Genomic DNA, 43659 nt, shown 5'->3' on the forward strand with positions numbered 1-43659 from the left:
CTGCAGCTGGCCGACGTGCAGGAACAGCTGGCCCACCTGGAAGATACTGCGGTGCAGGCCGAACGCCAGGTGGCGGCCGCGCGTGAGCAGCTGCGTGCGGCCGAGCGCCAGGCGCAGGAGGCCGCATTCGCGCAACGATCGATGGCCGCGCGCCGGGCCGAACTGCAGCGCCAAGCCCACACCGCGCAGGAGCAGCAGTCGCGTCTAATGGCCGAATCCGATCATTTGCAGACCGAGCTGCAGCGCTTGACCGACGACGCCGCGCGCACCGGCCTGCAGGATGCGTTGGCCGAGCGCCAGCGGCGCGACGCAGCCCTGGCCGCTGAGCGCAGCCGCTACGACGAGCTGACCGCGCGGCTGCGCGCGGCGGACGAGCACCGGCTGCGTGGTGAGCGCGAACTCGACCCGCTGCGCGCGCGCATCACCGATTACCAACTCAAGGAGCAGGCGGCACAGCTGGCCCTGGACCAGTACAGCCAATGGCTGGCGGGGGCAGGGGTCGATCTGGAGGCAGTCGGCCAGTCGGTCGAGACCGATGGCGTGCGCCTGCAAGGCCTGCCAGGAGAGATCGACCGTCTGCAGCGCGAGATCGCGGCTTTGGGGGCGGTCAATCTTGCGGCCCTGGAGGAACTCAGCGCCGCGCGCGAGCGGCAGCGGTTTCTGGCCAGCCAGTCGCAGGACTTGCAGCAGGCTATCCAGACGCTGGAGGACGCCATCCGCAAAATCGACGCCGAGACGCGTGCGCTGCTTGCCCACACCTTCGAGACCGTCAACGGCCACTTCGGCCGCATGTTCCCTGAATTGTTCGGCGGCGGCCAGGCGCGCCTGATCATGACCGGTGAGGAGATACTGGATGCGGGCGTGCAGGTCATGGCCCAACCCCCGGGCAAGAAGAATCAGACCATCCACCTGCTGTCCGGCGGCGAAAAGGCGCTCACCGCCATCGCCCTGGTGTTTGCGATCTTTCAGCTCAATCCGGCGCCGTTTTGCTTGCTGGACGAGGTGGACGCCCCGCTGGACGACGCCAACACGGAACGCTACGCGCGGCTCGTGACCCAAATGAGCCGGGAGACCCAGTTCCTATTCATCAGCCACAATCGCATCGCCATGGAAATGGCCCAGCAGCTCGTGGGGGTGACCATGCAGGAGCAGGGCGTCTCGCGCATCGTCGCTGTCGATATCGCCAGCGCCGTGTCCATGATGGAGAACCCCACACCATGACGCTGAGCCCCTTGCAAATCGGCTTGATCGCCGTCGGCGTGGCCGTGCTCTTGGGCGTTTGGGCTTACCACCGCTGGCAGGTGCGGCGGCTGGCACCGCGCCGCGCCCCTGCCGCCCAGGGTGCCCCTGCCGATTCGGAAGGAATGCCGGACAGCACCGATCGGCTTGAGCCCACCTTGGGCGCCGATGCCGCTGCCACCCCCAGCCCCGACCGCACCAGCGCCCCACCTGCGGCGAGGCCAGGGGGGGTGTCGCCGCGGCTGGACGTGATCGTGCCGCTGCAACTGGAAAAGCCGGTCTCGGGCGACGCCGTGCTGCAGTCCCTGCCGGGCACACGGCGCATTGGCAGCAAACCTTTCTTCATCGAGGGCCTGCCCGAGGACGCCACCGCCGGCGACGCCTGGGAGCCCCCGCATCTGGGACGGCGCTACCGCGCCCTGCGCGCCGGGCTGCAGCTGGCCAATCGGGCTGGCCCGCTTAACGAAATCGAGTATTCCGAATTCGTCCAAAAGCTGCAAGCCTGGGCCGAGCACCTGATGGGCGCGGCCGACTTCCCAGACATGATGGCCGTCGTGCAGCAAGCCCGCGCGCTGGATCAGTTCGCCGCCGCCCACGACGTCCAGCTCATCTTCACCCTGCGGGCCCAGCGCGCCGCTTGGAGTCCGGGTTATGTGACCCAGCACGCCAGCCGCTTGGGCTTCGTGCCCGGGCCGCTGCCCGGCCGCATGGTTTGGCCGTCCACGCAGCCGCGCGCAGCGCCGGTGCTGGTGCTGCAGTTCGAAACCCAGGCCGCGCTGGCCGATGACCCGGAACTCGCCGTGCTGCGCGAAGTCCGCCTAACCCTCGAAGCCACCCATGTGCCGCGCGAGGAGCGCCCTTATGAGCGCTTGCGCGAACTGTCCGCAGCGCTGGCCGCGTCGATGGACGGTAGGGTGACGGATGAGGCCGGTCGGCTGCTGGATGCCGAGGCGCTGGATCGCATCGGCGCAGAGTTGGAATCGCTCTATCAAGCCTTGGAGGAGCGGGCATTTCCGGCGGGGTCGCCCGACGCCCGACGCTTGTTCAGTTAGCGATGTGTGGATCGGCTGGCCGTAACTGACCGAGGCGGCGCTGTCCGCCTGCTTGGTCAGTCGATATCGCTGGTGTGCACGCCAAACTGCCCACGGCGGCGGTCGTCGAAGTACAGGCGCAGCGTCTCGTGCACGGTGCGGAAGGCCAGTTCCTCCCACGGGACTTCGCGCTCGTGGAACAGCCGCGCCTCCAGCGTCTCGTGCCCTGGGGCGAAACGATCGCTCAACAGCCGCGCCCGGTAATAGATGTGCACCTGGCCCACGCGGGCCACATTGAGCAAGGTAAACAAGCCCTCAAGCGCGATCTGCGCACCGGCTTCCTCCACCGTCTCGCGCAGGGCGCCCTGTTCGGTCGTCTCCCCCAACTCCATGAAGCCTGCCGGCAGCGTCCACTTGCCCCGGCGCGGTTCGATGGCGCGCCGGCACAGCAACACCTGGGCACCATCCTGTCCCCAATACGGCACGGTCCCCACGACGTTGAGCGGGTTTTCGTAGTGGATGGTGCCACACGAGGGGCAAACCGCCCGCACCCGGGTATCCCCGTCGTCGGGAATGCGGTACTCGACCGCGGTGGCGCAGACGCGACAAAACCGGATGGGGCTGCGGAACATGCCAGCAAGTGTAGTGCCGCCCCAACCCATCTGCTGGGGCAGGGCAGGGCGGGCTTAGGCCTGGGTGTGCTTCTCGATCAGCTTACGGGCCGTCTCCAGCAGCTCGCGGCCGTTGAGACCGCGCTTGTCCATGTCCCGTATCCATTCGACTTCCACCTGGCGCGCTTTGCGGCGGAACTCCTGCGCTTCGGCCAGCCCGATGGTGTGGATCTTGTTACCGCGGTCCACGGCCAGCTGGCGTGCCGGCGCATCGCCCGCCTGCTGGATACGCCCCAGAAGGGCAGACGTTTCGATGCCCGAGTTGGCGTCGATCACTTTCTTGAGGTCGGGCGGCAGCGAGGCGTAACGCGCCTTGTTCATGCCCATGACGAAGGTGGTCGTGTAGAGCGCACCGCCCTTGGGGTCGAACTCGCTGTGGTAGCCGACCAGCTCATGCACCTTGACCGAGGGTACCACCTCCCAGGGAATGACGCAGCCGTCGATGACGCCTTTGGATAGCGCATCGGGGATCTGCGGCAGCGGCATGCCGACTGGGGTGGCGCCCAGGTAGCCCAGCATTTTGGTGATCTGGCGCGTCGGGCCGCGCATCTTGAGGCCGCGCAAATCGTCCGGTTGCGTGATCAGGCGCGTTTTGACATGGAACATACCCGGGCCGTGCACCTGCAAGGCGATGGGATGAATGTCGCGGTACTCGTCGGCGCCCTTGGTCTGGATGTACTCCCAGAAGGCTTTGGAGGTGGCCTCTGCGTTCGTCATCATGAACGGCAGCTCGAACACCTCGGTGCGCGGGAAGCGCCCTGGGGTGTTGCCTGGCAGCGTCCAGACGATGTCCACCACGCCGTCCTTGGCCTGGTCGTAAAGCTGAACTGGCGAGCCGCCAAGTTGCATCGCGGGATAGGCCTCGAACTTGATGCGCCCGCCCGAGTCCTTTTCCACCTTGTCCATCCATGCCTTGTGCATCTTCAGCCACACGTTCGAGGCGGGCGACATGAAGGTGTGGAACTTGAGCGTGACGCTCTGCTGAGCAAAACCGATCAGGCCAGGGGCGCCCAGCACGGCGGCGGCACCCGATTTCAGCACGGTGCGGCGGTGGATCATGGCATCGAATTCCAGACAATGTCGAAAAAGACCCCCCAAGCGCCACGCCCGCTGCATCAATAGGCGTTGGGGTGACGTTTGGGCGGCGACGGCACGCCGCGCAGTGTAGCCGAAAGAGACGGCGGTCCAGGCGCGCTGCATCGGGAAGTGCCGGTGCTGCGACACAGCCGCTAGACTGCGGGGTTGTCCCGTTTCCCGCTGTGGATGTGATGAAGCTTTACAACTACTTCCGCTCCGGCACCTCGTTTCGGGTGCGCATTGCCCTGCACCTCAAAGGCCTCGATTACGAATACATCCCCGTGCACCTGGTCAAAGGGGAGCAGCATGGCGATGCCTACCGGGCACTCAGCCCCGATTCGCTCGTTCCGCTGCTCGATGTCGAGGGTAATCCCGACCGTGCGCACCTGAGCCAATCGATGGCCATCATCGAATACCTGGATGAAACCCACCCCGAGCCACCGCTGCTGCCGCGCGATCCGCTTGGCCGCGCGCGGGTGCGGGCGCTGGCCCAGACCGTGGCCTGCGACATCCACCCGATCAACAACCTGCGTATCCTCAAATACCTGGCGGGACCGCTGGGCCTGTCGGAGCAGCAGCGCACCGACTGGTACAACCATTGGGTGATGGAGGGCCTGCGCGCCTACGAGCGCCGCCTGAACGATCTGGCCCAAGAGCGTGCCCGCTTGGGCCTGCCGCCCTCGGTCTATTCTTATGGCGATACCCCCACACTGGCCGACTGCTGCCTGGTGCCGCAGATCGTCAATGGGCAGCGCTTTGGCTTGGAGTACGAGGGCATCCCGTTGACGCTGGCGGTGTTCGAGCGTTGCATGCAACTCGACGCTTTCCAGCGTGCGCACCCGTCGCGCTGCCCTGATGCCGAATGATGCCGAACGATGCCGATTTTGCCCCGCCCATCGAGGGGGTTCGCGGGGGAATGGTCGGGCTCCTGGCCGACGTCGGCCCAGGGGCGCACGGTTGGATGAGTACCCGTGTCGGCGGGGTGTCGGGCGGGCCGTGGGCGTCGCTGAATCTGGGCGATCATGTGGGCGATGCCCCCGCCGCCGTGGCATGCAACCGCCAGCGATGGGCGCAGGCCCTTGGAGTACGACCGATTTTTTTGCGGCAGGTCCACGGTGCGGCCGTGGTGCAGCTCGATCGGACGACGCCGGACGGCATCGAGGCCGACGCCTGCTGGACCGACGCGTTTGGGCTGGCCTGCACTGTCTTGGTTGCCGACTGCTTGCCGATCTTGATGGCTGCAGCGGATGGGCGATCGGTCGCGGCGGCCCATGCGGGCTGGCGGGGGCTGGTGGGGCGCGACGGTTACGGCGTGCTCGAAGCCCTATGCGCCCAGTGGCCCGCCGCCCAGGATCCCGAGCGCCGGCACTCGATTCGGGTCTGGATCGGCGCAGCGATCGGCCCACAGGCCTTCGAGGTGGGCGACGATGTGCGCGACGCCTTCGCGGCGGCATGCCCCAGCGATGTCGAGGCCTTTTGTCCCTCGCACCAAACCCCGGGCCGCTGGCTGGCCGATCTGCCCGGCCTGGCGCGGCGGCGCTTGGCGCGCTTGGGCTTTGGCCTGGTCAAAGGCAACGACGGTACCCCCGCATGGTGCACGGTCGGCAACCCCTCACGGTTTTTCTCCCACCGGCGCGATGCGGGATTCCTGGGCAGCAGCGGCAGGCTCGCTGCGGCCATCTGGCGCGCTTGACTCCAGCGCCGCGATCGCCTGCCGGCGACGCGCTTTGCGCCGCAATGGCGTTCCCATCAGGTAGATGGCCAGCCCCATCGGACCCACGCCGTACAGCAGCAGGGTGAAAAAGGCGCCCAGCACGGAGCCCTGTGGACTGAGGGCCTCAGCGATCGTCATCATCACAACCACATAACCCCAGGCAAGGAGGACGAGGTACATTGGCGGAGGTCTCGAGAAGGGGGACGAGCGTTCGATCTCAATGGCAAAGCAGACCGCCCTGTCAGCCTCATGGAAGGCATTCCTGCGAGACTGCATCCATCCTGCGCAGCTTGCGACGCGTGACGCGGCGTTGCGCAGGTGAGCGCGGACACGGCATGACTCGCATTGTCATTCAAACGACGGCCGAGCGCGATACCATGATGGTCAAAACCCGACAGGAGACAAGCGCATGACGCAATCCCGCACCGACGGCCAACCGTCCTGGATCGAAGGGTCGCAGCAAGCCTTTGCGCAATGGACTCAGGCGGTGCGGGCGGCGCTGCACGGAATGGGATGGACGGGTCCTGCAGCCTCTGCTGGGCCCGCCGGATCGGGTGGGGGGCGGATTGAGGGCCTGACAGAGCTGCTGGGCCGACTCGGGGGGACGGCGTTGCAGTTGGACCCTGGCGTGTGGGCCGAAATTCAACGGGATTATCTGCGCGAGGTCGCTGAGCTGTGGCAGCAGGGCTTGCAAGTCCAGCCACCGCGGCAGGATCGCCGCTTTGCGGCCGACGCCTGGGCGCGCAATCCCGTGGCGTCCTACAGTGCGGCGTTGTATCTGCTCAACGCCCGCACGCTCATGCGCATGGCCGAGGCCGTGCAGGCCGACGCCAAGACCCAGGCGCGCATCCGCTTCGCGGTGCAGCAGTGGATCGACGCCACCGCGCCGAGCAACTTTCTCGCCTTTAACGCCGAGGCCCAGCAAAAAGCCCTGGACACCCAGGGCGAGAGTATCGCCAAGGGCGTGCAAAACCTGCTCAACGATATGAAGCAGGGGTTCGTTTCCACGACGGATCACAAGGCCTTTGAAGTCGGGCGCAATGTCGCCACCACCGAGGGGCAGGTGGTATTCGAAAACGAATACTTTCAGCTGATCGAGTACAAGCCGCTGACCGCGCGCGTGTACGAGCGGCCCTTCCTCGTCGTGCCGCCGTGCATCAACAAGTATTACATCCTGGACCTGCAGCCGGACAACTCCTTCCTGCGCTATGCGGTCGAGCAAGGCCATCGTACCTTCGTCATCAGCTGGCGCAACCCGGACGCCACGCTGGCGCAGGCCACCTGGGACGACTACATCGAGCATGCCGTCATCCGCGCCATCGACGTGGTGCGTGAAATCGGCAAAGCCGACACCATCAACGCGCTGGGCTTTTGCGTCGGCGGCACCATGCTCGGCACGGCGCTGGCGGTGCTGGCTGCGCGCGGTGACCGCAAGGTCGAAAGCGTCACCTTCCTGACCACCCTGCTGGACTTCACCGACACCGGCGTGCTGGATGTCTTCATTGATGAGGCCTTCGTCGCGCTGCGCGAGCTGCAGTACGCGCACGGCGGTTTGCTGCCTGGGCGGGATCTGGCCACCACATTCAGCTTCTTGCGCCCGAACGACTTGGTTTGGAACTACGTCGTTGGCAACTACCTCAAGGGTGAGACACCGCCGCCGTTCGACCTGCTGTACTGGAACAGCGACAGCACCAACCTGCCCGGCAAGTGGTACGCGTGGTATCTGCGTCACACCTACCTACAAAACGAACTGTGCCAGCCAGGCAAGCTGACCGTCTGCGGTGTGCCGGTGGACCTCGGCGCGATCGATATCCCGGCCTATGTCTACGGCTCGCGCGAGGACCACATCGTGCCGATCGGTGGCGCCTATGCCACCACGCGCCATCTCGGTGGGCCGATGCGTTTCGTCATGGGCGCCTCGGGTCACATCGCCGGCGTCATCAACCCTGCGGCAAAGGGCAAGCGCAGCTTCTGGACTGGCCCCGAGGGGCACTTCCCCGAATCGGTGGACGACTGGATCGCCGCCGCCACCGAGCACAAGGGCAGTTGGTGGACCGACTGGACCCCGTGGCTGGCGGCGCACGGCGGCCGCCAGATCCCGGCCCCGCGCAGTCGCGGCAACCGTCGCTACCGCCCGATCGAGCCGGCGCCAGGCCGCTATGTGCGTGTCAAGGCCGACGAGGCCCTGGCCACGCTCCTCGCTACACCCATTTCCCCCGTTCCCTCCACACAAAAAGGATGAATCCCATGGATGAGATCGTCATCGTTGGCGCCGTGCGCACGGCCATTGGCAAGTTTGGTGGCACACTCGCCAAGACCCCCGCGACAGATTTGGGGGCCACCGTTATCCGTGCCCTGCTGGCGCGCACCGGCGTGCCAGCCGAGCATGTCGGCGAAGTCATCATGGGACAGGTTCTGGCCGCCGGTTGCGGCCAGAATCCCGCGCGCCAGGCCGCCATGAAGGCCGGCGTACCCAAGGAAACCCCCGCTCTGACCATCAACGCCGTGTGCGGCTCGGGCCTGAAGGCCGTGATGCTGGCGGCGCAGGCGGTGGCCTGGGGCGACAGCGAAATCGTCATCGCCGGCGGTCAGGAGAACATGTCTCTGTCCCCACATGTGTTGCTGGGCAGCCGTGAGGGCCAACGCATGGGCGACTGGAAGATGATCGACTCGATGATCGTCGATGGTCTATGGGATGTCTACAACCAATACCATATGGGCATCACCGCCGAAAACGTCGCCAAGGCGCACGGCATCACGCGCGAGATGCAGGACGCCTTCGCGCTGGAAAGCCAGCGCCGCGCCGCCGCCGCACAGGACGCGGGCAAGTTCAAGGATGAAATCGTGCCGGTGACCATCCCGCAGCGCAAGGGCGATCCGGTCGTCTTCGATACCGACGAATACCTCAATCGAAAAACCAGCGCCGAGGCACTGGCGGGCTTGAAGCCTGCCTTTGACAAGGCGGGCAGCGTCACGGCAGGCAACGCCAGCGGCATCAACGATGGAGCCGCCGCGGTGATGGTCATGCGCGCGAGCAAGGCCGCCGCACTCGGACTCAAACCCATGGCACGCATTGCCAGCTTCGGAACCAGCGGGCTGGACCCGGCCACGATGGGCATGGGCCCGGTCCCGGCATCGCAAAAAGCCTTGGCGCGCGCCGGCTGGTCGGTGGCCGACGTCGATCTGTTCGAGCTCAACGAAGCCTTCGCGGCCCAGGCCTGCGCGGTCAATCAGGCGCTGGGCGTCGATCCCGCCAAGGTCAACGTCAATGGCGGTGCCATCGCGCTGGGCCACCCCATCGGTGCTTCGGGCTGCCGTATCCTGGTTACGCTGCTGCACGAAATGCAGCGCCGCGACGCCCACAAAGGGCTGGCTGCGTTGTGCATTGGCGGCGGCATGGGCGTTTCGCTCTGCGTCGAGCGTTGACCCCGCTGTCCCAGTTTTTGCTTTGTCACCCGTTCAACACATCGAGGAGCAGTTTCATGAGTCAACAACGCGTCGCCTACGTCACTGGCGGAATGGGCGGCATCGGCACCGCCATTTGTCAGGCACTCTACAGAGCCGGTCACAAAGTTATTGCCGGCTGCGGCCCGACCCGCGACTACCAGAAGTGGTTGGACGAGCAAAAGGCGCTCGGCTATACCTTCTACGCCAGCGTGGGCAACGTAGGCGACTGGGACAGCGTCGTGCAGGCTTTCGCCAAGGCCAAGGCCGAGCACGGGCCGATCGATGTGCTGGTCAACAACGCCGGCATCACGCGCGACCGTCTGTTCGTCAAGATGACCAAGGAAGATTGGGATGCCGTCATCAACACCAACCTGACCTCCATGTTCAACGTCACCAAGCAGGTGGTGTCCGACATGATCGAGCGCGGTTGGGGGCGCATCATCCAAATCTCTTCGGTCAACGGCGAGAAGGGCCAGGCCGGCCAAACCAACTACTCGGCGGCCAAGGCCGGTATGCATGGCTTTACCATGGCCCTGGCGCAGGAACTGGCTTCCAAGGGGGTTACCGTCAACACCGTCAGCCCCGGTTACATCGCCACCGATATGGTCAAGGCCATCCGCCCCGACGTGCTGGAAAAAATCATTGCCACCATCCCCGTCAAGCGCCTGGGCGAGCCGCGTGAGATTGCCTCCATCGTCGCCTGGTTGGCCAGCGACGACGCGGGCTTTACCACAGGAGCGGACTTTTCCTGCAACGGCGGCCTGCACATGGGCTGATGATCCCCTGCCGCCTTCGCAGCGTGCCCGCCTTTGGCGGGCTTTTTGCTGGGTGTCGGAGATAATCGCGGCCCCATGAGCGAATCTTTGCCCCACCCTAGACACAATCCCTGGCGCCTGAGTGTGGCGCCGATGATGGAATGGACCGATCGCCATTGCCGCTGGTTCCACCGTCAGCTCACCCGCCATGCACGCCTGTACACCGAGATGGTCACCACGGGCGCCTTGTTGCACGGCGATGTGGCGCGTCAACTGCGCTTTGGGACGGAAGAGCACCCGGTGGCCCTGCAACTGGGCGGCCATGTCCCGCGCGAGCTGGCGGTGGCGGCGCGCATGGGCGAGGCCTGGGGCTACGATGAAATCAACCTCAACTGCGGCTGTCCCAGCCCGCGCGTACAGCGCGGGGCTTTCGGCGCCTGTTTGATGGCGCATCCGCAGCTGGTGGCGGACTGCGTGCGCGCCATGTGCGACGCCGTGCGCGTGCCGGTGACGGTCAAGCACCGCATCGGCATCGACCGGGTGGAAGACTACGGCTTTGTGCGCGACTTCGTCGGCACCGTGGCTGAGGCGGGGTGTGCGGTGTTCATCGTGCATGCGCGCAACGCCTGGCTGGAAGGCCTCAGTCCCGCTGAAAACCGCACCGTGCCGCCCCTGCGCTATGGCGTGGTGCACCGCCTCAAGCGGGATTTTCCGCAGTTGACGATCGTCGTCAACGGCGGGATCACCATCGATGCCCAGGTGGCGGAGCACCTGGCCCAGGTGGACGGGGTGATGGTGGGCCGACAGGCCTACCACAACCCGTGGTGGATGGCCTCGTGGGACGCAGCATACTTTGGCGCGCCACACTCCGTGTCCGACCGTGACGCGGTGGAGGCGCGCATGGTCGAGTATATGGAGCGCGAAGGCCCGTCTTTGCCCGGCGGCTGGTATGCCATAGCGCGCCACATGCTGGGACTGCGCCACGGCCAACCCGGGGCGCGCCGCTGGCGACAGGTCTGGAGCGACCATCGTCTCAAACACCGGCGGCCGCACGAGGTGGCCACGCTTGCCCGAGCAGCGCTGCGAGCCCCCGCGTCCAGCGCCGCGTGATGCGCGCACGGCGCCCACCGCCTGCCCGTCACACCGCTGCCTGCAAGCCGTTGGCAAAGTGCACCCGCACCGCTTGCGCGGCCCCAGCGGCATCGCGTCGGCGCACGGCGTCTAGGATGGCACGGTGCTCAGCCAGCGACTCAGCAATCCGCCCCTGCTTGAACAGCGAGCCGTGGCGATTGAGCTTCATGACCTTGCGCAGGTCGTTGACCACTTGCTTGCGCCAGCGGTTTTGCCCCAGATCGAGCAGGCGCAGGTGAAACGCCTCGTTGAGCTCGAAGAAACGCTCACGTGACCCCGTTTCGGGGTCGGCAGCGGCTTCTAGCTCGGCATGCAGCCGCTCCAGCGCGGCCAGATCATCTTCGGTTGCGCGCCAGCACGCGGCCTCGGCTGCGTCGGCTTCCAGCAGAGCCAGCAGCTCGTACACCTCGCGCAGGTCCTGTTGCGACACCTCGGTGACGTAAGCGCCGCGGCGCACCTTCATGGTCACCAGCCCCTCGGCTGCCAGCACCTTGATCGCCTCGCGCAAGGGCGTGCGGCTGATGCCCAGCTCCTCGGCGATTTTGAGTTCGTCGATCCAGGCACCGGGGGGCAGCTCGCGGCGAAAAATGCGCTGGCGCAGCAGCTCGGCCACCTCTTCGTACAGTGCGCGCGACAGCAGGGGAACGGCAGTCATGGGGGCGATGATAGCGTCAGTCGGATTCTGTATCAATAATTATGAATGCGTTAAACTCAGCATTGAACACCGTTGTCGTCAACATCGCATGCGTTCGCTTGCGATGGGCGCTGTGCGGTTTGCCTGCCTTTACCGACCGTCATCCATCTGCCGATCCCAGGGGGTCACATGTCCGATATCGAATTCCGCACCGCCACACTGGCCGATTGGGAGGCCGCCGCCCGCAAATCCCTCAAGGGCGGCTCGCTCGAGCAGCTCCATTGGCTGACACCCGAGGGCATCACGGTCAAGCCGCTGTACACCGCTGCCGACCTGCAGGGCTTGCGGTATACGGACACGCTGCCGGGCTTCGAGCCTTTCATCCGCGGGCCGCAAGCGACCATGTACACCGTGCGCCCCTGGACCATCCGCCAGTACGCGGGCTTTTCCACGGCCGAGGAATCCAACGCCTTCTACCGCAAGGCGCTGGCGGCAGGGGCGCAGGGGGTGAGCGTCGCCTTCGATTTGGCCACCCACCGCGGCTACGACAGCGACAACCCGCGCGTGGTCGGCGACGTGGGCAAGGCGGGCGTGGCCATCGACAGCGTGGAGGACATGAAGATCCTGTTCGAGGGCATCCCGCTTGACCAGGTGAGCGTATCCATGACGATGAACGGCGCGGTGTTGCCGGTGCTGGCAGGCTATATCGTCGCGGCCGAGGAACAGGGGGTGGCGCAGGAGCAACTCTCTGGGACCATCCAGAACGACATCCTCAAGGAGTTCATGGTCCGCAACACCTACATCTACCCGCCAGAGCCCTCGATGCGCATCATCGGCGACATCATCGAGTACACGGCGCGGCACATGCCCAAGTTCAACTCGATCAGCATCTCCGGCTACCACATGCAAGAAGCCGGCGCCAACCAGGCGCTGGAGCTGGCCTTTACGCTGGCCGACGGCAAGGAATACGTCAAGACGGCACTGGCGCGCGGCATGAATGTGGACGACTTTGCCGGGCGGCTGAGCTTCTTTTGGGCGATCGGAATGAATTTCTATCTCGAGATCGCCAAGATGCGCGCCGCGCGGCTGCTGTGGTGCCGCATCATGAAAGGCTTTGGCGCCCAGAATCCCAAGAGTCTGATGCTGCGAACCCATTGTCAGACCAGCGGTTGGAGTCTGACTGAGCAGGATCCGTACAACAACATCGTGCGCACCACCATCGAGGCGATGGCGGCGGTGTTTGGCGGCACGCAGAGCCTGCACACCAACAGCTTCGACGAGGCCATCGCGCTGCCGACTGAGTTCAGCGCCCGCATCGCGCGCAACACCCAACTCATCATTCAGGAAGAGACCCATATCTGCAACGTGATCGATCCCTGGGCCGGCAGTTACATGATGGAAAAACTCACCCAGGACATGGCGGACAAAGCCTGGGCCATCATCGAGGAAGTGGATGCCATGGGCGGCATGACGCAGGCCGTCTCCAGTGGTTGGGCCAAGCTCAAGATCGAGGCCAGCGCCGCCGAAAAGCAAGCGCGCATCGACAGCGGCAAGGACGTCATCGTCGGCGTGAACAAATACCGGCTGGCCAAGGAGGACCCGGTCGATATTCTGGAAGTGGACAATCTCAAGGTGCGCGAGGCGCAGATCGCGCGGCTGCAGCGCATCCGCGCCACGCGCGACGCCGCCGCAGTGCAGCGTGCGCTGGATGCGCTGACCGAGTGCGCGCGCTCGGGGCAGGGCAATCTGCTGGCGCTCAGCGTCGAGGCCATCCGCTTGCGGGCCACCGTTGGCGAGGTCTCCGACGCGCTGGAAAAAGTCTTTGGGCGCCACCGCGCCGATACACAAAAGGTGACCGGGGTGTATGCCGCTGCCTACGACTCAGCCGAAGGGTGGGAAAAGCTCCAGCAGGAGATCGCCGCCTTTGCCGAACAGCACGGCCGCCGCCCGCGCGTGATGATCGCCAAGCTCGGCCAGGACGGCCATGACCGCGGCGCCAAGGTGGTGGCCACCGCGTTTGCCGACCTGGGCTTCGACGTGGATATGGGGCCGCTGTTCCAGACGCCAGAAGAATGCGCCCGGCAGGCGATCGAAAACGACGTGCATGCCGTGGGCATCTCCACATTGGCTGCGGGTCACAAAACGCTGGTGCCGGCCATCATCCAGGCGCTGAAAGACCAAGGGGCGGATGACATCATCGTCTTTGTCGGCGGCGTCATCCCTCGGCAAGACTATGAATTCCTGTATGAGGCTGGCGTCAAAGGCATCTATGGCCCCGGCACCCCCATCCCTGCCAGCGCCAAGGATGTGCTGGAGAAGATCAAAGAAGTCTTGGCTCGATAATGGATGAGGCCGTCACGCCCCCTCGATGGCTAGCTGAGGTGCTGCGGGGCTCGCCCCCGCAAAAGCGCCGGGCCATGGCCAAGGCCATCACGCTGCTGGAATCCACTCGGCCCGACCACCGGCGCGAGGCCGATGCGCTGCTCAACGCCTTGCTGCCGCATACAGGGCGGGCGTTTCGCCTGGGCATCAGCGGTGTGCCGGGGGTGGGCAAAAGCACCTTCATCGAGGCGCTGGGCCTGTACCTGATCGGGCACGGGCACCGCGTGGCCGTGCTGGCGGTCGATCCGAGCAGCAGTGTCTCGGGCGGCTCCATCCTGGGCGACAAGACGCGCATGGAGCGTCTTAGCGTGCACGAGCATGCCTACATCCGGCCCAGCCCGAGTGGGGGGAACCTGGGTGGCGTGGCGGCCAAGACGCGCGAAGCGATGCTGGTTTGCGAGGCGGCGGGCTACGACATCGTAATCGTCGAGACGGTCGGCGTCGGCCAGAGCGAGACGGCGGTAGCCGACATGACCGACATGTTCTGCGTACTGCAACTGCCCAATGCGGGCGACGACCTGCAGGCGATCAAAAAGGGCATCATGGAGTTGGCGGATCTGGTCGTCATCAACAAGGCCGATCTCGACCCCGACGCAGCCACGCGCGCCCAGGCCCAAATCACGTCGGCGCTGCGCCTGCTCGGGCTGCATGGGCGACCAGACACGGCGCATCACGACTCGACGGTCTGGCATCCACGCGTCATCCAGCTCAGTGCCCTGCAGGGCCGGGGAGTGGATGGCTTTTGGCAGGCAGTCAGCGATTACCGGCGCTTGCAGCAGGCCAACGGACGGCTGGCCGCCCGCCGCCAGCGACAGGCCCGTGCCTGGATGTGGGAGCGCATCGACAGCGGCCTGCGCGAGGCGTTTGCCCACCATGCCGCCGTGCGCGAGCGCCTGCCCCAACTGACCGAAGAGGTGCTGGCCGGGCGCATGGTGGCCTCGGCTGCTGCGCGCGCCTTGCTGGCCGCCTTTTTCCGCGCCTTGCCGATGGGCGACGATGCGAGCCCTTCATCTTCCCTGAACGACAGGAGCCAGTGACTATGCAAGACATTCTCGAGCAGCTCGAGCGCAAGCGCGCCGCCGCCCGCCTGGGCGGCGGCCCCAAGCGCATCGAGGCGCAGCACGCCAAAGGCAAGCTCACCGCGCGCGAGCGCATCGAAGTCCTGCTCGACGAAGGCACCTTCGAGGAATGGGACATGTTCGTCGAGCACCGCTGCACCGACTTCGGCATGACCGAGCAGAAGGTGCCTGGCGACGGCGTGGTCACCGGCTACGGCATGATCAACGGCCGCTTGGTGTTCGTTTTCAGCCAGGATTTCACCGTCTTTGGCGGTGCGCTCTCCGAGGCGCATGCCGAGAAGATCTGCAAGATCATGGACCAGGCGATGAAGGTCGGCGCGCCGGTCATTGGCCTGAACGACTCCGGTGGCGCGCGCATTCAGGAAGGCGTGGCCTCGCTGGGCGGCTATGCCGAGGTATTTCAGCGCAACGTCATGGCCAGCGGCGTGATTCCACAGATCAGCATGATCATGGGCCCCTGCGCGGGCGGGGCGGTGTATTCGCCGGCTATGACCGACTTCATCTTCATGGTCAAGGACAGCTCCTACATGTTCGTCACCGGCCCGGAGGTGGTCAAGGCCGTGACGCACGAGGAGGTCACCGCCGAAGAGCTGGGCGGCGCCATCACCCACACCACCAAAAGCGGCGTGGCCGATGGCGCGTTCGACAACGACGTGGAAGCCTTGCTCATGCTGCGCCGCTTGTTCAACTATTTGCCACTGAACAACCGCGAAAAGCCTCCGGTGCGCCCCAGCGGCGACCCGATCGACCGTGTCGAACGCAGCTTGGATACGTTGGTGCCCGACAACCCGAACAAGCCCTACGACATGAAGGAGCTCATCCTCAAGACGGTCGATGACGGCGACTTCTTCGAAATCCAGCCCGACTACGCCAAGAACATCATCGTCGGCTTCGCGCGCATGGATGGCCAGACGGTGGGCATCGTGGCCAACCAGCCGCTGGTGTTGGCGGGTTGCTTGGACATCAAGAGCAGCATCAAGGCCGCGCGCTTCGTGCGGTTTTGTGACGCCTTCAACATCCCCGTCATCACCTTTGTGGACGTGCCCGGCTTCATGCCCGGCACCAGCCAGGAGTACGGCGGCATCATCAAGCACGGCGCCAAGCTGCTCTACGCCTACGCCGAATGCACTGTGCCCAAGATCACCGTCATCACCCGCAAGGCCTATGGCGGGGCCTACGACGTGATGGCCTCCAAACACCTGCGCGGCGACGTGAACCTCGCCTGGCCCAACGCCGAGATCGCCGTGATGGGCGCCAAGGGCGCGGTGGAAATCATCTTCCGGGAAGACAAGAAGGACCCAGCCAAACTCGCCGAGCGCGAGGCCGAATACAAGCGGCGCTTTGCCAACCCCTTCGTCGCCGCCGAGCGCGGCTACATCGACGACGTCATCCTGCCGCACGAAACCCGCAAGCGTATCTGCCGCTCGCTGGTGATGCTCAAGGACAAAAAAATCGAAAACCCGTGGCGCAAACACGGCAACATCCCGCTGTGAGAGCAGGGGAGCACACACCATGTTCAAAAAAATCCTGATTGCCAACCGCGGCGAGATCGCCTGCCGCGTCATCGCCACCGCCCGCAAGATGGGCATTGCCACCGTGGCCGTCTATTCCGAGGCCGACCGCGAGGCCCGCCATGTGCGTCTGGCCGACGAGGCAGTGCTGCTGGGCCCGGCGCCCAGCCGCGAGAGCTACCTCTTGGCCGACAAGATCATTGCCGCGGCCAAGGCCACCGGCGCCGAGGCCATTCACCCGGGTTACGGCTTTCTGTCCGAAAACGAGGACTTCGCCCGCCGTGTCGAGGAGGAGGGCCTGGTCTTCATCGGACCGAAGCACCACAGCATCGCGGCCATGGGCGACAAGATCGCCTCCAAAAAACTGGCCCAGGAGGCCGGCGTGAGCACCATTCCCGGCTGGAATGACCCGATCGAGTCCGCCGAGCAGGCGGTGGAGATTGCGCGCGGCATCGGCTACCCCGTGATGATCAAGGCCAGCGCCGGCGGCGGCGGCAAGGGGCTGCGCGTGGCCTTCAACGACAAGGAGGCGCTGGAGGGCTTCACCTCGTGCCGAAACGAGGCGCGCAACAGCTTTGGCGATGATCGCGTCTTCATCGAGAAGTTCGTCGAGCAGCCGCGGCACATCGAAATCCAGGTGCTGGGCGACGCGCACGGCAATGTGATCTACCTGAACGAGCGCGAATGCTCCATCCAGCGCCGCCACCAAAAGGTGATCGAGGAGGCACCCAGCCCCTTCATCAGCGAGGCCACGCGCCGCGCCATGGGTGAGCAAGCCGTGGCCCTGGCCAAAGCGGTGCAGTACCAGAGCGCTGGCACGGTGGAGTTCGTGGTCGGCAAAAACCAGGATTTCTATTTCCTGGAAATGAACACCCGGTTGCAGGTGGAACATCCGGTCACCGAATGCATCACCGGGCTGGATCTGGTGGAGCTCATGATCCGCGTGGCCGCTGGGGAGAAACTGCCCCTGACGCAAGCCGACGTCAAGCGCGAAGGCTGGGCCATCGAGTGCCGCATCAACGCCGAAGACCCGCTGCGCAACTTTCTGCCCAGTACGGGCCGCCTGGTGCGATTCACCCCGCCCAAAGAGACCATGTGGCAGGCCGATACCGTGCACCGCTACGGCGTGCGGGTAGATACCGGGGTGTTCGAAGGCGGCGAAATCCCGATGTATTACGACTCGATGATCGCCAAGCTCATCGTGCACGGCAAGGACCGCACGGAGGCCATCGCCAAGATGCGTGAGGCGCTCAACGGCTTTGTCATTCGGGGCATTCACAGCAACATTCCCTTCCAGTCGGCGCTGCTGGCGCATCCCGACTTTGTCTCGGGCCAGTTCAACACCGGCTTCATTGCGCAGCACTATGGCAGCGGCTTCCGGCCCGAGGATGTGCCCCACGAAGACCCCGACTTCCTGATCGCCCTGGCCGCCTTCGTGCGCCGCAAGAGCCGCGAGCGCGCCACGGGCCTCAGCGGTCAGTTGCCTGGCTACGGTGTCAAGGTGGGCAAGGACTACACCGTGATTGCCCTGGCGGCCGATGGCCAGCACCGCTACATCCCAGTGCATGTGGATGAATTCGTGGGGGAAACCGGCTACGCCAGCGTACTGGTGGGGCAGGGCGAGGCGGCACGGCGCTACAAAATCACCTCCGCGTCGCGCCTGAACGACATCGTCATCACCGGCGAAGTCAACGGCCAGCCTTTCACCGCCCAGATGGAGCGCGGTTCGGCCAAGAATCCGCTGGCCCTGGTCGTGCAACACAACGGCACCCGGCTGGAGGCCATGGTCGTTTCGCCCCGCATGGCAGAACTGCATCGCCTCATGCCCTTCAAGGCCCCGCCGGACATGAGCCGCTACGTGCTCTCGCCCATGCCGGGCCTGTTGGTGGACGTGGCTGTGCAGCCGGGCCAGCGCGTGCAGGCGGGCGAGCGGGTGGCCGTCATCGAAGCCATGAAAATGGAAAACGTGCTATTCGCCGCGGCCGACGGCGTGGTGGCCAAGGTGCTGGCCAGCAAAGGCGAGTCACTGGTCGTGGACCAGCCCATCGTGGAGTTCGAACGATGACAGGCCGCGTGCGACCGTTCAACGTCCTGGGTGTCCAACAAATTGCCATCGGCGGGCCAGACAAGGCCCGGCTGCGCCGCTTGTGGGTGGACTTGTTCGGGCTGGAGGTGACCGGCACCTTCGTCAGCGAGCGCGAGAACGTGGACGAAGACATATGCGCCATCGGCGCCGGTGCGTTCAAAGTCGAGGTGGATCTGATGCAACCACTCGACCCGGACAAAAAGCCCGCTGTGCACGTCACGCCGTTGAACCATGTGGGCCTGTGGGTGGATGATCTGCCGGGCGCTGTCGAATGGCTCAGCGCCCAAGGCGTGCGCTTTGCGCCCGGTGGCATCCGCCGGGGGGCTGCAGGCTTTGACATCTGCTTCATTCATCCCAAGGGCAACGAGGAGTTTCCCGTGGGCGGGGAGGGCGTGTTGATCGAGCTGGTGCAAGCCCCGCCTGAAGTGATCCAGGCTTATCGAGCGCTGGCGGCCGACCCGTCGGCGGTGCGGGCGCTCGATTAGGGAGAGGTGGTGCGGGCTGCGCGCGCCTTCGCGATGGCTGCCTCGATCAAAGCGCGCTTGCGCTCGAGGACGGCCGGGTCGGTGTGCTTGGACTGGGCTGGCAGATCGGCCAGCTTGGCTTCGGCCTTGTGCAAACGGCGCTCGGCCTGCTCGTCGGCCTCGCGGGCGAGCCGGGCCAGGCGGGCTTCATAGCGGGTGCGCGCTTGCTTAGCCTGTTGGGGCGACCAGGCAGCCCAGCCCCGTCGCTCACCGCTGACGGGGACCATGGCAATGCAGTCTACCGGGCACACCGGGACGCACAGCTCGCACCCCGTGCAGTAGGGCTCGATGACGGTGTGCATGCGCTTGTGCGCACCGACGATGGCATCGGTTGGGCAGGCTTTGATGCACAAGGTGCAGCCGATGCACCAGGTCTCATCGATGACGGCCACACCCAGCGGCCCCTCAGTGCCATAGGCAGGATTCAGGGGCTTTGGTGCGCGGCCGGTCAGTGCAGCCAGCCGGCGCACACCTTCTTCACCCCCCGGCGGACAGCGGTCGATATCGGCCTCGCCACGGGCAATGGCCTCGGCGTAGCGGCGGCAATCGGGATAGCCGCAGCGCGTGCACTGCGTCTGCGGCAGAGCGGCATCGATGCGGTCGGCCAGCGTCGCGGCGCTGGCGCATCGCCCCTCTGCGCTCATGCCCCCGGTTCGGTCTTGCGACGAGGGCCGCGCACCAGTGCCGGCTCGTCACGGCGGATGGCCGCGGCCATCAAATCGGCCTCGGCCTGGGCGGCGGCCAGATCGGCCCCACCCGTCTGCGGTTGGTGCGCCAGGATGAAGTCCCGCACCACGGGGTAGACCTTCTCGCGCCAGCGCCGCCCACTGAAGATGCCGTAATGGCCGGCCCCCGCGACTTCGAAGTGCTGCTGCTCGCGGGGCTCGATCCCGGTACACAGGTCATGTGCCGCTCGCGTCTGACCGCTGCCCGAGATGTCGTCCAGTTCGCCTTCGACCGTCAGCAGGCCGGTGTTCCGAATGTCTTGCGGGCGCACACGCTCCAGTGTGCCGTCCGGCGCCCGCACGTCCCAGGTGCCGTGCACCAGTTTGAACTCTTGGAACACCGTGCGGATGGTCTCTAGGTAATAGTTGGCATCCATGTCCAACACCGCGTTGTACTCGTCGTAAAACTGGCGGTGAGCTTCCGCGCTCTCGTTGTCACCCTGGACCAAGTGCTTGAAATAGTCGTAGTGGCTGTTGACATGGCGATCCGGGTTCATCGCAATGAAGCCGGCATGTTGCAAAAATCCCGGATAGACGCGCCGCCCCTCGCCCGGGAAGCCCGCAGGCACCCGGTAAATCACGTTATTTTCAAACCACGAGTAGCTGCGCCGCAGCGCCAAATTGTTCACTGCAGTGGGAGATCGACGCGCGTCGATCGGTCCGCCCATCATGATCATGGACAGCGGGGTCTTCTCGCCACGGCTGGCCATCAGCGACACGGCCGCCAACACCGGCACCGTGGGCTGGCACACGCTCATCACATGGCAGTTGCCATATTGCCGTTGCAGGTAGCGGATAAACTCCTGCACATAGTTGACATAGTCGTCCAGGTGGAATTCGCCCTCACTCAGGGGTACGAGACGGGCGTTCTTCCAGTCGGTGATGTAGACCTTGTGGTCGCGCAGCATGGTGCGCACCGTATCGCGCAGCAGCGTCGCGTAGTGTCCCGATAGCGGCGCGACGATCAGCACCACCGGCTGCTCCTTGAGGCGCAGCAGCGTTTGGGGGTCGTCGCAGTATCGCTTGAAGCGGCGCAGCTCGCAAAAGGGTTTGTTGATCTCCACCCGCTCGTGGACCGCGACATGCACCCCGTCGATGTCCACGCTGCGGATGCTGAACTCAGGCTTTTCGTAGTCTTTGCCCAGGCGGTGCAGCAGGTCGTAGGCGGCTGCGACGCGCTGCGAAAACGGCGTCTGCGCCAAGGGCGAAGCGGGATTGGCAAACAGCTTGGCCGCCACCAGCGCGAAGGCGGAGAACGGCTCGATCAAAGCCCGCTGGGCCTCGTATAGGTGATAGAGCATGGCATCGGTGGTCTATGTTGCAGTGCAACAAATATAACACGAAGCCACCTTTCACGCCATGCGGTCGAATCCCGAGGCCGCGTCGCCTCGGGGACAGCCATGCGGATCAGAGGACGGCTGCGATCGACCGGCAGACGTCGTCGATGTTGCGGCTGTTGAGGGCAGCCACGCACATGCGGCCTGTGTCGGTGCCGTAGACGCCAAACTCGGTGCGCAAACGCACCATTTGTTCTTGGGTCAGCCCGGAGTAGCTGAACATACCAATCTGCTGAGTGATGAAAGACATATCCTGCCGCACGCCCGCGGCGCGCAATCCATCCACCAGCCGCTGGCGCATCGCCTTGATGCGGGTGCGCATGTCGCCCAGCTCCTGTTCCCATAACGCGCGCAGCTCAGGCGTGTTGAGCACCTGCGCCACCACGGCGGCGCCGTGTGTGGGGGGGTTGGAGTAGTTGGTGCGCACGACGATCTTCAGTTGCGACAGCACGCGGTCGGCCTCGTCCTTATTGGCACACACCACCGACAGCGCGCCGACGCGCTCGCCATACAGGCTAAAGCTCTTGGAGAACGACGTGGAGACGAACACATCCAGTCCAGCCGCGACGAACTTACCCACCGCCGCACCGTCTTCGACGATGCCGTGGCCAAAGCCCTGGTAGGCCATGTCGAGGAAGGGTACCAGGCCGCGCTCGCGCACCACGTCTACGATGGCGTCCCACTGCTCGGGCGTTAGGTCGTAGCCGGTGGGGTTGTGGCAGCAGGCGTGCAGCACGACGATGGTGCCCGCTTCAGCCGCGCGCAGGCTGGCCAGCATGCCTTCCATGTTCACGCCGCGCCTGGCCGCGTCGTAGTAGGCATAGGTATCCACTGCAAAGCCAGCGTGGGCAAACAGGGCCCGGTGGTTCTCCCAGCTCGGGTCGCTGATCAGCACCTTGGCAGCCGGGGTGAGCTTTTTCAAAAAGTCGGCGCCAATCTTCAGGCCGCCCGTGCCGCCCAGCGCTTGTACCGTGGCCACTCGGCCGCTGCGCACCGCCTCGCTATCGGCGCCAAATACCAGGGCCTTGACCGCGTTGACGTAAGCCGGCATGCCGTCGATGGGCAAATAGCCGCGGGGGCTGGGCTTTTCCATCAGGCGCTGCTCGGCCGCCCGCACACATTCCAGCAGCGGCAGCTTGCCGGCATCGTCGTAGTACACACCAACGCCCAAGTTGACCTTGTTGGGCCGGGTGTCCGCGGCAAACTGTTCGTTCAGGCCCAAGATGGGGTCGCGAGGAGCCATTTCGACGGCGGAGAAGAGCGACATGTGCGATCCTTGAGAGGCAATTGGATAATGTGAAATTTTAGCCGGGGGCTCGCCCTCGATCCGCCGCCATGACCACCGAGACGATCGTCGATGCCGCCACGCGCGACAGCCATGCTACCCCTGGGACGTTTGTGACCTTTCCAGGTTCACCGTTCGAGCTGTATCAGCCCTATCCGCCAGCCGGCGATCAGCCACAAGCCATCGCCCGGCTGGTCGAGGGCGTGCAAGATGGTGAGGCCTTCCAGACCCTGCTGGGAGTGACGGGCTCAGGCAAAACCTTCACCATGGCCAATGTGATCGCGCGACTGGGGCGGCCAGCCATCGTATTCGCCCCCAACAAGACGCTCGCCGCGCAGCTCTACAGCGAATTCCGCGAGTTCTTTCCAAAAAACGCGGTCGAATACTTTGTCAGCTATTACGACTACTACCAGCCCGAGGCCTATGTGCCGCAGCGCGATCTGTATATCGAAAAAGACAGCGCGATCAACGAGCACATCGAGCAGATGCGCCTGTCCTGCACCAAAAGTCTGCTGGAGCGGCGTGACGTCGTCATCGTTGCTACCGTTAGCGCCATCTACGGCATCGGCAAGCCGGAAAACTATCACCGAATGATCCTGACCCTGCGCACCGGCGACCGATTGGGGCAGCGCGACATCATCGCGCAGTTGGTGCGTATGCAGTATCAGCGCAACGAGCAAGAGTTCGTGCGCGGCAAATTCCGCGTGCGCGGCGACACCATCGATGTCTTCCCCGCCGAGCATTCCGAGCTGGCGGTACGCATCGAGCTCTTCGATGACGAGGTGGAGTCGCTGGCGCTGTTCGATCCGCTGACCGGGCGTATCCGGCACAAGCTGCCGCGCTTTACCATCTACCCCAGCAGCCATTATGTGACCCCGCGCGAGCAGGTTCTGCAGGCGGTGGAAGGCATCAAGCAAGAGCTTGACGCGCGACTTAAAGAGTTGGTCGGCCTGGGCAAGCTGCTCGAGGCCCAGCGGCTGGAGCAGCGCACCCGCTTTGATCTGGAGATGCTGGTCGAGGTGGGGCACTGCAAAGGCATCGAGAACTATACGCGCCATCTGTCGGGTGCGGCGCCGGGCGAGCCTCCGAGCACGCTCACCGACTATCTGCCGCGCGATGCGCTGATGTTCCTCGACGAAAGCCACGTAATGATCGGCCAGCTCGGTGGCATGTACAACGGCGACCGCTCGCGCAAGACCACCCTGGTGGAATACGGCTTTCGCCTGCCGAGCGCCTTGGACAACCGGCCCCTGAAGTTCGAGGAGTTCGAGCAGCGCATGCGGCAGGTGATCTTCGTCTCGGCCACGCCGGGGGAATATGAGCTGCGCCGTTCCTCCCAGGTGGTGGAGCAGGTGGTACGGCCCACCGGCCTCGTCGATCCGGTGGTGGAGGTGCGCCCCGCCACCCATCAGGTGGACGACGTGTTGCAGGAGATCCGCCTGCGCGTCGACCGCGACGAGCGCGTACTGGTGACGACGCTGACCAAGCGCATGGCCGAGCAACTGACCGATTACCTGAGCGAAAACGGCGTGCGCGTGCGCTACCTGCACTCCGATGTGGACACCGTCGAGCGGGTGGAGATCATCCGCGACTTACGCCTGGGCGCCTTCGACGTGCTGGTGGGCATCAACCTGCTGCGCGAGGGGCTGGACATCCCGGAGGTGTCGCTGGTGGCGATTTTGGATGCAGACAAGGAGGGCTTTTTGCGCGCCGAGCGCAGCCTCATCCAAACCATCGGCCGCGCCGCCCGCCACCTCAACGGCATGGCCATTTTGTACGCCGACACCATCACCGACTCGATGCGCCGCGCCATCGACGAGACCGAGCGTCGCCGAGCCAAGCAACTCGCCCACAATGCCGCCCATGGGATAAGGCCGCGCGGCGTGAACAAGCGCATCAAAGACCTCATCGACGGTGTCGTCAGCGACAAAGCGGCCGAGCAGGCGCAGCGCCAGGCCGAGGTGCGCCAAGCCACGGCCTGGGTCCATGACATGGATGAAAAAGATCTGGCGCGCGAGATCAAGCGGCTGGAAAAGCAGATGCTGGAGCACGCGCGCAACCTGGAGTTCGAGGCGGCGGCGCGGGTGCGCGACCAGCTTGCTCAGCTCAAGGACCGGGTGCTGGGGGCGCATGGTGGGGAGGCCGCCCTGTGAGCGACAAGCCTCCCCTGTTTGGGGTAGGTCGGTGTGCGGATGGTTTCGCCACAATAGGGGTCATGTCATCGGACATCGTGCGGATCTACCTCATCGAGGACGATCGGTCCATCCTGCGCTTCGTCGAAGAGGCATTGAAACAACGGCCCGAATGGCGTCTGGTCGGGTATTCGGATACCTTCGCCCATGCCGAAGTCATGGCCCCCAACAGTCTGGCCGATGTATTTTTGGTCGATCTCGGCTTGCCCGATGGCTCCGGGGAAGACATGCTGCGGCTGCTGGCCAGTGCAAAGCCCGACGCCGAGCTTTTGGTCTTCACCGTTTTCGGTGACGAATCTCGCCTGATTCGGGCTCTGCAGCGGGGAGCCACCGGCTATGTGCTCAAAGGCTGCACCGAGCGCGAGTTGATCGAGGCGATCGAGCAGATCCGCGAAGGGGGCGCGCCGATCTCCCCACTGCTGGCGCGCATGCTGCTCAAGCAGTTTCGCGCGGCTGAATCCAACGGAAGTGCCCGAGGCGGCCCCGAAGCTCGCGCGCCAGTGCTCTCGGAGCGCGAAACCGAGGTCCTGCGCCTCGTGGCGCAAGGCTATGTCAACAAAGAGATCGCCCAACGCCTGAACATCGGCGTGGCAACGGTCAGCACCCACATCAAAAATCTCTACCGCAAGCTGGCGGTGCGCACCCGCGTGCAGGTGGTGCGGGCCGCGCAAGCGCGGGGACTGCTGTGAGCGGCTCGACCGAGCTGCCGCCGCGCCCACGCAGCCAACGCAGCGATCGAGTCTGGCTGTGGGTGGGGGGCGTGTTGCTGATTTTGCTGGTCGTCTTGTACCGCGTCTCGCTGCCCGCCACCCTGCCGGGGGTTGTCCATCTGTACCGCGCCACCGCCACCCTGCCGCTCGACCCTCAAACACCCGCACGCGCCGTCTCCCTGCCGCACGTGCTGGATGACGAGGCGCCGGCATGGTGGGGCCGCGTCGACTATGTTCTGCCCTGGCCGCAGGCGCTCGGCGAGACGGCGCCGTCGCCCCAGCGGCTGGCATTGCTGATCCCCCGGGTGGGCATGGGCATGCGGGTGCTTCTCAACGGGGAGGAGGTCTACCGCTTTGGCTGGGAGGCGCCGCAGCAGCGCAGCGTCAACGCAAGCTGGTTCCCGCACCTGGTGTTGCTGCCGCAGCGACTGTTGGCCGAACGTTCCTCCGACAACGAGTTGACGATCCAGGTGCAAGCCCAGGTGCTGGAGCGCAGCGGGCTGTGGCCAGTGTACATCGGCGACGCGGACCAGTTGGTGTCGCGCTACCAGACCCTGCACTTTTGGCAGGTCACCGGCACCTGGATGATGGCCATGGTGTCGTTGCTGACAGGCATCCTGGCCCTCGTCATGTGGCGATCATTGCGCGAGCGTCTGTTTCTGCTGGCAGGGATGGCGTCCTTGGCCCATGCAGTGCGGATGCTGTTGTCGGTCGTGCCGGACTTGCCGCTGCCTTACGACACCTATTTCTTCATCCACCGCGTGTCCTTTAGCGTCTACGCGGGGTTTTTCATTCTGACGGTGGAAGAGCTGTTTGGCGGGCGACTGCGTTGGGTGCGCTGGGCGGCCTGGTCACTGATCGCCGTGGCTCCGTTCTGGATGCTTGGGATTTTGTGGACGCAGGACTACACCTTGTACCGCGTGTGGGCGGGTGCCATGGCCACACTGGCGGGCGCCAGCTTGGTTTGGGCTGTCGTCGACAACAGGCGGCGGCAGCAGTTTTCTGCAGAGCACCGGCTGGTCGTCGTCGTCGCATCGTTTACTCTCATTACGGCGGTGCGCGATTTTCTGGTGGTGCAGCTCAACTTTCCGGGCGATGCCGACCTTCGTTGGACATCGATCGGCGGCTCCGCCCTCATGTTGACCATGGGTTGGGTGTTGGTGGACCGGGCAACGGCCTGGGCGCGCGCAGTGCACCGCCTCAACGATACGCTGGCGCAGACCGTGGCCCAGCGCGAGGCCGAGTTGCGAGCCGCCTTCCAGCGCCTGCAAGCGGTGGAACGGCAGCGGGCAGCCGAAGAGGAGCGCCGCCGCCTGATGCGCGATATGCACGACGGTCTGGGCAGTCAGTTGGTGCAGACCCTCAACATGGTCCGCAGCGCTGGTGCGACCTTGGAGCGAACTTGCGTCGAGGCCATGCTCACCCAGGCCCTGGACGAGCTGCGGCTGACGCTCGACTCGTTCGAACCCATGGAAGGGGATTTGCCCGCCATTCTTGGGACGCTGCGCCGCCGGCTCGGGCCAGCCCTGGAAGCGGCGGGCATCGAGCTGCGCTGGGAGGTGCAAGACGTCCCCCCCGTTCAGGCGCTGGACTCGCGTGGCGTCATGCACCTGTTTCGCTGTCTGCAGGAGATTTTTGCCAACGTCGTCAAGCACGCCAGGGCCCGGCGCATCACGGTGAGTACCCGGCTGCGCGATGAGCACATCGTTTTATCGATCGAGGACGACGGGGTCGGTATGCCGCCAGAAATCCGTCAGACCGAAGGACGCGGGCTGCGCAACGTGCTGACACGAGCGGCCAAGATCGGCGCCGATGTCCGCTTCTACGATGCCCATCCCGGCACAGGGGTCGAACTGGTGTTCTTCGTCCACGGCCCGACGCTGGAGTCAGACAGCGATTGGCAGCAGTATGACGCTTGAGGCGATATACCCGACAAAAAAACTCGACTTTTGGTATACTCTACTAAAATGCTCGGGAATCAAGGGTTCCCTGTGTCGTCAAGGTCCACCAGGAGTCTGCCATGCGTCTGACCACCAAAGGCCGCTTCGCCGTCACGGCGATGATCGATCTGGCACTGCGCCAAGCCAGCGGTCCCGTTACCCTGGCAGCCATCAGCCAGCGCCAACACATTTCCCTGTCGTACTTGGAGCAATTGTTCGGCCGCTTGCGTCGTCATCATTTGGTCGAGTCCACGCGCGGCCCGGGCGGCGGCTATACCCTGGGTCGGCGTGCGTCCGAGATCACCGTAGCAGACATTATTTTGTCCGTGGATGAACCCATCGATGCCACCCAATGCGGCGGTAAAAAAAACTGCCATGGCGACGGGCAACGCTGCATGACGCACGACTTGTGGTCGGAACTCAATGAGCGGATGGTGGAGTTCCTGCGTTCTGTGACCTTGCAAAAACTCGTGGACGATCAGCTGGCCAAGGGCGTGGCGGTCGAGCCACCGCCGTCCATCAAACGGGCTATCTCGCCAACGCCGGTGGTGCAGCCGATCCGAGTCAATGCCCCCAATTCGGTGTTTGCGCTGGCCGCCGCCGTCGCCAAGTAATCATCGCCCCCGAGCCCATCTCCAGGAGCCCCTGATGAGCCATACGCCCCATTTCCCGGTCTACATGGACTACAGCGCCACCACGCCTGTCGATCCCCGCGTGGTTGACAAGATGGTGCCCTGGCTGTACGAGCATTTTGGCAACCCCGCCTCACGCAGCCACGCTTGGGGGTGGGAGGCCGAGAAGGCGGTCGAAACCGCCCGCGAGCAGGTCGCCGACCTCATTGGCGCGGATCCGCGCGAGATCGTCTGGACCAGTGGCGCGACCGAGTCCAACAACCTTGCCCTGAAGGGGGCTGCCCACTTCTACCAAGGCAGAGGTCGTCACATCATCACCGTCAAGACCGAGCACAAGGCCGTGCTCGACACCTGCCGCCACCTGGAGCGCGAAGGCTTTGAGGTTACCTATTTGGATGTGAACCCGGATGGCCTGCTGGACCTGGATGCCTTGCGCGACGCCATCCGGCCCGACACGATTCTGGCCAGCGTCATGTTCGTGAACAACGAAATTGGCGTCATCCAAGACATCGATGCGATCGGGCGCATCTGCCGCGAAAAGGGGGTCATCTTCCATGTCGATGCGGCGCAGGCCACCGGCAAGCTGCCCATCGACCTGGCCACGCTGCCCGTGGATCTGATGAGCCTGGCCTCGCACAAGACATACGGCCCCAAGGGCATAGGCGCACTGTATGTGCGGCGCAAGCCTCGCGTGCGGCTGGAAGCCCAGATGCACGGCGGCGGCCACGAGCGCGGCCTGCGCTCAGGCACGCTCGCCACCCACCAGTGCGTGGGCATGGGCGAAGCCTTCGCGATCGCGAAGGCCGAAATGGCCACCGAGCTGCCGCGCATTCAGCGCCTGCACGACCGGCTGCTCGCCGGGCTGAGCCAGATCGAGCAGTCTTTCATCAACGGCCATCCCACGCGGCGCGTGCCGCACAACCTGAACATGAGCTTCAACTTCGTCGAAGGCGAGTCGCTCATCATGGGCATCAAAGGCGTGGCAGTCTCCAGCGGGTCGGCCTGCACCTCCGCCAGCCTGGAGCCCAGCTATGTACTGCGTGCCCTGGGCCGCAGCGACGAGCTGGCCCACAGCAGCTTGCGCATGACGATCGGCCGCTGGACCACCGAGGAGCAGGTGGACTATGCCATCGCCGCCATCAAGGCCAATGTCGAGAAACTGCGCGAACTCTCCCCGCTGTGGGAAATGTACAAAGAAGGCATCGATCTCAACACCATCCAATGGGCCGCGCACTGACGCGATACTCAACTCTCCAGGAGAACGCACCATGGCATACAGCAACAAGGTCATCGACCACTATGAGAACCCGCGCAATGTCGGCAGTTTCGATAAAAGCGACGAAAACGTCGGCACAGGTATGGTCGGCGCACCTGCCTGCGGCGACGTCATGAAGCTGCAGATCAAGGTCAACCCTGCCACTGGCGTCATCGAGGACGCACGCTTCAAAACCTACGGCTGCGGCTCGGCCATTGCCTCCAGCTCGCTCGTGACCGAATGGGTCAAAGGCAAGACACTGGACGAAGCAGCGCAGATCAAGAACAGCCAGATCGCCGAAGAGCTGGCATTGCCGCCGGTGAAGATACACTGTTCCATCCTAGCGGAAGACGCCATCAAGGCAGCCGTCGAGGACTACAAAAAGAAGCAAACGGCGACAGCCTGAGCCGATTGTCTGCGCAACCCTCTGTTCTTTCGATCGCTCCCCATGGCCGTGACCATCACTGAAGCTGCCGCACGGCATGTGACCAAATACCTGGCCCGCCGGGGCAAAGGGGTGGGCGTGCGTTTGGGCGTCAAAACCACCGGTTGTTCGGGGTTGGCGTACAAGCTCGAGTACGCCGACGACGTCGCGCCGGAGGATGTGGTGTTCGAAGCCCACGGTGTCAAGGTACTGGTGGACCCCAAGAGTCTGCCCTACATCGATGGCACCGAACTGGACTTCGTGCGCGAAGGGCTCAACGAAGGCTTTAAATTCAATAATCCGAAGGAGCGAGACCGCTGTGGCTGTGGCGAGTCGTTCCGTGTCTGAGGACGGGCCGTCGCTGCAGGACGACGATTTTGCGCTGTTCGGTCTGCCGCGGCGTTTTCAGCTGGATCGATCAGAGCTGGATGCGCGCTGGAAGCAGTTGCAGCGGATGGCGCACCCGGACCGCTTTGCCCACCAGGGCACGGCAGCCCAGCGCATCGCCATGCAGTGGTCGGTTCGGATCAACGAGGCCTACCAGCGTCTGCGCGACCCATTGCGCCGAGCCGCGTACTGGTGCGAGCTGCAGGGGGCGCCCATCGAAGCCGAGTCCAACACCGCCATGCCAGCGAACTTTTTGCAGCAACAAATGCAGTGGCGAGAGGCCTTGGACGACGCCCACACACCCCAAGACATCGAGGCCCTGCTGCAAGCCGTTGAAGCCGAGCGGCGCGAACGTCTCGATGCCCTGGCCGAAGCCATCGATGTGCATGCAGATGCGCAGGCGGCGGTGGTACAGGTGCGTGCGTTGATGTTCATCGAGCGGTTTGCCGACACCCTGCAGGCACGGCTCGACGGCTGAACAACCCTTTCCGAATCCATGGCCTTACTCCAGATTTCTGAGCCGGGCGCCTCGCCCGATCCCCATCAGCGGCGCATCGCCGTCGGCATCGACCTGGGTACCACCCACTCGCTGGTGGCCGCCGTGCGGCATGGCGTTGCCGAATGCTTACCCGATGCGCAGGGGCGGGTGATTTTGCCCAGCGTGGTGCGTTATTTGCCGCAGGGCAGCCAGCCCTCGCGGCAGATCGGCCACGAAGCGCTGGCCGCGCAGGTGGGCGATCCCGCCAACACCATCAGCTCGGTAAAGCGGCTGATGGGGCGCTCGCTGGCCGACATTCAGTCGCAGGGGGTCGCCGCTCGGCTGCCTTATTCGGTGGTCGAAGGGCCAGGTGGGGTGGTGGTGCGCACCGTGGCAGGGGACAAAACCCCGGTCGAAGTCAGCGCTGAAATCCTCGCCGCCCTGCGCCAACGGGCCGAAGACACTTTTGATGCCGAGCTCTACGGCGCGGTCATCACGGTGCCGGCGTATTTCGACGATGCCCAGCGACAGGCCACCAAAGATGCAGCGCGCTTGGCCGGCCTCAACGTGCTGCGCCTGCTCAACGAGCCGACGGCGGCGGCCATCGCGTACGGCTTGGACAACGGCGCCGAGGGGCTCTACCTCGTGTACGACCTTGGCGGCGGCACCTTCGACGTTTCCCTGCTGCGCCTGACGCGCGGCGTGTTCGAGGTCGTGGCCACGGGTGGCGACTCCGCCTTGGGGGGGGACGACTACGACCGCGCCCTGGCCGACTGGGCGCTGGACCGTGTGGCAGCCGGGGCCCAGGTGGCGGCGCTGTCCGCATCTGACCGGGCCGGTTTGCTGGCCGAGTCCCGCCGGGCCAAAGAGGCCCTGAGCGACTGCGCCAACGACCAAACAGTGATACTGCAAGTGCCCACCGCCGCGGGGACCGTGCCGGTCTCGGTGTCGCCGGCGGAATTCGAGTCCGTGACCCGCCCGCTGACCGAGCGCACCTTGGCGGCCGTGCGCCGGGTGCTGCGCGATGCGCGCGTTGCTGCCGATGAGGTGCAGGGCATCGTTCTGGTGGGTGGCTCGACGCGCATGCCGGTGATCCGGCGGGCGGTCGCCCAGGCGTTCGGCCACGAGCCATTGACCAACCTCGACCCCGATCAGGTGGTGGCCCTGGGTGCGGCCATCCAGGCCAATCAACTGGCGGGCAACGACGCCAACGGCGAGCTGTTGCTGCTCGACGTCATTCCGCTGTCGCTGGGCATCGAGACCATGGGCGGGCTGGTTGAGCGCATCGTGCCGCGCAACACCCCCATCCCCACCGCCCGAGCGCAGGATTTCACGACCTACCGGGATGGCCAGACGGCGCTGGCGCTGCACGTGGTGCAGGGCGAACGCGATCTGGTGCAAGACTGTCGCAGCCTGGCGCGCTTCGAGTTGCGCGGCATCCCGCCCATGGCGGCCGGGGCCGCGCGCATCCGCGTTACCTTCACGGTGGACGCCGACGGCCTGCTGACCGTCAGTGCGCGCGAGCAAAGCACCGGTGTCGAAGCCCACACCGATGTCAAGCCGTCGTACGGCCTGACCGACGAACAGATTGCCCGCATGCTGCAGGACAGCTTTGCCACGGCCCAGCAAGACATGCAGGCCCGGGCCCTGGTCGAGGCCCGTGTCGAAGCCGAACGGATGCTGGAGGCGACCCGCAGCGCCTTGGCTGCGGATGGCGACCTGCTGACCGACGAGGAGCGCACGGCCGTGTTAGCCCTTATGTCTGCCGTCGAATCCGCGCGCGCCGGATCGGATGCCGCCGCCATTGACGCCGCGACCGAGGCCTTGGCCAAAGGCACCGAAGATTTCGCCGCGCGCCGCATGAACCGCAGCATTGCCCAGGCCCTGGCGGGCCGGCATGTGGAGAATCTCTGAATGCCCACGATCACCGTTTTGCCCCACCCCGAGTACTGCCCGCAAGGCGCCACCCTCCATGCCCCCACCGGCACCAGCTTGTGCGAGGCGCTGCTCGATCACGATATTGAAATCGAGCATGCATGCGAAATGAGCTGTGCCTGTACCACTTGCCACGTCATCGTGCGCCAGGGCTTCGAGTCGCTGAGCGAAGCCACGGAAGAGGAAGAAGACATGCTCGACAAGGCCTGGGGGCTGGAGCCCCAATCGCGGCTCAGTTGTCAGGCGCGGCTGGGCACACACGACGTCACGGTCGAGATTCCGCGCTACTCCATCAACCACGCTCGCGAGCGGCACTGAGGCTGGGGCCCATGCGCCAAATCGTCCTCGACACCGAAACCACCGGCCTGTCTCCCCAGGATGGCGACCGCATCATCGAAATCGGCTGTGTGGAACTGGTCAACCGCCAGCGCACCGGCAACAACCGGCATTTCTACCTGAATCCGGAGCGCGACATCCACGAAGATGCCTTGCGCGTGCACGGCATCACGCTGGACTTTTTGGCAGACAAACCGCGGTTTGCCGACATCGCCGCCGAGCTGCTCGACTACTTGCAGGGGGCTGAGCTGATCATTCACAACGCCCCCTTCGATCTGGGTTTTTTGGATGCGGAATTTGGCCGCCTGGGGCTGGGGCCGACCCGAAGTCTGGTCAGCGGGGTGATCGATACCCTGGTCAAGGCCAAGGAGCTGTGGCCAGGCAAGCGCAACGGGCTGGACGCGCTGTGCGATCGGTTGGGCGTAGACAACTCCGGCCGCCAGCTCCACGGCGCTCTGCTCGACGCGCAGCTGCTCGCCGATGTGTACATCTACATGACCCGGGGGCAGGAGTCTCTGGTCATCGAGGTGCGTAACGACACAGCAGCCCCAGGCATGCTCGAGCAGCGCGACCTGGCGGCCTATGATTTACCCGTGTTGCGTGCCAATGAGGCCGAACTGGCCGAGCACGCCGCAGTGCTGGCTGCACTGGACAAGGAATCCAAAGGCCGCACCGTCTGGCGCCTTCACGAGGGGACGCCGCAAACGGCAGGGTGAGCCTGAGCCAGAAAGCGTGAAAAATGAAGTTATAATTCGTCTCATCGATTGGGTGATTAGCTCAGCGGTAGAGCACTGCCTTCACACGGCAGGGGTCGTAGGTTCGAACCCTGCATCACCCACCAAATATCACCGAAGCGCCTCTTGCAGAGGCGCTTCGTTTTTGGTTCGCCGCATCCCGGCATACCCGCCCAAGGCAGCCGCAGCACCCGCGTGACGGCTTCATGCCATTGTGTTGACTTTTGTTCCCAAATGGCCACTGGTGGGCAGCGGCAAATCCCCTGCCGGTGCGGGCTGTGGCAGCGTATTGAGCAGGGCCAGCGCCCCTTGCTGCTGCAGTTGCAACGCTTTGCGCAACATCAAGATCTGGACGCTCCCAGGCCCCGTACTGGCCGACGCCGCGGCCATGGCGGCGGACGAACTGGTCAAGGTCAAGCTATTCATAGCTCAAGGGTACGACAATGGCAGCCCGTGTGCAAGGGGAAGGATGGAGGAGGGCGCATCTGTCAGGCCAGCGAAAGCGGACTTTCCATAATCAACAAATGTTTTGCTGTTGAGTCCCCTTCTCCAGGAGACGCGCCCATGCGCAGCGCCGATTGCGATTCGTTTTACCGCCGTTCGATCGACAAGCGCGACGCCTTTTGGTCCGAACAGGCTCGCCTCATCGATTGGCAAAGGCCATACGACCGCGTCTGCAACATGGACCGGCCACCCTTTGTGCGCTGGTTCGAGGGCGGGTTGACCAACCTGTGCCACAACGCGCTGGATCGCCATCTGGCCGAGCGTGCGGAGCAGAACGCGCTGATCTACGTCTCCACCGAGACCGACACCGAGCGCGCCTACACCTTTCGCGAGCTGCACACCGAGGTGCAGCGGATGGCGGCGGTCTTGCGCTCGCTGGGTGTAGGCCAGGGTGACCGCGTGCTGATCTACATGCCGATGATCCCCGAGGCTGCCTTTGCCATGTTGGCCTGCGTGCGCATCGGCGCCATCCATTCCGTGGTCTTTGGCGGCTTTGCCAGCCACAGCCTCGCCAGCCGCATCGACGACGCCGCGCCCAAGGTCATCGTCAGCGCCGATGCCGGCATGCGTGGCGGCAAAGTGGTGCCCTACAAGCACCTGCTGGATGAAGCGATCCGCCTGTCGGCCCACAAACCGGCACACGTGCTGATGGTCAACCGCGGACTGGCAGCGCTGGATCCGGTCGCAGGACGCGATGTGGACTACGCCACCCTGCGCGAAGCGCATCGGGATGCGCAAGTGCCGTGCGAGTGGGTGGACAGCACCCACCCGAGCTACATCCTGTACACCAGCGGCACCACCGGCCGCCCCAAGGGGGTGCAGCGCGACACCGGTGGCTATGCGGTGGCACTGGCCGCCTCGATGCGCCATATCTATATGGCCAACCCGGGCGAGACGTTTTTTTCTACCAGTGACATCGGCTGGGTGGTCGGGCACAGCTACATCATCTACGGCCCACTGATCAACGGCATGGCCACCATCATGTACGAGGGCACACCGATCCGGCCCGACGCCGGCATCTGGTGGCGCCTGGTGCAGGATTACCGCGTCAGCATCATGTTTACCGCGCCCACCGCCGCGCGCGTGCTCAAAAAACAGGACCCGGCCTATTTGACCAAATACGATCTGAGCAGCTTGCGCGCGCTCTTCCTAGCTGGCGAGCCGCTGGATGAGCCCACCGCCACCTGGATCGCGCAGGCGCTGGGCAAACCGGTCATCGACAACTACTGGCAGACCGAGACCGGTTGGCCGATTTTGGCGATTTGCAATGGCATCGAGCGCACGCCGACCAAGTTTGGCTCGCCCGGCAAGGCCGTCTATGGCTACGACGTGCGCCTGATCGATGAGAATACCGGCGAGGAAATCCACGAGCCCGACCGCAAGGGTGTCATCGCGGTGCAGTACCCGCTGCCACCGGGCTGCTTGCAAACCGTCTGGGGCGACGACGAGCGCTACGTCAAAACCTATTGGTCCAGCATTCCTGGGCGGCAGATGTACAGCACCTTCGATTGGGGGGTGCGCGACGCCGACGGTTACTACTACATCCTCGGCCGCACCGACGATGTCATCAACGTCGCCGGCCACCGCCTAGGCACACGCGAGATCGAGGAGAGCATCTCCAGCCACCCGGCGGTGGCCGAAGTGGCGGTGGTCGGCGTGGCCGACGCGCTCAAGGGCCAGGTCGCCGTCGCTTTTGCGGTCCTCAAGGATCCGTCGCTGGCGGCGACCGAGGCGGACGCGGCCCGGCTCGAGGCGGAGATCATGAAGGTGGCGGACGAACAGTTGGGCGCAGTGGCCCGTCCAGCGCGCGTGCGCTTCGTGCAGTTGCTGCCCAAGACCCGCAGTGGCAAGCTGCTGCGCCGCGCCATCCAGGCGGTTTGCGAGGGCCGCGATCCGGGTGACCTGACGACGCTGGACGATCCCAATGCTTTGCAGCAGATTCGAGACCTGATGCGCACCGGCTGAGCTGCGTCCTGCGGTTTGGGTATCTGGCCGGTTTGTGGGTATGATGGGGCTCGTTTTTCTGTCTCATCGCCCATGCAACAACTGACCGACACCGACGCCGACTTCGACAAAGATCGCGTTTTCGAGCTGGCGGCGGAGCTCTTCAGCATTCTCTCGACGCCTACCCGGTTGCGCATCCTCAACGCTCTGTGCGATAAAGAAAAGTCGGTGTCGGAACTGCTGGCCGAAATCGACACCACCCAGCCCAATCTTTCGCAGCACCTCAACCTGCTGTATCGGGCTGGGGTACTCGCCAAACGCAAGGAAGGCACACAGGTTTATTACCGTGTACAGAGCGAGCAGGCAGTCGCGCTGTGTCGGACGGTGTGCACGCAAATCGCCATCGAGCTCGACCAACCCGAGGGGGTTCCAAGCAGTCGCCGCCTCTCGCCGTGGCGCTCTTGACCGCCTGCGGCGCGTCATTTTCCACACCGCTGCGGCCTTTGGTGGCACAATGCGACCTGCACAGGCCCTTCCAGTGTCACTGTCGCATCCGCCAACCGGTTCAGCCGTGTCGCGGAAGGTTGTACCAACCATCAAGTCTCCTGCAGGGAGACGGAGGCCAGCGATTTCATGAGCGTGACGACGAGCGTCTACCAAGCCTTCAACGGTAGTTCGTATCTCTTCGGCGGCAATGCGCCGTATGTCGAGGAGTTGTACGAAAAATATCTTACCGATCCCACCGGCGTCCCCGAGTCTTGGCGCGAATATTTCGACGCGCTGCAGCATGTTCCCGCGGTCGATGGCAGCGATGCTCGCGACATACCGCATATGCCAGTGGTTGCGGCTTTCGCCGAGATGGCCAAACAGGGCACCACTTCGGTGGTGGCCGCCTATGGTGCCGACTCCGACTTGGGCCGCAAGCGTGTGGCGACCCAGCAGCTCATCGCCGCCTACCGCAACATCGGAGTCCGCTGGGCCAATCTGGACCCACTCAAGCGCACCGAGCGCGAGGCCATTCCCGAGCTGGACCCGGCATTTTACGGGTTTACCGATGCCGATCTGGAGACGGTGTTCAATACCAGCAACACCTATTTCGGCAAAGAAACCATGTCACTGCGCGAGCTGCTCAACGCGCTGCGCGAGACCTACTGCGGCACGATCGGCGCCGAATACATGTACATCAGCGATCAGAAGCAAAAGCGCTGGTGGCAGGAAAAGTTGGAGAGCATTCGCAGCAAGCCCAATTTTACCGCCGAGCAGAAGAAGCACATTCTGGAAAATCTCACCGCGGCCGAAGGGCTGGAACGCTATCTGCACACCAAGTATGTCGGGCAAAAGCGCTTTTCCCTCGAAGGGGGGGAGAGCTTCATCGCTGCCATGGACGAGTTGATTCAGCGTGCCGGTGCCCATGGCGTGCAGGAAGTCGTCATCGGTATGGCCCACCGTGGGCGCCTGAATGTGCTGGTCAATGTGATGGGCAAAATGCCCAAGGACCTGTTTGCCGAGTTCGAGCACACGGCACCGGAGGATCTGCCCGCCGGTGATGTCAAATATCACCAGGGCTTCAGCTCCGATGTCTCCACCCCGGGAGGCCCGGTGCATTTGAGCTTGGCATTCAACCCGTCGCACCTGGAGATCGTCAACCCCGTGGTGGAGGGTTCGGTGCGCGCACGCATGGACCGGCGCGGTGACCGTGCTGGCGACCAGGTGCTGCCTGTGTTGGTGCACGGGGATGCGGCCTTTGCCGGCCAGGGCGTCGTGATGGAGACGCTTGCGCTGGCCCAGACGCGCGGGTACTACACCGGCGGTACGGTGCACATCGTCATCAACAATCAAATCGGTTTTACCACTTCCGACCCGCGCGACAGCCGCTCGACGCTGTATTGCACCGACGTCGTCAAAATGATCGAGGCACCGGTGCTGCATGTCAACGGAGACGATCCCGAGGCGGTCGTGCTCGCCACTCAACTGGCGGTCGAATACCGCCAGACCTTCCGCAAGGATGTCGTCATCGACATCGTTTGCTTCCGTAAACTGGGTCACAACGAGCAAGACACGCCGTCACTGACCCAGCCGCTGATGTACAAAAAGATTGCGCAGCATCCCGGCACGCGCAAACTCTACGGCGACAAACTGGTGGCACAAGGCGTCTTGCCGCCAGACGGGCCCGACGCGGCGGTCAAGGCTTACCGGGCCATGCTGGACGAAGGGCGCCGTACCGTCGATCCGGTGCTCACCAACTACAAGAGCCAGTACGCGGTCGATTGGGCGCCGTTCCTGGGCAAGAAATGGACGGACGCGGCCGACACGGCCATCCCGCTGACAGAATGGAAACGCCTGGCCGAGCGCATCACCACTGTCCCAGATGACATCACCCCGCACCCCTTGGTCAAGAAGGTGCTGGCCGATCGTGCCGCGATGGGCCGGGGCGAGATCAATGTCGACTGGGGGATGGGTGAACACATGGCGTTTGCCTCGCTCGTGGCCAGCGGCTACGCCGTACGCCTGTCTGGCGAGGACTGCGGCCGTGGCACCTTTACCCACCGCCATGCCGTCATTCACGACCAAAACCGCGAGAAATGGGATGTTGGCACCTACATCCCACTGCAAAACGTCGCGGACAATCAGGCCCCGTTCACCGTCATCGACTCCATTCTGTCGGAGGAGGCGGTGTTGGGTTTTGAATATGGCTACGCGTCGAGCGACCCCAACACCCTGGTCATCTGGGAGGCGCAGTTCGGCGATTTTGCCAACGGCGCGCAGGTAGTCATCGACCAGTTCATTGCCTCGGGCGAGGTCAAATGGGGCCGCATCAACGGTATCACGCTGTTCCTGCCGCACGGCTACGAAGGACAAGGGCCGGAGCACAGCTCGGCACGCATCGAGCGCTTCTTGCAACTGGCGGCCGACACCAACATGCAGGTGGTCCAGCCCACGACGGCCAGCCAAATCTTCCATGTGCTGCGCCGCCAGATGGTGCGCAACCTGCGCAAGCCGCTCGTCGTCTTCACGCCGAAATCGCTGCTGCGCAATAAGGATGCCGCCTCGCCGCTGTCCGAGTTCACCAAGGGCGGTTTCCAGACCGTGATTCCGGAGCAAAACACCGACGTCGTCAAGAACGCGCAGCGTGTCAAGCGGGTCATCGTCTGCTCGGGTAAGGTGTATTACGACCTGACGAAAAAACGCGAGGAAAAGGGCGCTGACGATGTCGCTATCGTGCGCGTCGAGCAGCTTTATCCGTTTCCGCACAAGGTCTTTGCGGCCGAGATGAGGCGCTATCCCAATGCCGTCGATGTTGTGTGGTGCCAGGACGAGCCGCAGAACCAGGGTCCATGGTTCTTCGTGCAACACAACATCCACGAGAACATGCTGGACGGCCAGCGCTTGGGTTATGCCGGTCGGGCGGCCTCAGCTTCGCCTGCGGTGGGATATGCCCACCTGCATCAAGAGCAACAAAAGGCGCTGGTCGAGGCCGCCTTCGGCCGGCTCAAGGGCCTCATCCTGTCCAAGTAAGAGAAAAGCCGCCCGTACGTTCGGCTGCGCCGCGCGCGGGCTCGGCTGCTCTTTTTGTATGTATTTGCCGAGGAAGAATACGCCATGTCCATCGTTGAAGTGAAAGTGCCGCAGTTGTCCGAATCGGTGGCGGAAGCCACGCTGCTGCAATGGAAGAAAAAAGTCGGCGAGCCGGTTGCGGCTGATGAAATCCTGATCGAGATCGAGACCGACAAGGTCGTGCTCGAGGTGCCAGCCCCGGCGGCAGGCGTGCTGGCCGAAATCCTCGTTGGTGACGGCGGTACGGTGGCGTCCGATCAGGTCATCGCCAAAGTGGACACGCAAGGCAAGGCGGGGGCGGACGCCGCAGCGGCCCCAGCGCCCGTTGCAGCAGCTTCCGCGCCACCGGCAGCCCCCGCGGTGAGTGCTGCACCGGCTGCCGCAGGCGCCATGGCTGGCGTTGCCATGCCCGCTGCCGCCAAGCTGATGGCCGACCATGGCCTGGCTCCCGGCTCGGTGGTCGGCACAGGCAAGGACGGTCGCGTCACCAAGGGGGACGTGCTGGCGGCCGTGGCCGCACCCAAACCCACCCCGTCCGTCGCCGCACCAGTGTCGATTCCCACCGGAGCGCCCGCCACGGTGCTGCCGCAGGTCAGCGCACCGGTGGGGCTGACGGCCGATCTGGCCAATCGGCCCGAGCAGCGTGTGCCGATGACCCGCCTGCGCGCGCGCATCGCCGAACGCCTGCTGCAGTCCCAGGCCACCAACGCCATACTGACCACGTTCAACGAGGTCAACATGGCCCCGGTGATGGAGCTGCGCAAGAAATATCAGGAACGTTTCGAGAAAGAGCACGGCGTCAAGCTCGGCTTCATGAGCTTCTTTGTCAAAGCCGCGGTGCATGCGCTCAAAAAATACCCCATCCTCAATGCCAGCGTAGACGGCAACGATATCGTCTATCACGGCTATTTCGACATCGGTATTGCGGTCGGCTCGCCGCGCGGACTGGTGGTGCCCATTCTGCGCAATGCCGACCAAATGGGCTTTGCCGACATCGAGAAAAAGATCGCTGACTTTGGCAAGCGCGCGGCGGAAGGCAAGCTGGGCATCGAGGAGATGACCGGTGGCACCTTCTCCATCTCCAACGGTGGCGTGTTCGGCTCCATGTTGTCCACCCCCATCATCAACCCGCCGCAGTCGGCTATTCTTGGCGTGCACGCGACCAAGGAACGCCCTGTGGTGGAAAACGGCCAGATCGTGATCCGCCCGATCAACTATCTGGCCATGTCATACGATCACCGCATCATCGACGGGCGCGAGGCGGTGTTGGGGCTGGTGGCGATGAAAGAGGCGCTGGAGGACCCCGCGCGCCTGCTGTTCAACATCTGACGCGACGGAGTGACCCCCATGGCACAAGCATTTGACGTCGTCGTCATCGGCGCCGGACCCGGCGGCTACATCGCGGCCATCCGGGCTGCGCAGCTCGGCTTCAAGGTCGCTTGCATCGACGAATGGAAAAACACCGCAGGCGGCCCCGCACCGGGTGGCACCTGCACCAATGTCGGCTGCATTCCGTCCAAGGCGCTGCTGCAGTCGTCCGAGCACTTCGAGCACGCTCAACACCACTTCGCGGATCACGGCATCAGCACCGGCATCGTGAAGATGGACGTCGCCAAGATGATCGCCCGAAAAGATGCCATCGTGAAGCAAAACAACGACGGCATTCTGTACCTGTTCAAGAAGAACAAGGTGACGTTCTTCCACGGTCGTGGCTCATTCCTCAAGGCCGTGGACGGCGGCTACGAGATCGCCGTCGCTGGCGACAAGCCCGAGATGCTGGTGGGCAGACAGGTGGTGGTGGCCACCGGGTCGATCGCCCGGGCGCTGCCCGGCGTGCCGTTCGATGAGGACAAGGTGCTGTCCAACGATGGTGCACTGCGCATGGGCGCGGTCCCCAAGAAGCTGGCGATCATCGGCTCCGGCGTGATCGGGCTGGAAATGGGCTCCGTCTGGCGCCGGTTGGGGGCCGAGGTGACCATCCTGGAAGGCATGCCCACCTTCCTGCCCGCGGTGGATGAGCAGATCGCCAAAGAGGCCAAAAAGGCTTTCGACAAGCAGGGCTTGAAAATCGAGCTGGGCGTCAAGGTCGGCGAGGTCAAGACGGGCAACAAGAAGGGCGTGAGCATCGCCTACACCACCGCCGCGGGCGAGGCCGCGACGCTGGATGCTGACCGGCTGATCGTCTCCATCGGGCGGGTGCCCAACACCGACGGCCTGAACGCCCAGGCAGTCGGCCTGCAGCTCGACGAGCGCGGCGCGATCGTGGTGGACGACCAATGCCGCACCAACCTGCCCGGCGTGTGGGCGGTGGGCGATGTGGTGCGCGGCCCCATGCTGGCCCACAAGGCGGAGGAAGAGGGCGTCGCTGTGGCCGAGCGCATCGCGGGCCAACACGGGCATGTCAATTTCAACACCATCCCATGGGTGATTTACACCAGCCCTGAGATTGCCTGGGTGGGCCAGACCGAGCAGCAGCTCAAGGCCGCCGGGCGCGCCTACAAAGCCGGAACCTTCCCGTTCCTGGCCAACGGCCGCGCGCGCGCTCTCGGGGACACCACAGGGATGGTCAAGTTTCTGGCCGATGCTGCCACAGATGAAATTCTGGGTGTGCACATCGTGGGGCCTATGGCCTCCGAGCTGATCGCCGAAGCGGTGGTGGCGATGGAATTCCGCGCCAGTGCTGAGGATATCGCCCGCATCTGCCACGCACACCCGTCGCTGTCCGAGGCAACCAAAGAAGCGGCGCTGGCGGTGGACAAGCGCACCCTCAACTTCTGACGGGCGATGCTGGCGCGTGCAAGCGTGCCCGCGCCGGACCCCGGCTGGGGGCCGGTGCGGCGCGCCTACGAAGCCGAACTGGCGGCGCGGGGCTTTCATAGCGACCCCGCGCAACTGCGCGCGGTCGAAGCGCTGGAGCGCTGCGCAGCGGAGTGGGCGCATTTCAAGCAGCGTCGATCCAACGCGCTCAAAAAGCTCATCAACCGCTTGCCCATTCCGCGCGGCGTGTACATGTACGGCGGGGTCGGGCGCGGCAAAAGCTTTCTGATGGACTGCTTCTACAGCGCCGTGCCGCTGCGGCGCAAAACCCGGCTGCACTTCCACGAGTTCATGCGCGAAGTGCACCGCGAACTGGCTGATCTGCAGGGCACGGTCAATCCGCTGGACGCACTGGCCAAACACATGGCCGTGCGGTTTCGGTTGATCTGCTTCGACGAATTTCACGTCGCCGACGTCACCGACGCCATGATCCTGCACCGCCTGCTGGAGGCAATGCAAAAGTACGGCATCGGCATGGTGGCGACCAGCAACTTTCACCCCGACGGGTTGTACCCCGACGGTTTGCACCGCGATCGCATCTTGCCGGCCATCGAGCTGCTCAAGCGCACCATGCAGGTGGTCAATGTCGACCACGGAGTCGATTACCGCCGCCGTGCCCTGGAGCATGTCAGCCTGTACCTGATGCCCCTGGGAGAGTCGACTGAGCAGGAGATGGAGGCCATCTTCGATCGGCTGGCTGAGGCGCAGGATGAAAACCCGATACTGTGCATCGAGGGGCGCGAGATCCGCGCGATCCGCCGCGCCGGCGGCCTCGTGTGGTTCGATTTCCGCACGCTGTGCGGCGGGCCGCGATCGCAAAACGATTATTTGGAGCTGGCCAGCCAGTTTCACACCGTGCTGCTCAGCAACGTCCCGCCGATGCCACCCAACATGGCTTCGGCGGCGCGGCGCTTCACTTGGTTGGTCGATGTCCTGTACGACCGGCGGGTCAAGCTCATCATCTCGGCCGCTGTGCCGCCTGAACAGCTCTATACCGAAGGGCCGCTGGCCCATGAGTTTCCGCGTACCGTCTCCCGCCTGCACGAAATGCAGTCGCGCGAGTATTTGGCGTTGGGGCGGCGCGACGTCGACACGACATTGACGTGACGAAGGGAAAAACGTCGGTCTGTGCGTAAGTCAGCGTGTCACGAGCTTCACACCAGGCTAGAAATGCACGATGCCTCGGCG

The 43659-nt window shown here is 64.5% G+C and carries 36 protein-coding genes, 1 tRNA gene and 1 pseudogene; 31 read left to right on the forward strand and 7 right to left on the reverse strand.

Features of this window, described 5'->3' with window-relative positions:
- Positions 1–1221, forward strand: a pseudogene (locus P3W97_RS04295) (chromosome segregation protein SMC); the annotation flags it as partial.
- On the forward strand, positions 1218–2291 hold the full coding sequence (locus P3W97_RS04300; RefSeq protein ID WP_367184589.1) for a cell division protein FtsZ: 1074 nt from the start codon (positions 1218–1220) through the stop codon (positions 2289–2291). The pseudogene P3W97_RS04295 and the gene P3W97_RS04300, both read left to right, overlap by 4 nt.
- A 56-nt stretch (positions 2292–2347) precedes the next feature.
- On the opposite strand, the gene P3W97_RS04305 is transcribed toward P3W97_RS04300, so the two are convergent.
- Positions 2348–2902 (reverse strand): NUDIX hydrolase, encoded by a 555-nt coding sequence (locus P3W97_RS04305; protein WP_300844110.1) that lies wholly within the window; start codon positions 2900–2902, stop codon positions 2348–2350.
- Between the two features lie 54 nt (positions 2903–2956).
- The gene (locus tag P3W97_RS04310) at positions 2957–4000 is read right to left on the reverse strand and encodes a TRAP transporter substrate-binding protein (RefSeq protein ID WP_300844112.1); all 1044 of its coding nucleotides are present in this window, start codon (positions 3998–4000) and stop codon (positions 2957–2959) included.
- Positions 4001–4209: 209 nt separating this feature from the next.
- Between P3W97_RS04310 and maiA the strand changes: the two genes are divergently transcribed.
- The 6 genes from maiA (at position 4210) to dusA (ending at position 11044) form a co-directional block, all read left to right on the forward strand.
- Entirely contained in the window at positions 4210–4884 is a 675-nt protein-coding gene (gene maiA / locus P3W97_RS04315) for a maleylacetoacetate isomerase (RefSeq protein WP_300844113.1), read from the forward strand.
- Between the two features lie 95 nt (positions 4885–4979).
- Positions 4980–5711, forward strand: a complete 732-nt coding sequence (gene pgeF, locus P3W97_RS04320) for a peptidoglycan editing factor PgeF (RefSeq protein ID WP_300844115.1) — start codon at positions 4980–4982, stop codon at positions 5709–5711.
- Between the two features lie 430 nt (positions 5712–6141).
- Positions 6142–7974: a class I poly(R)-hydroxyalkanoic acid synthase gene (phaC, locus tag P3W97_RS04330; RefSeq protein WP_300844118.1), complete on the forward strand. Its 1833-nt coding sequence runs from the start codon at positions 6142–6144 to the stop codon at positions 7972–7974.
- 5 nt (positions 7975–7979) lie between these two features.
- A complete protein-coding gene (locus P3W97_RS04335) occupies positions 7980–9158 on the forward strand; it encodes an acetyl-CoA C-acetyltransferase (protein WP_300844120.1) in 1179 nt (392 codons plus the stop codon).
- Between the two features lie 56 nt (positions 9159–9214).
- Complete coding sequence (phbB, locus tag P3W97_RS04340) at positions 9215–9955, forward strand: acetoacetyl-CoA reductase (RefSeq protein ID WP_300844121.1); 741 nt, start codon at positions 9215–9217, stop codon at positions 9953–9955.
- 75 nt (positions 9956–10030) lie between these two features.
- Complete coding sequence (gene dusA, locus P3W97_RS04345) at positions 10031–11044, forward strand: tRNA dihydrouridine(20/20a) synthase DusA (protein ID WP_300844124.1); 1014 nt, start codon at positions 10031–10033, stop codon at positions 11042–11044.
- 28 nt (positions 11045–11072) lie between these two features.
- On the opposite strand, the gene P3W97_RS04350 is transcribed toward dusA, so the two are convergent.
- The gene (locus P3W97_RS04350; RefSeq protein WP_300844126.1) at positions 11073–11720 is read right to left on the reverse strand and encodes a GntR family transcriptional regulator; all 648 of its coding nucleotides are present in this window, start codon (positions 11718–11720) and stop codon (positions 11073–11075) included.
- A 168-nt stretch (positions 11721–11888) separates the two neighbouring features.
- Between P3W97_RS04350 and scpA the strand changes: the two genes are divergently transcribed.
- From scpA to P3W97_RS04375, 5 genes are read left to right on the forward strand one after another with little or no spacing between them, the layout of a single operon-like run.
- On the forward strand, positions 11889–14042 hold the full coding sequence (scpA, locus tag P3W97_RS04355) for a methylmalonyl-CoA mutase (protein ID WP_300844129.1): 2154 nt from the start codon (positions 11889–11891) through the stop codon (positions 14040–14042).
- Positions 14042–15118: a methylmalonyl Co-A mutase-associated GTPase MeaB gene (gene meaB / locus P3W97_RS04360; protein WP_300844131.1), complete on the forward strand. Its 1077-nt coding sequence runs from the start codon at positions 14042–14044 to the stop codon at positions 15116–15118. Before scpA ends, meaB begins: the two co-directional genes overlap by 1 nt.
- A 2-nt stretch (positions 15119–15120) precedes the next feature.
- Positions 15121–16653: an acyl-CoA carboxylase subunit beta gene (locus P3W97_RS04365; RefSeq protein ID WP_300844133.1), complete on the forward strand. Its 1533-nt coding sequence runs from the start codon at positions 15121–15123 to the stop codon at positions 16651–16653.
- Positions 16654–16672: 19 nt separating this feature from the next.
- A complete protein-coding gene (gene accC, locus P3W97_RS04370) occupies positions 16673–18736 on the forward strand; it encodes an acetyl-CoA carboxylase biotin carboxylase subunit (protein WP_300844135.1) in 2064 nt (687 codons plus the stop codon).
- A complete protein-coding gene (locus P3W97_RS04375; RefSeq protein ID WP_300844137.1) occupies positions 18733–19242 on the forward strand; it encodes a VOC family protein in 510 nt (169 codons plus the stop codon). The genes accC and P3W97_RS04375 overlap by 4 nt, the downstream gene beginning before the upstream one ends.
- Here P3W97_RS04375 and rsxB read toward each other — a convergent pair.
- From rsxB to P3W97_RS04390, 3 genes are all read right to left on the reverse strand, one after another.
- Positions 19239–19925: an electron transport complex subunit RsxB gene (gene rsxB / locus P3W97_RS04380; RefSeq protein WP_300844139.1), complete on the reverse strand. Its 687-nt coding sequence runs from the start codon at positions 19923–19925 to the stop codon at positions 19239–19241. The genes P3W97_RS04375 and rsxB overlap by 4 nt on opposite strands.
- Positions 19922–21307: a polyhydroxyalkanoate depolymerase gene (locus tag P3W97_RS04385; RefSeq protein WP_300844141.1), complete on the reverse strand. Its 1386-nt coding sequence runs from the start codon at positions 21305–21307 to the stop codon at positions 19922–19924. The genes rsxB and P3W97_RS04385 overlap by 4 nt, the downstream gene beginning before the upstream one ends.
- Before the next feature lie 106 nt (positions 21308–21413).
- Entirely contained in the window at positions 21414–22610 is a 1197-nt protein-coding gene (locus tag P3W97_RS04390; RefSeq protein WP_300844143.1) for an amino acid aminotransferase, read from the reverse strand.
- A gap of 68 nt (positions 22611–22678) precedes the next feature.
- On the opposite strand from P3W97_RS04390, the gene uvrB reads away from it, so the two are divergent.
- The 12 genes from uvrB (at position 22679) to P3W97_RS04450 (ending at position 33758) form a co-directional block, all read left to right on the forward strand.
- Positions 22679–24781, forward strand: coding sequence for an excinuclease ABC subunit UvrB (uvrB, locus tag P3W97_RS04395; protein WP_300844145.1), 2103 nt, complete (start codon positions 22679–22681; stop codon positions 24779–24781).
- 62 nt (positions 24782–24843) lie between these two features.
- A complete protein-coding gene (locus P3W97_RS04400) occupies positions 24844–25509 on the forward strand; it encodes a response regulator transcription factor (RefSeq protein WP_300844147.1) in 666 nt (221 codons plus the stop codon).
- The gene (locus P3W97_RS04405; protein ID WP_300844149.1) at positions 25506–27449 is read left to right on the forward strand and encodes an ATP-binding protein; all 1944 of its coding nucleotides are present in this window, start codon (positions 25506–25508) and stop codon (positions 27447–27449) included. Before P3W97_RS04400 ends, P3W97_RS04405 begins: the two co-directional genes overlap by 4 nt.
- Positions 27450–27550: 101 nt before the next feature.
- A complete protein-coding gene (iscR, locus tag P3W97_RS04410; protein WP_300844151.1) occupies positions 27551–28084 on the forward strand; it encodes a Fe-S cluster assembly transcriptional regulator IscR in 534 nt (177 codons plus the stop codon).
- Between the two features lie 34 nt (positions 28085–28118).
- A complete protein-coding gene (locus P3W97_RS04415) occupies positions 28119–29339 on the forward strand; it encodes an IscS subfamily cysteine desulfurase (protein ID WP_300844153.1) in 1221 nt (406 codons plus the stop codon).
- Between the two features lie 31 nt (positions 29340–29370).
- On the forward strand, positions 29371–29763 hold the full coding sequence (gene iscU / locus P3W97_RS04420) for a Fe-S cluster assembly scaffold IscU (protein ID WP_300844155.1): 393 nt from the start codon (positions 29371–29373) through the stop codon (positions 29761–29763).
- A 42-nt stretch (positions 29764–29805) separates the two neighbouring features.
- Positions 29806–30129: an iron-sulfur cluster assembly protein IscA gene (gene iscA, locus P3W97_RS04425; protein ID WP_300844157.1), complete on the forward strand. Its 324-nt coding sequence runs from the start codon at positions 29806–29808 to the stop codon at positions 30127–30129.
- The gene (gene hscB / locus P3W97_RS04430) at positions 30122–30646 is read left to right on the forward strand and encodes a Fe-S protein assembly co-chaperone HscB (protein WP_300844159.1); all 525 of its coding nucleotides are present in this window, start codon (positions 30122–30124) and stop codon (positions 30644–30646) included. The genes iscA and hscB overlap by 8 nt, the downstream gene beginning before the upstream one ends.
- 18 nt (positions 30647–30664) lie before the next feature.
- The gene (hscA, locus tag P3W97_RS04435; protein WP_300844161.1) at positions 30665–32560 is read left to right on the forward strand and encodes a Fe-S protein assembly chaperone HscA; all 1896 of its coding nucleotides are present in this window, start codon (positions 30665–30667) and stop codon (positions 32558–32560) included.
- Positions 32561–32899, forward strand: coding sequence for an ISC system 2Fe-2S type ferredoxin (gene fdx, locus P3W97_RS04440; protein WP_300844163.1), 339 nt, complete (start codon positions 32561–32563; stop codon positions 32897–32899).
- Between the two features lie 11 nt (positions 32900–32910).
- Positions 32911–33633 carry a DNA polymerase III subunit epsilon gene (gene dnaQ, locus P3W97_RS04445; RefSeq protein ID WP_300844165.1) on the forward strand — a complete coding sequence of 241 codons (723 nt, stop codon included), beginning with the start codon at positions 32911–32913 and terminating at the stop codon, positions 33631–33633.
- Between the two features lie 50 nt (positions 33634–33683).
- Positions 33684–33758: transfer RNA gene (locus P3W97_RS04450), tRNA-Val, on the forward strand.
- Between the two features lie 97 nt (positions 33759–33855).
- On the opposite strand, the gene P3W97_RS04455 is transcribed toward P3W97_RS04450, so the two are convergent.
- Entirely contained in the window at positions 33856–34062 is a 207-nt protein-coding gene (locus P3W97_RS04455) for a putative motility protein (protein WP_300844167.1), read from the reverse strand.
- Positions 34063–34215: 153 nt separating this feature from the next.
- On the opposite strand from P3W97_RS04455, the gene P3W97_RS04460 reads away from it, so the two are divergent.
- From P3W97_RS04460 to zapE, 6 genes are all read left to right on the forward strand, one after another.
- Positions 34216–36120 (forward strand): propionate--CoA ligase, encoded by a 1905-nt coding sequence (locus P3W97_RS04460; protein ID WP_300844169.1) that lies wholly within the window; start codon positions 34216–34218, stop codon positions 36118–36120.
- Positions 36121–36192: 72 nt separating this feature from the next.
- Positions 36193–36564: a helix-turn-helix transcriptional regulator gene (locus P3W97_RS04465; RefSeq protein ID WP_300844171.1), complete on the forward strand. Its 372-nt coding sequence runs from the start codon at positions 36193–36195 to the stop codon at positions 36562–36564.
- A 168-nt stretch (positions 36565–36732) separates the two neighbouring features.
- Entirely contained in the window at positions 36733–39615 is a 2883-nt protein-coding gene (locus P3W97_RS04470) for a 2-oxoglutarate dehydrogenase E1 component (RefSeq protein ID WP_300844173.1), read from the forward strand.
- 84 nt (positions 39616–39699) lie between these two features.
- Complete coding sequence (gene odhB / locus P3W97_RS04475; protein WP_300844175.1) at positions 39700–40983, forward strand: 2-oxoglutarate dehydrogenase complex dihydrolipoyllysine-residue succinyltransferase; 1284 nt, start codon at positions 39700–39702, stop codon at positions 40981–40983.
- 18 nt (positions 40984–41001) lie between these two features.
- Positions 41002–42432 (forward strand): dihydrolipoyl dehydrogenase, encoded by a 1431-nt coding sequence (gene lpdA / locus P3W97_RS04480; protein WP_300844177.1) that lies wholly within the window; start codon positions 41002–41004, stop codon positions 42430–42432.
- Between the two features lie 6 nt (positions 42433–42438).
- The gene (gene zapE, locus P3W97_RS04485; protein WP_300844179.1) at positions 42439–43578 is read left to right on the forward strand and encodes a cell division protein ZapE; all 1140 of its coding nucleotides are present in this window, start codon (positions 42439–42441) and stop codon (positions 43576–43578) included.
- Positions 43579–43659 lie beyond the last annotated feature (81 nt).

The sequence above is a fragment of the Tepidimonas sp. genome, from assembly GCF_029335975.1.
Lineage (GTDB): Bacteria > Pseudomonadota > Gammaproteobacteria > Burkholderiales > Burkholderiaceae_C > Tepidimonas.

Bases quoted from the DNA above. Each gene is read 5' to 3' on its own strand.
- P3W97_RS04300 (WP_367184589.1), top strand. From the start codon at position 1,218: ATGACGCTGAGCCCCTTGCAAATCGGCTTGATCGCCGTCGGCGTGGCC.
- P3W97_RS04305 (WP_300844110.1), bottom strand. From the start codon at position 2,902: ATGTTCCGCAGCCCCATCCGGTTTTGTCGCGTCTGCGCCACCGCGGTC.
- P3W97_RS04310 (WP_300844112.1), bottom strand. From the start codon at position 4,000: ATGATCCACCGCCGCACCGTGCTGAAATCGGGTGCCGCCGCCGTGCTG.
- maiA (WP_300844113.1), top strand. From the start codon at position 4,210: ATGAAGCTTTACAACTACTTCCGCTCCGGCACCTCGTTTCGGGTGCGC.
- pgeF (WP_300844115.1), top strand. From the start codon at position 4,980: ATGAGTACCCGTGTCGGCGGGGTGTCGGGCGGGCCGTGGGCGTCGCTG.
- phaC (WP_300844118.1), top strand. From the start codon at position 6,142: ATGACGCAATCCCGCACCGACGGCCAACCGTCCTGGATCGAAGGGTCG.
- P3W97_RS04335 (WP_300844120.1), top strand. From the start codon at position 7,980: ATGGATGAGATCGTCATCGTTGGCGCCGTGCGCACGGCCATTGGCAAG.
- phbB (WP_300844121.1), top strand. From the start codon at position 9,215: ATGAGTCAACAACGCGTCGCCTACGTCACTGGCGGAATGGGCGGCATC.
- dusA (WP_300844124.1), top strand. From the start codon at position 10,031: ATGAGCGAATCTTTGCCCCACCCTAGACACAATCCCTGGCGCCTGAGT.
- P3W97_RS04350 (WP_300844126.1), bottom strand. From the start codon at position 11,720: ATGACTGCCGTTCCCCTGCTGTCGCGCGCACTGTACGAAGAGGTGGCC.
- scpA (WP_300844129.1), top strand. From the start codon at position 11,889: ATGTCCGATATCGAATTCCGCACCGCCACACTGGCCGATTGGGAGGCC.
- meaB (WP_300844131.1), top strand. From the start codon at position 14,042: ATGGATGAGGCCGTCACGCCCCCTCGATGGCTAGCTGAGGTGCTGCGG.
- P3W97_RS04365 (WP_300844133.1), top strand. From the start codon at position 15,121: ATGCAAGACATTCTCGAGCAGCTCGAGCGCAAGCGCGCCGCCGCCCGC.
- accC (WP_300844135.1), top strand. From the start codon at position 16,673: ATGTTCAAAAAAATCCTGATTGCCAACCGCGGCGAGATCGCCTGCCGC.
- P3W97_RS04375 (WP_300844137.1), top strand. From the start codon at position 18,733: ATGACAGGCCGCGTGCGACCGTTCAACGTCCTGGGTGTCCAACAAATT.
- rsxB (WP_300844139.1), bottom strand. From the start codon at position 19,925: ATGAGCGCAGAGGGGCGATGCGCCAGCGCCGCGACGCTGGCCGACCGC.
- P3W97_RS04385 (WP_300844141.1), bottom strand. From the start codon at position 21,307: ATGCTCTATCACCTATACGAGGCCCAGCGGGCTTTGATCGAGCCGTTC.
- P3W97_RS04390 (WP_300844143.1), bottom strand. From the start codon at position 22,610: ATGTCGCTCTTCTCCGCCGTCGAAATGGCTCCTCGCGACCCCATCTTG.
- uvrB (WP_300844145.1), top strand. From the start codon at position 22,679: ATGACCACCGAGACGATCGTCGATGCCGCCACGCGCGACAGCCATGCT.
- P3W97_RS04400 (WP_300844147.1), top strand. From the start codon at position 24,844: ATGTCATCGGACATCGTGCGGATCTACCTCATCGAGGACGATCGGTCC.
- iscR (WP_300844151.1), top strand. From the start codon at position 27,551: ATGCGTCTGACCACCAAAGGCCGCTTCGCCGTCACGGCGATGATCGAT.
- P3W97_RS04415 (WP_300844153.1), top strand. From the start codon at position 28,119: ATGAGCCATACGCCCCATTTCCCGGTCTACATGGACTACAGCGCCACC.
- iscU (WP_300844155.1), top strand. From the start codon at position 29,371: ATGGCATACAGCAACAAGGTCATCGACCACTATGAGAACCCGCGCAAT.
- iscA (WP_300844157.1), top strand. From the start codon at position 29,806: ATGGCCGTGACCATCACTGAAGCTGCCGCACGGCATGTGACCAAATAC.
- hscA (WP_300844161.1), top strand. From the start codon at position 30,665: ATGGCCTTACTCCAGATTTCTGAGCCGGGCGCCTCGCCCGATCCCCAT.
- fdx (WP_300844163.1), top strand. From the start codon at position 32,561: ATGCCCACGATCACCGTTTTGCCCCACCCCGAGTACTGCCCGCAAGGC.
- dnaQ (WP_300844165.1), top strand. From the start codon at position 32,911: ATGCGCCAAATCGTCCTCGACACCGAAACCACCGGCCTGTCTCCCCAG.
- P3W97_RS04460 (WP_300844169.1), top strand. From the start codon at position 34,216: ATGCGCAGCGCCGATTGCGATTCGTTTTACCGCCGTTCGATCGACAAG.
- P3W97_RS04465 (WP_300844171.1), top strand. From the start codon at position 36,193: ATGCAACAACTGACCGACACCGACGCCGACTTCGACAAAGATCGCGTT.
- P3W97_RS04470 (WP_300844173.1), top strand. From the start codon at position 36,733: ATGAGCGTGACGACGAGCGTCTACCAAGCCTTCAACGGTAGTTCGTAT.
- odhB (WP_300844175.1), top strand. From the start codon at position 39,700: ATGTCCATCGTTGAAGTGAAAGTGCCGCAGTTGTCCGAATCGGTGGCG.
- lpdA (WP_300844177.1), top strand. From the start codon at position 41,002: ATGGCACAAGCATTTGACGTCGTCGTCATCGGCGCCGGACCCGGCGGC.
- zapE (WP_300844179.1), top strand. From the start codon at position 42,439: ATGCTGGCGCGTGCAAGCGTGCCCGCGCCGGACCCCGGCTGGGGGCCG.